At 67.1% G+C, this 56,963-nt stretch carries 51 protein-coding genes and 2 tRNA genes (1 of these 53 cut by a window edge); 33 read left to right on the forward strand and 20 right to left on the reverse strand.

Features of this window, described 5'->3' with window-relative positions:
- Positions 1-146 precede the first annotated feature (146 nt).
- Positions 147-494 carry a surface attachment protein Sap1 gene (gene sap1 / locus BX604_RS07775; RefSeq protein ID WP_098550242.1) on the forward strand — a complete coding sequence of 116 codons (348 nt, stop codon included), beginning with the start codon at positions 147-149 and terminating at the stop codon, positions 492-494.
- 176 nt (positions 495-670) lie between these two features.
- Positions 671-1,225: a YaeQ family protein gene (locus BX604_RS07780; protein ID WP_098552748.1), complete on the forward strand. Its 555-nt coding sequence runs from the start codon at positions 671-673 to the stop codon at positions 1,223-1,225.
- A 10-nt stretch (positions 1,226-1,235) separates the two neighbouring features.
- Here the strand turns inward: BX604_RS07780 and BX604_RS07785 are convergent, their stop codons facing one another.
- The gene (locus BX604_RS07785; protein WP_098552749.1) at positions 1,236-1,649 is read right to left on the reverse strand and encodes a VOC family protein; all 414 of its coding nucleotides are present in this window, start codon (positions 1,647-1,649) and stop codon (positions 1,236-1,238) included.
- 439 nt (positions 1,650-2,088) lie between these two features.
- On the opposite strand from BX604_RS07785, the gene ada reads away from it, so the two are divergent.
- From ada to gshA, 3 genes are all read left to right on the forward strand, one after another.
- On the forward strand, positions 2,089-3,180 hold the full coding sequence (gene ada, locus BX604_RS07795) for a bifunctional DNA-binding transcriptional regulator/O6-methylguanine-DNA methyltransferase Ada (RefSeq protein WP_098550243.1): 1,092 nt from the start codon (positions 2,089-2,091) through the stop codon (positions 3,178-3,180).
- Positions 3,177-4,151 carry a DNA-3-methyladenine glycosylase family protein gene (locus tag BX604_RS07800; protein WP_098550244.1) on the forward strand — a complete coding sequence of 325 codons (975 nt, stop codon included), beginning with the start codon at positions 3,177-3,179 and terminating at the stop codon, positions 4,149-4,151. Before ada ends, BX604_RS07800 begins: the two co-directional genes overlap by 4 nt.
- Positions 4,152-4,620: 469 nt before the next feature.
- Positions 4,621-6,234, forward strand: a complete 1,614-nt coding sequence (gshA, locus tag BX604_RS07810; RefSeq protein ID WP_179894788.1) for a glutamate--cysteine ligase — start codon at positions 4,621-4,623, stop codon at positions 6,232-6,234.
- 91 nt (positions 6,235-6,325) lie between these two features.
- On the opposite strand, the gene BX604_RS07815 is transcribed toward gshA, so the two are convergent.
- The gene (locus tag BX604_RS07815) at positions 6,326-6,637 is read right to left on the reverse strand and encodes a DUF4148 domain-containing protein (RefSeq protein WP_098550247.1); all 312 of its coding nucleotides are present in this window, start codon (positions 6,635-6,637) and stop codon (positions 6,326-6,328) included.
- A gap of 474 nt (positions 6,638-7,111) precedes the next feature.
- Here BX604_RS07815 and BX604_RS07825 point away from each other — a divergent pair, with 474 nt between their 5' ends.
- Positions 7,112-8,752, forward strand: a complete 1,641-nt coding sequence (locus BX604_RS07825) for an L-lactate permease (protein ID WP_098550249.1) — start codon at positions 7,112-7,114, stop codon at positions 8,750-8,752.
- 95 nt (positions 8,753-8,847) lie between these two features.
- Here the strand turns inward: BX604_RS07825 and BX604_RS07830 are convergent, their stop codons facing one another.
- Complete coding sequence (locus tag BX604_RS07830) at positions 8,848-9,765, reverse strand: LysR family transcriptional regulator (RefSeq protein ID WP_098550250.1); 918 nt, start codon at positions 9,763-9,765, stop codon at positions 8,848-8,850.
- A gap of 228 nt (positions 9,766-9,993) precedes the next feature.
- Here BX604_RS07830 and BX604_RS07835 point away from each other — a divergent pair, with 228 nt between their 5' ends.
- Both BX604_RS07835 and BX604_RS07840 read left to right on the forward strand, forming a co-directional pair.
- The gene (locus BX604_RS07835) at positions 9,994-12,165 is read left to right on the forward strand and encodes a phosphocholine-specific phospholipase C (protein ID WP_098550251.1); all 2,172 of its coding nucleotides are present in this window, start codon (positions 9,994-9,996) and stop codon (positions 12,163-12,165) included.
- A 207-nt stretch (positions 12,166-12,372) separates the two neighbouring features.
- Positions 12,373-13,101, forward strand: a complete 729-nt coding sequence (locus BX604_RS07840; RefSeq protein WP_098550252.1) for a phosphonate utilization associated transcriptional regulator — start codon at positions 12,373-12,375, stop codon at positions 13,099-13,101.
- Between the two features lie 91 nt (positions 13,102-13,192).
- Here the strand turns inward: BX604_RS07840 and BX604_RS07845 are convergent, their stop codons facing one another.
- The 5 genes from BX604_RS07845 to BX604_RS07865 all read right to left on the reverse strand — a co-directional run bounded on the left by BX604_RS07845 (position 13,193) and on the right by BX604_RS07865 (position 19,873).
- Positions 13,193-14,581 carry an FAD-dependent oxidoreductase gene (locus BX604_RS07845; protein ID WP_098550253.1) on the reverse strand — a complete coding sequence of 463 codons (1,389 nt, stop codon included), beginning with the start codon at positions 14,579-14,581 and terminating at the stop codon, positions 13,193-13,195.
- A 130-nt stretch (positions 14,582-14,711) separates the two neighbouring features.
- A complete protein-coding gene (locus BX604_RS07850) occupies positions 14,712-15,842 on the reverse strand; it encodes a 2-aminoethylphosphonate--pyruvate transaminase (RefSeq protein ID WP_098550254.1) in 1,131 nt (376 codons plus the stop codon).
- 48 nt (positions 15,843-15,890) lie between these two features.
- Complete coding sequence (locus BX604_RS07855; protein WP_098550255.1) at positions 15,891-17,618, reverse strand: putative 2-aminoethylphosphonate ABC transporter permease subunit; 1,728 nt, start codon at positions 17,616-17,618, stop codon at positions 15,891-15,893.
- The gene (locus tag BX604_RS07860; RefSeq protein ID WP_098552750.1) at positions 17,615-18,706 is read right to left on the reverse strand and encodes a putative 2-aminoethylphosphonate ABC transporter ATP-binding protein; all 1,092 of its coding nucleotides are present in this window, start codon (positions 18,704-18,706) and stop codon (positions 17,615-17,617) included. Before BX604_RS07860 ends, BX604_RS07855 begins: the two co-directional genes overlap by 4 nt.
- 111 nt (positions 18,707-18,817) lie before the next feature.
- Positions 18,818-19,873 carry a putative 2-aminoethylphosphonate ABC transporter substrate-binding protein gene (locus BX604_RS07865; protein ID WP_098550256.1) on the reverse strand — a complete coding sequence of 352 codons (1,056 nt, stop codon included), beginning with the start codon at positions 19,871-19,873 and terminating at the stop codon, positions 18,818-18,820.
- A 218-nt stretch (positions 19,874-20,091) separates the two neighbouring features.
- Here BX604_RS07865 and phnA point away from each other — a divergent pair, with 218 nt between their 5' ends.
- From phnA to BX604_RS07890, 5 genes are all read left to right on the forward strand, one after another.
- Positions 20,092-21,330: a phosphonoacetate hydrolase gene (gene phnA / locus BX604_RS07870; RefSeq protein WP_098550257.1), complete on the forward strand. Its 1,239-nt coding sequence runs from the start codon at positions 20,092-20,094 to the stop codon at positions 21,328-21,330.
- 28 nt (positions 21,331-21,358) lie between these two features.
- Positions 21,359-22,813 carry a phosphonoacetaldehyde dehydrogenase gene (phnY, locus tag BX604_RS07875; protein ID WP_098550258.1) on the forward strand — a complete coding sequence of 485 codons (1,455 nt, stop codon included), beginning with the start codon at positions 21,359-21,361 and terminating at the stop codon, positions 22,811-22,813.
- Between the two features lie 192 nt (positions 22,814-23,005).
- A complete protein-coding gene (locus tag BX604_RS07880; protein WP_098550259.1) occupies positions 23,006-23,788 on the forward strand; it encodes an amino acid ABC transporter substrate-binding protein in 783 nt (260 codons plus the stop codon).
- A 14-nt stretch (positions 23,789-23,802) separates the two neighbouring features.
- Positions 23,803-24,483 carry an amino acid ABC transporter permease gene (locus BX604_RS07885; protein WP_098550260.1) on the forward strand — a complete coding sequence of 227 codons (681 nt, stop codon included), beginning with the start codon at positions 23,803-23,805 and terminating at the stop codon, positions 24,481-24,483.
- Positions 24,480-25,238, forward strand: a complete 759-nt coding sequence (locus BX604_RS07890; protein WP_098550261.1) for an amino acid ABC transporter ATP-binding protein — start codon at positions 24,480-24,482, stop codon at positions 25,236-25,238. Before BX604_RS07885 ends, BX604_RS07890 begins: the two co-directional genes overlap by 4 nt.
- Positions 25,239-25,262: 24 nt before the next feature.
- Here the strand turns inward: BX604_RS07890 and BX604_RS07895 are convergent, their stop codons facing one another.
- Positions 25,263-26,078, reverse strand: a complete 816-nt coding sequence (locus BX604_RS07895; RefSeq protein ID WP_098550262.1) for an alpha/beta fold hydrolase — start codon at positions 26,076-26,078, stop codon at positions 25,263-25,265.
- An 81-nt stretch (positions 26,079-26,159) separates the two neighbouring features.
- On the opposite strand from BX604_RS07895, the gene BX604_RS07900 reads away from it, so the two are divergent.
- Positions 26,160-26,774: a CGNR zinc finger domain-containing protein gene (locus BX604_RS07900; protein WP_098550263.1), complete on the forward strand. Its 615-nt coding sequence runs from the start codon at positions 26,160-26,162 to the stop codon at positions 26,772-26,774.
- 57 nt (positions 26,775-26,831) lie between these two features.
- Here the strand turns inward: BX604_RS07900 and BX604_RS07905 are convergent, their stop codons facing one another.
- Together BX604_RS07905 and BX604_RS07910 are read right to left on the reverse strand one after the other, a co-directional pair.
- On the reverse strand, positions 26,832-27,734 hold the full coding sequence (locus tag BX604_RS07905) for a DUF3592 domain-containing protein (protein WP_373562413.1): 903 nt from the start codon (positions 27,732-27,734) through the stop codon (positions 26,832-26,834).
- Between the two features lie 338 nt (positions 27,735-28,072).
- A tRNA-Lys gene (locus tag BX604_RS07910) sits at positions 28,073-28,148 on the reverse strand.
- A gap of 190 nt (positions 28,149-28,338) precedes the next feature.
- On the opposite strand from BX604_RS07910, the gene BX604_RS07915 reads away from it, so the two are divergent.
- Together BX604_RS07915 and BX604_RS07920 are read left to right on the forward strand one after the other, a co-directional pair.
- On the forward strand, positions 28,339-28,743 hold the full coding sequence (locus BX604_RS07915) for a PaaI family thioesterase (protein ID WP_096508449.1): 405 nt from the start codon (positions 28,339-28,341) through the stop codon (positions 28,741-28,743).
- Between the two features lie 8 nt (positions 28,744-28,751).
- Complete coding sequence (locus BX604_RS07920; protein ID WP_098550265.1) at positions 28,752-29,618, forward strand: patatin-like phospholipase family protein; 867 nt, start codon at positions 28,752-28,754, stop codon at positions 29,616-29,618.
- Positions 29,619-29,666: 48 nt separating this feature from the next.
- Here the strand turns inward: BX604_RS07920 and BX604_RS07925 are convergent, their stop codons facing one another.
- Positions 29,667-30,680 carry a D-2-hydroxyacid dehydrogenase family protein gene (locus BX604_RS07925; protein WP_096508450.1) on the reverse strand — a complete coding sequence of 338 codons (1,014 nt, stop codon included), beginning with the start codon at positions 30,678-30,680 and terminating at the stop codon, positions 29,667-29,669.
- Between the two features lie 429 nt (positions 30,681-31,109).
- Here BX604_RS07925 and BX604_RS07935 point away from each other — a divergent pair, with 429 nt between their 5' ends.
- A complete protein-coding gene (locus tag BX604_RS07935) occupies positions 31,110-32,159 on the forward strand; it encodes a LysR family transcriptional regulator (protein WP_098550267.1) in 1,050 nt (349 codons plus the stop codon).
- 129 nt (positions 32,160-32,288) lie between these two features.
- Here the strand turns inward: BX604_RS07935 and BX604_RS07940 are convergent, their stop codons facing one another.
- The 3 genes from BX604_RS07940 to dprA all read right to left on the reverse strand — a co-directional run bounded on the left by BX604_RS07940 (position 32,289) and on the right by dprA (position 36,828).
- Entirely contained in the window at positions 32,289-34,886 is a 2,598-nt protein-coding gene (locus BX604_RS07940) for a DNA topoisomerase III (RefSeq protein WP_098550268.1), read from the reverse strand.
- A 191-nt stretch (positions 34,887-35,077) separates the two neighbouring features.
- On the reverse strand, positions 35,078-35,458 hold the full coding sequence (locus BX604_RS07945) for a thioredoxin family protein (protein WP_098550269.1): 381 nt from the start codon (positions 35,456-35,458) through the stop codon (positions 35,078-35,080).
- 35 nt (positions 35,459-35,493) lie between these two features.
- Positions 35,494-36,828, reverse strand: a complete 1,335-nt coding sequence (gene dprA / locus BX604_RS07950) for a DNA-processing protein DprA (protein ID WP_257146285.1) — start codon at positions 36,826-36,828, stop codon at positions 35,494-35,496.
- 185 nt (positions 36,829-37,013) lie between these two features.
- On the opposite strand from dprA, the gene def reads away from it, so the two are divergent.
- The 14 genes from def (at position 37,014) to BX604_RS08020 (ending at position 49,685) form a co-directional block, all read left to right on the forward strand.
- Positions 37,014-37,517 carry a peptide deformylase gene (def, locus tag BX604_RS07955; RefSeq protein WP_098550271.1) on the forward strand — a complete coding sequence of 168 codons (504 nt, stop codon included), beginning with the start codon at positions 37,014-37,016 and terminating at the stop codon, positions 37,515-37,517.
- A 32-nt stretch (positions 37,518-37,549) separates the two neighbouring features.
- Positions 37,550-38,533 (forward strand): methionyl-tRNA formyltransferase, encoded by a 984-nt coding sequence (gene fmt / locus BX604_RS07960; protein ID WP_098550272.1) that lies wholly within the window; start codon positions 37,550-37,552, stop codon positions 38,531-38,533.
- 110 nt (positions 38,534-38,643) lie between these two features.
- Complete coding sequence (locus tag BX604_RS07965) at positions 38,644-39,282, forward strand: LysE family translocator (protein WP_098550273.1); 639 nt, start codon at positions 38,644-38,646, stop codon at positions 39,280-39,282.
- A 99-nt stretch (positions 39,283-39,381) separates the two neighbouring features.
- Positions 39,382-40,239, forward strand: coding sequence for a zinc metalloprotease HtpX (htpX, locus tag BX604_RS07970; protein ID WP_098550274.1), 858 nt, complete (start codon positions 39,382-39,384; stop codon positions 40,237-40,239).
- A 176-nt stretch (positions 40,240-40,415) separates the two neighbouring features.
- Positions 40,416-41,804 carry a 16S rRNA (cytosine(967)-C(5))-methyltransferase RsmB gene (gene rsmB, locus BX604_RS07975; protein WP_098550275.1) on the forward strand — a complete coding sequence of 463 codons (1,389 nt, stop codon included), beginning with the start codon at positions 40,416-40,418 and terminating at the stop codon, positions 41,802-41,804.
- On the forward strand, positions 41,801-42,391 hold the full coding sequence (locus BX604_RS07980) for a DUF4390 domain-containing protein (RefSeq protein ID WP_098550276.1): 591 nt from the start codon (positions 41,801-41,803) through the stop codon (positions 42,389-42,391). Before rsmB ends, BX604_RS07980 begins: the two co-directional genes overlap by 4 nt.
- Positions 42,381-44,795, forward strand: a complete 2,415-nt coding sequence (gene esaS, locus BX604_RS07985) for a sensor histidine kinase EsaS (protein ID WP_098550277.1) — start codon at positions 42,381-42,383, stop codon at positions 44,793-44,795. Before BX604_RS07980 ends, esaS begins: the two co-directional genes overlap by 11 nt.
- On the forward strand, positions 44,796-45,497 hold the full coding sequence (esaR, locus tag BX604_RS07990; RefSeq protein WP_098550278.1) for a response regulator transcription factor EsaR: 702 nt from the start codon (positions 44,796-44,798) through the stop codon (positions 45,495-45,497).
- 61 nt (positions 45,498-45,558) lie between these two features.
- A tRNA-Phe gene (locus BX604_RS07995) sits at positions 45,559-45,634 on the forward strand.
- A 352-nt stretch (positions 45,635-45,986) separates the two neighbouring features.
- Positions 45,987-46,721 (forward strand): 7-cyano-7-deazaguanine synthase QueC, encoded by a 735-nt coding sequence (queC, locus tag BX604_RS08000; RefSeq protein ID WP_098550279.1) that lies wholly within the window; start codon positions 45,987-45,989, stop codon positions 46,719-46,721.
- 75 nt (positions 46,722-46,796) lie between these two features.
- The gene (queE, locus tag BX604_RS08005) at positions 46,797-47,429 is read left to right on the forward strand and encodes a 7-carboxy-7-deazaguanine synthase (RefSeq protein WP_098550280.1); all 633 of its coding nucleotides are present in this window, start codon (positions 46,797-46,799) and stop codon (positions 47,427-47,429) included.
- Positions 47,430-47,447: 18 nt separating this feature from the next.
- Positions 47,448-47,900, forward strand: coding sequence for a 6-carboxytetrahydropterin synthase QueD (gene queD / locus BX604_RS08010; protein WP_098550281.1), 453 nt, complete (start codon positions 47,448-47,450; stop codon positions 47,898-47,900).
- 226 nt (positions 47,901-48,126) lie between these two features.
- Positions 48,127-48,912, forward strand: coding sequence for an HpcH/HpaI aldolase family protein (locus BX604_RS08015; RefSeq protein ID WP_098550282.1), 786 nt, complete (start codon positions 48,127-48,129; stop codon positions 48,910-48,912).
- Positions 48,909-49,685: a tetratricopeptide repeat protein gene (locus BX604_RS08020; RefSeq protein ID WP_175802534.1), complete on the forward strand. Its 777-nt coding sequence runs from the start codon at positions 48,909-48,911 to the stop codon at positions 49,683-49,685. Before BX604_RS08015 ends, BX604_RS08020 begins: the two co-directional genes overlap by 4 nt.
- A 109-nt stretch (positions 49,686-49,794) precedes the next feature.
- Here the strand turns inward: BX604_RS08020 and rodA are convergent, their stop codons facing one another.
- From rodA to BX604_RS08045, 5 genes are all read right to left on the reverse strand, one after another.
- Positions 49,795-50,943 carry a rod shape-determining protein RodA gene (gene rodA, locus BX604_RS08025; RefSeq protein ID WP_098550283.1) on the reverse strand — a complete coding sequence of 383 codons (1,149 nt, stop codon included), beginning with the start codon at positions 50,941-50,943 and terminating at the stop codon, positions 49,795-49,797.
- Between the two features lie 11 nt (positions 50,944-50,954).
- Positions 50,955-53,216 (reverse strand): penicillin-binding protein 2, encoded by a 2,262-nt coding sequence (gene mrdA / locus BX604_RS08030; RefSeq protein WP_098550284.1) that lies wholly within the window; start codon positions 53,214-53,216, stop codon positions 50,955-50,957.
- 121 nt (positions 53,217-53,337) lie between these two features.
- Positions 53,338-53,850, reverse strand: a complete 513-nt coding sequence (gene mreD / locus BX604_RS08035) for a rod shape-determining protein MreD (RefSeq protein ID WP_009687274.1) — start codon at positions 53,848-53,850, stop codon at positions 53,338-53,340.
- Positions 53,847-54,908, reverse strand: coding sequence for a rod shape-determining protein MreC (gene mreC / locus BX604_RS08040; RefSeq protein WP_098550285.1), 1,062 nt, complete (start codon positions 54,906-54,908; stop codon positions 53,847-53,849). The genes mreD and mreC overlap by 4 nt, the downstream gene beginning before the upstream one ends.
- 128 nt (positions 54,909-55,036) lie before the next feature.
- Positions 55,037-56,080: a rod shape-determining protein gene (locus BX604_RS08045; RefSeq protein WP_004189550.1), complete on the reverse strand. Its 1,044-nt coding sequence runs from the start codon at positions 56,078-56,080 to the stop codon at positions 55,037-55,039.
- 366 nt (positions 56,081-56,446) lie between these two features.
- Between BX604_RS08045 and gatC the strand changes: the two genes are divergently transcribed.
- Entirely contained in the window at positions 56,447-56,746 is a 300-nt protein-coding gene (gatC, locus tag BX604_RS08050) for an Asp-tRNA(Asn)/Glu-tRNA(Gln) amidotransferase subunit GatC (RefSeq protein ID WP_098550286.1), read from the forward strand.
- Positions 56,747-56,812: 66 nt separating this feature from the next.
- A protein-coding gene (gene gatA / locus BX604_RS08055; protein WP_098550287.1) for an Asp-tRNA(Asn)/Glu-tRNA(Gln) amidotransferase subunit GatA crosses the window boundary here: on the forward strand, positions 56,813-56,963 show its beginning. The gene runs 1,340 nt beyond the window's last position; the window shows 151 of its 1,491 coding nt (coding positions 1-151); the start codon lies at positions 56,813-56,815; the stop codon falls past the right edge of the window.

Here is a 56,963-nt window from a genome sequence, read left to right on the forward strand (position 1 = left end):
GGGTGCGACAATCGGCCGCTATTGCGATCGCACAACAAATGTGCTTGATATCGCTTGCCGGTCTTCTAAAGTGAAAAACGCGGGTTCACGATCACCTTTAAACACATAGCTAACCCAGCCTGGTGCCCGCAAGCCTGGAGACAAATATGATGAAGCGAGCCGGTGTCCTTTTCGCCCTTGTTGGCGCATTTTCCTTCGTGTCGATTGCCCAGGCAGACGGTGATTCGGCCGTCAAGCCGAAGCAGGAAATCCAGCTGACGAAGAATGCATGGGGGTGTCTGTCGAAAGACAATCTGGACTCCGTACTGAGTCATGAGCGTGACGGCAAGTCGCAGGCAAGGCAGCAGTATTTCGATGACTACCGTTGCCTGTCGGTGCCGGAAGGCCAGCGTTTCCGCGTGGTGTCGGTCGATCAGGGCGACGTGCAGTTCGTGAGTGCCGACAACAGCGACCAGCAAGGCCTCTGGACCGATTCGCGCTACGTCAAGCAATAACCCGCAGCGTACCTCTCGCCATCGCGCACCGGTCGTGGATGCCGGCGGCGCGGCCTGAATGCGGCCCGGCCGATGCCGGGCCGTTGTACTGTGGCGCGCGCATCGCACGCCGGGCGGCGCGCATTCGGTATCATCACGACCCGACCGAACCGAATGCCCGCCCGGGCCGTATCCGCATGGCGCTGAAATCCACGATCTACAAAGCCGAACTGCAAATTGCCGACATGGATCGGCATTACTATGCCGATCACGCGTTGACGGTTGCGCGTCATCCGTCGGAAACCGACGACCGGATGATGGTGCGCATCGTCGCGTTCGCACTGTTCGCGCACGAGCGTCTCGAGTTCTCCAAGGGGCTGTCGGACGTCGACGAACCCGATCTGTGGCAAAAGGACCTGACGGGCGCGATCGACGTCTGGATCGAGGCAGGCCAGCCCGACGAGCGGCGCATCTCGAAGGCCGCCGGCCGCGCCGGACAGGTCACGGTGATCGCATACGGCGGCAAGACGTCGGATATCTGGTGGCAGGGCGTGCGCAGCAAGGTCGAACGGCTGCGCAACGTGCAGGTGCTGTCTCTGGCCGATGGCGTCGCGGCTGCGCTCGGGCGGCTCGCCGAGCGCACGATGCGTTTGCAGTGCACGGTGCAGGACGGCGCCGCATGGATCTCGAGCGCGGACCACGATCCGGTCGCGGTCGAATGGACGGTGCTGAAGGCGCGCGCGGGCGCGTGAGCGCCGCCGCTCAGCCGAGCGCGGCGGGCGGCCCCTTGAATTCCAGCATGTTCCCCTCGGGATCGAACAGATAGATCGACGGCCCGTAGCCGCCCGCACCGTAGCGTTCGGCGGGAGCGCCGGGCCGCGCACCGTAGGCGGCGAAATGCTCGGTCAGCGCGATGGGATCGAACGGCTCGACGCGCAGGCACAGGTGATCGAGGTTGCGTCCCGTGCCGGGCGGGCCGCTGTCGGGGCGATCGATCGGACCGCCGACCGACAGCAGGTCGATCAGCGCGTCGCCCGCGCGCAACTGCACGAGGCCCAGGTCGGGCTGTTCCTTCTCCACGTGGCAGCCGACGGCATCGCAGTAAAAGCGCGTCATCGCGGCCATGTCGGTCACGCGCAGCACGACGTGATCGATCGCGCGGATGGTCGGTTTCATGAACGGGCACTCCTTTGCGGACAGCGTGCCCCGAGTGTAGACCGCACCGACGACGCGCGCCGGAACAGCCACGAACGATGGACGAAAAAAAGCCCGTTCACGCAGAGCGGAACGGGCTTAATCCATATCAGGAGGAGACATGGAGGAGACAGTTCCAACTATACACACGGCGATGGTGCGTTGCAATATTTCGAGTGTAAAAAATCGTCAGGATGGCGATTTGTCGCAGCCGCAGTGCAGCAAAAAGGTGACGGGATGATGACGAAAGCGGTGCCCGGGCAGCGCCGGCGCGGCTTTTCGTCTGATTGAGCGTTGTCGATGTGCCCCCGGTTTATGTCCCGCTTTCGCCGACGCGAATCACAGAGCAAGATTCAGGGCGCGACGGCATGTGCCGATGTCTAGAGTAGGCACCATCTACACTAGAGAGTGCGAGGTTCAGATGAAAACCGCCTATCCGACCGACGATGCCCGCTGGGGCGCCGTGACCGCCCGCGATCCGCATGCGGACGGCGCGTTCTTCTATGCCGTGCGCACGACCGGCGTGTTCTGCCGCCCGAGCTGCGCGTCGCGGCTGCCGCGGCGCGAGCACGTGTCCTTCTTTGCCGATCCGGCCGCCGCACGCGCAGCCGGGTTCCGGCCGTGCAAGCGCTGCCAGCCGGAAGGGCTGCCGCGCGAGCTGGAAATCGTCAATCGCGCGTGCGCGGTGCTCGACGCGCATGCCGAGCGGCTCACGCTGCAACAACTGAGCGACGCCGTGCACGTGAGCCCGTTCCACCTGCAGCGGCTCTTCAAGCGCGTGGTTGGCGTGTCGCCGCGGCAGTACCAGGCCGCGCAGCGCGGTGCCGCGTTGCGGCAGGCGCTGCAAAGCGGGCAGCCGGTCACGCAGGCAGCCGTCGACGCGGGGTTCAGTTCGCCGTCGCGGCTCTATGCATCGGTGCCGCGCGAGCTCGGGATGGCGCCGTCCGCGTTCCGTCGCCAGGGCGCCGGCCTGCGGATCGACTATGCGACCGCGGCGACGCCGCTCGGCACGGTGCTCGTCGCCGCGACCGAACAGGGTATTTGCCGGATCGCGTTCGGCGACGCGCCGGCGGCGCTCGTCGCCGAGCTGAAGGATGCGTTCGCCCGCGCCGAACTGGTCGAAGCGCCGTCGCGGCTCGCGCCGTTCGTCGCGCAGATCCGGGCATACCTCGACGGCACGCGGCACGCGTTCGACCTGCCGCTCGACATCGCGCCGACGGCATTCCAGCAGCGCGTGTGGGAAGCGCTCACGCATATCCCGTACGGCGAAACGCGCAGCTATTCCGAAATCGCCGAGGCGCTGGGCTCGCCGCGCGCGGTGCGGGCCGTCGCGTCGGCATGCGCGTCGAACCCGGTCGCGCTCGCGATTCCGTGTCACCGTGTCGTGCAGAAGGGCGGCGCGCTCGCCGGCTATCGCTGGGGCGTGCGCCGCAAGGCGACGCTGCTTGCATCCGAGGCACGCCATGTACACGGCGATGAAACCGATGTCGTTGCGGAGGGCAACGCAGCTTGAGCATTGAAACAACCACGATCACGTCCATCGCGAACGGCGGCCATGTGCCGCCGTCCGCGCAGATGGAACTGCGCTTCAAGGCGCCGTACGACTGGGCGCGCGTGCTGCGCTTTTTCAGCGGACGGGCGATTCCGGGTGTCGAGCAGGTCGTCGACGGCGTGTATCGCCGCATCGTCGATCTGCATGGCGACGCGGGCCGGCTCACCGTCACGAAGCATCCGCGCAGGCATTGCCTGATCGCGACGGTCGAAGGGGCGGCCGCGCGTCATGTCGACGACGCATTCGCGCGTCGCGTCGCGTCGATGTTCGACCTCGGCGCCGATCCGGCCGCGATCGGCGGCGGGCTCGCGCGCGATCCGTGGTTCGCGCCGCTCGTCGAGGCCGCGCCGGGATTGCGCGTGCCGGGTGCGTGGTCGGGGTTCGAACTCGCGGTGCGCGCGATCGTCGGCCAGCAGGTGAGCGTGAAGGCGGCGACGACGATCGTCGGCCGGCTCGTCGAACGGGCCGGTGAGCGCGTCGCGCACGAGGACGGCACGGCCGCGCCGGACGGCGCGCCCGCGTGGCGTTTTCCGACGCCGGACGCGCTGGCCGCGTGCGATCTCGAGAAGATCGGGATGCCCGGCAAGCGGGCGGCGGCGCTGACGGGCATGGCGCGCGCGGTGGCGGCCGGCGACGTGCCGCTCGACCCCGCGCATGCCGATCTCGGCACGCTGCGCAGCGCATGGCTCGATCTGCCGGGCATCGGCCCGTGGACCGTCGAATACATCGCGATGCGCGCATGGCGCGACCCCGACGCGTGGCCGGCGTCCGATCTCGTGCTGATGCAGTCGATCACCGCGCGCGATCCGTCGCTCGACCGGCTCGCGAGCCAGAAGCACCGCACCGAAGGCTGGCGGCCGTGGCGCGCGTATGCCGCGCTGCATTTGTGGAACGACGTGGCGGACCGGGCTGGCGGCGCGCGCGGCGGATGAGGGGCGCGGCGGCGGGTCGACACGCGTGAGCGGGCAACGCCGCGATGCGGCGCGCGCGGCGCGAGCGCCGGGCGGATCGGTCGGCCTCCTCATGGTTGCGCCCGCTGCGCGATTCGGCGAATTCGGCGCCGGCCGTGTTGAATGCATGGCGCGGTTCATGCGCGGCGTGGGCTGACGGGTTCGGTAGCGCCGGTTGCACCTGTCGCTGCAGAGGCGCGCGCCACGTTCCGTCCGATGAATTCGTACCGATCGCCCCGTTCATCGACCTCGGCACGAAGCCGGCCAGGCCCGACCCGATGGCCGCCATCGCCCCGTCCGGCGGCCCGCTGCGCCGCGCGTGGCCTGCCCGGGGCCGCCTCAAGCGCGTGTTTCGGCGAGATGTTAAAGTGCCCGCTACCAACGAAGCGACCAATAATCCAGCCGGCCGCGCGCGGCGTTCTGCACGCGGCCGTCACGCACTTGCGTCTCCATGTCGAACACCATGACTCACCGCCAGTCCGAACTGCTGCTGAATCGTCTCGAAGCGTTGAGCTCGGGCCCGACACGGCAGCGTCTGCCCGACGGCCTGCGCGGCATCGAAAAGGAAAGCCTGCGCGTGACGCGCGACGGGATGATCGCGTTCACGCCGCATCCGCGCGCACTCGGTTCGGCACTGACGCACCCGTCACTGACCACCGACTATTCCGAAGCGCTGATCGAGCTGATCACGCCGGCGGAACCCGATGCATCGATCACGCTCGAGCGTCTCGACGATCTGCACCGCTACGTGTATGCGTCGCTCGGCGACGAGATGCTGTGGAACGACTCGATGCCGGGCCTGTTGCCGGCCGACGATGACATTCCGATCGCCGATTACGGCACGTCGAACATCGGCCGCCTGAAGACGGTGTACCGCCGCGGCCTCGCGTATCGCTACGGTCGCACGATGCAGTGCATCGCCGGCATCCACTACAACTACTCGCTGCACGAGGAAGTGTGGCGGCGCCTGCATGCGGAAGAGGGGTCGACGGCCACGCTCGTCGATTACCAGTCGGAGCGCTATCTCGCGCAGATCCGCAACTTCCGTCGCCGCAGCTGGCTGCTGATGTACCTGTTCGGCGCGTCGCCCGCGCTCGATACGCGGTTCCTGCGCGGCAAGCCGCACAAGCTCGACACGTTCGATGCCGATACGCTGTACCGGCCGTATGCGACGAGCCTGCGGATGAGCGATCTCGGTTACTCGAACACGACCGCGCAGGCCGCGCTGCAGGTCGACTACAACACGCTGCCCGGTTATCTCGACGCGCTGTCGAAGGCCGTGAGCGAAGCGTATCCGCCGTACGAGGCGATCGGCACGCATCGCGACGGCGAGTGGATCCAGATCAACACGAACGTGCTGCAGATCGAGAACGAGTTCTACTCGACGATCCGGCCGAAGCGCGTCACGTATTCGGGCGAGCGTCCGCTGCATGCGCTCGCGTCGCGCGGCGTGCAGTACATCGAAGTGCGCTGCCTCGACATCGACCCGTTCGAGCCGACCGGCATCGCGCTCGAAACCGCGCGCTTCATCGACGCGTTCCTGCTCGCCTGCGCGCTCGACGACAGCCCGGCGCTCGACTGCGATGCGTACAACGAAGCGAATGCGAACTTCGGCAGCGTGACGATGGATGGGCGCAAGCCGGGGCTCACGCTGACGCGCGACGGCCAGCCGGTCACGCTGCAGGCATGGGCGGACGACCTGATGGCCGATATCGAGACCATCGGGCGCCGGCTCGACGAGGTCCGCGGCGGCGACGAGCATGTGCGCGCGATCGCCGCGCAGCGCGCGAAGCTGGCGGATCCGGAGCGCACGCCGTCGGCGCGCGTGCTGCGTACGATGCGCGAGAACGGGCAGTCGTTCCTCGACTTTGCGCTCGCGCACAGCGAAGCGCATGCCGCGCACTTCCGTGCGAACCCGCCGTCGGCCGATACGATGCGCGCCGAGCAGGCGCTTGCCGCGAAGTCGCTCGCCGAGCAGGCCGAGCTGGAAGCGAAGGAGGCCGGATCGTTCGACGCATTCGTCGCGGCCTATCGTGCGTACACGCTGAACCGCTTCAGCGTGTGACCTCGACAGCCCGCTGCGCGTCACGCGGCGGGCATGCCGGCTGCGGGCCGGGGTGCAGTGCGTTCATGCGCGCGCCCCGGTTTCTCCCGCGTCAGTGATGCGCGTACGTGTCGCGATCGACCACTTGCGGCAGTGCTGCCTTCCCTGATTCCACATTGGCATGGCCGTCGCTGCCGTAGCCGGCCGTGTCGCCGCGTGCCTGCGCGGCACGCTGCATGACCTCCTGCATGTTTTGCGGAAAGTCGGGACTGCTGGCGAGACTCGTCCGGTAGCCTGCGGCCTGCAATTCCACGAGTTCCTGGCGAACGTCCGCACGTGTCAGCGTCGACGCGGCGTGGGCTTGGGCGGCCACGGCCGAGCCGATCAGCAGTAACGTGCAGGCCGCAAGTTTCATGGTTTTCATCGTGTTTGCTCCGTGAAGTTCCGGAGCCGCGCATGTGTTGGCGCGGGCGGAATCGATGCAGCCAGTCTAGGCTTCGGACGCCAAACGAAACATCCCGCTCGCCGTCAGGCACCTTTGCCGGCTGTGCAACATTGCAGCGGCGGTTTGCTGGCGCGCGCGTCAGCCGGCTGCCATCGGCCATTCAGCGTGCAGCCGGCGGCGTGTCGCGGGTGCCGCGCATCGGGCTTGTCCCCCCTTGTGCAAGCGCGATCCGCCTCCTAACCTTTTTTAAGCGACCGATCGGTCGGCGCTGTCGCATGGTTGCATGCGCAAGCGTCGGACGGTCATCGCCGCCGTGGAACGCACGTTTGATACGGGACCGGGGCAGGCGCCGACGCGCAGCATCCCGCCGGCATCCGGTCGACCGCAAAAGCACGGGATTGGAGCACGCGCCAACGCACCAACGCGCCGACGCCAATCGACAACGGAGACACGATGAATCCCACTGCAGCCCTGCCGCCCGGCATCCTGTTCGCACAGCCGCTGACGCCCGTCGCCAACTCGCTGTTCCTGTCGTTTCTCGTCGCGGTGATCCCGATCGCGGTCGCACTGATCGCGCTCGGCGTGCTGCGCCGGCCGGCGTGGCAGGCGTCGCTGGCCGGGCTCGTCGCCGGCCTCGCGGTCGCGATCGGCGCGTGGGGCATGCCCGCCGGCCTCGCATTCAACGCGGTCGGCGCCGGCATGGCACTCGCGGTCGTGCCCGTGATGTGGATCGTCTTCAACGCCTTGCTGCTGTACAACATCGCAGTGAAGTCGGGCCGCTTCGACCAGTTTCGGCAGTGGATGCTCGACAACCTGCCCGACGACCGGCGCCTCGTGCTGCTCGTCGTCGCGTTCTCGTTCGGCTGTCTGCTCGAAGGGATCTCGGGCTTCGGCACGCCGGTCGCGATCACCAGCGCGCTGCTGATCGCACTCGGCTTCCCCGCGCTCGAAGCGCTCACCTACACGCTGCTGTTCAACACCGCACCCGTCGCGTTCGGCGCGCTCGGCGTGCCGATCACCGTGCTCGGCGCGGTCACGTCGCTGCCGCCGACGACGCTCGCCGCGATGGTCGGCCGGCAACTGCCGTTCTTCGCGCTGCTGCTGCCGTTCTACGTGGTCGGTGCGTATGGCGGCCTGCGCTCGATTGCGAAGCTGTGGCCCGCGCTGCTCGTGTCCGGCGGCAGCTTCGCGATTGCGCAGTTCGTCACGTCGAACTTCCTCGGCTATCAACTCACCGACGTGCTGGCGTCGCTCACGTCGCTGATCGTCACGATCGGCTTCCTGCAGGTGTGGAAGCCGCAGCCCGATCCGCAATACGCACTCGCGCGCAGCGTGCCCGCGACGGCCGGCGCCGCGCGTGCGGGCTTCGGCGGCTGGCTGCCGTGGATCGTCGTGTCGGTGGTCGTGATCGTCTGGGTGCACGCGAACATCGCCGCGATCGGCGACGTGAAGATCAAGTGGCCGGGCCTGCACAACACGGTGTTCGTGTCGCTGTACCACAAGCCGTATGCGGCGATCTGGGACTTCCAGCCGCTCGGCACCGGCACCGCGATCCTCGTGTCGGCAATCATCACGGCCGCGATGACGCGCACGGGCATCGGCGCGTTCTTCGAATGCGTGGTCAAGACGTGGCGGCAGACGTGGATCGCGATCGTCACGGTGATGATGATCGTCGGCCTCGCGTACCTGCTGAACTACTCGGGGATCAGCTACACGCTCGGCACCGGCGTCGCGTCGACCGGCGCGCTGTTCCCGCTGGTGTCGGCGTCGCTCGGCTGGATCGCGGTGTTCCTGTCCGGCAGCGACACGTCGGGCAATGCGCTGTTCGGCAACCTGCAGGTCGTCGCCGCACGGCAGCTCGGCCTCGATCCGGTGCTGATGGCCGCGACCAACTCGTCCGGCGGCGTGATGGGCAAGATGATCTCGCCGCAGAACATCGCGACGGGCGTGTCGACGACGGACCTGAAGGGGCAGGAGGGCGTCGTGTTCGCACGCACCTTCTGGCACAGCGTGATTCTCACGCTGCTGCTCGGCGTGCTGGTGTTCCTGCAGCAGCACGTGCTGACGTGGATGATTCCTGCGCTGCCGAAGTGATGTGAGCGCAACGACAGAAGGAAGGCACGAGGAAAAACGAGGGAAGGCGCGAGAAAAGCGCCAGTAAAGTGCGGAACCGGTGAGCGCGCGGCAGTTCAGCGCGCGTTCGCCCGCCGCGCCGTTCGTCCTGCTTCATCCGCCCCGGCCGCGTCGCTGCCGGCCGGCAGGATGCACGCAAGGAACGCGTCGATCGCGGGGCTCTGGCGGCGCGCTTTCAGGTAGTACACGTATTCGTCGATCGTCGTGTCGACGCCGCGCAGTTCGACGATGCGCAGGTCCGGATGACGCTCGGCCTCGCCGCGCGGAAAGAGGCTCCCGCCGACGCCGTGCAGGATCGCCTCGCGGATCGCTTCACGGCTGCCGATTTCGGCGATCGAAGTGGCCGCCACGCCGGCCGATGCGAGGATCGTCTCCGTGCAGCGGCGCGTGACCGAGCCTTCCTCGCGAATCAGCAGCCGCACGTCGGCGAGCTGCGCCGGATCGATCGCGTCGAAGCGGGCGAGCGGATGATTGCGATGCACGACGAGCACGAGCGGGTCGGTCGAAATCACCTTGCGTTCGAGGCCGTCGGCATCGTTGCGCTGCGACGAGACGGCGAGATCGATGCGGAATTCCTGCAGCGCCTGCAGGATTTCCTCGGAGTTGCCGATCCGGCAGGTGAGCGCGATCGACGGATGCGCATTCGAGAAGCGGCCGACCGCGTCCATGATGTAGTACGGCCCCGTCGCGCCGATCCGCAACTGACCTTCGAACAGGCCGCCGATGTTGCGCAGCATGATGTCGGCCTGCGCTTCGAGCGCGATCATTTTCTCGACGAGCGGCAATAGCTCGATTCCCGTCTCGGTGACCTCGAGCTTGCGGCCGCTGCGGTAGAACAACTCGACGCCGTACAGCTGCTCGACCTGGCGGATCTGTGCGGCAATCGCCGGCTGGCTCACGCCGAGGTGGCGCGCGGCGCGCGTGATGCTGCCCTGCCGGACGGTCGCATGGAACGCCTTCAGCTGATCGAACACGACTCGGCTTCTCCCCTCTGTATCGCGCGTCAGCGTAGCGCATGCGTATGTCGGCCGGATGAAAGGCGCGTCGTGCGCCGCTTCGAAAAAATTCTTGTGGGTAACCCAAAGAAACCTGCGGTAACCGGTCACGGCCGGGACACGCCGGTGCGGGGTAATAACGGCGACGCAAACCGCCGGCCCCGCTCGACTGGCGCCCCCACTCCTACCGACAACAGGGTTCTCTTCATGTCCTCGAACAATCGACGCGATTTCCTGCGCCTTGCCGCCCAGTCGGCCGGCGCGATGGCCGCGTACGCCGGCTTCCCGCCGGCCATCCGCAACGCGCTGGCCATGCCGGCCGCGTATCGCACCGGCACGATCCGCGACGTCGAGCACGTCGTGATCTTCATGCAGGAAAACCGCTCGTTCGACCATTACTTCGGCGGGCTGCGCGGCGTGCGCGGCTTCAACGACCCGCGTCCACACCTGCTGCCGAGCGGCGCGCCGGTGTGGCAGCAGCCGCCGGCGTCGGTGTTCACGAAGAACTACCATTCGCGCGGGCTCGATCCGGCCGCGCCGTACGTGCTGCCGTTCTACCTCGATCCGAAGCAGACGACCGAATTCCAGCCGGGCACCAACCACGGCTGGAGCAGCGGCCACCTGTCCTGGAACAACGGCCAGTGGGACCAGTGGGTGAACCAGAAGCAGGACGTGCTGACGATGGGCTACCTGAAGCGCCAGGACCTCACGTACCACTATGCGCTGGCCGACGCGTTCACGATCTGCGATTCGTACTTCTGCTCCGCGCACGCCGACACGGCGCCGAACCGCATCTACCTGTGGACCGGCACGGTCGACCCGCGCAACGTCTACGGCAACCCGCCGAACGGCCCGGGCATCGGCGAGCGCGACGACGTGAACGGATACACGTGGACGACCTACGCCGAGCGCCTCGAGAACGCGAAGGTCAGCTGGAAGGTGTACCAGGGCGGCACCGGCATTCCGGGCGATCCGACCGACAACTACACCGACAACTCGCTGATGTTCTTCAAGCGCTTCCAGGTGAAGGAAGGCGCGAGCGGCCCGCTCGTCGACAAGGGCGCGTCGGACCACACGCTCGCCGAGCTGAAGGCGGACGTGCAGGCGAACCGGCTGCCGCAGGTGTCGTGGATCGTCGCGCCGTACAAGTACAGCGAGCACCCGCAGGCATCGCCGACCGACGGCGCGTTCTACATCAACATGGTGCTCGAAGCGCTGACGTCGAACCCCGAGGTGTGGGCGAAGACGGTGTTCATCCTGAACTACGACGAGAACGACGGGCTGTTCGACCACGTCGTGCCGCCGGTGCCGCCGGTCACGAGCGGCGTGGGCGGCCAGGGCATCGTGTCGTCGAACCTGCTGTCGAACCTCGGCGACGAACTGCTCGACCTGAACAAGTACCCGGGCGAAATGAGCCCGCTCGTGCCGGGCGCCGACCCGGGCGGCATCCAGCCGATCGGCCTCGGGCCGCGTGTGCCGCTGATCATCATCTCGCCGTGGACGAAGGGCGGCTGGGTCTGCTCGGAGACGTTCGACCATACGTCGGTGCTGCGTTTCCTCGAAGCACGTTTCGGCGTGCAGGAGCCGAACATCAGCGCATGGCGCCGGTCGATCTGCGGCGACCTGACGTCGGCGTTCGACTTCTCCGCGCGCCCCGACACGCGCACGGTGAGCTTCACGGTGCCGCAGCACATCGCGACGGCCGGCCAGGCGTACCAGGTGCCCGCGCAGCAGTCGATGCCGGCCCAGGAAGCGGGCACGCGTCCGGCCCGCGCGCTGCCGTACGAACTGTTCGTGCATGCCCGCGTGAACGGCCGCGACGACGCCGTGTCGCTCGATTTCGCGAACTCGGGCGAGGCGGGCGCCGCGTTCTACGTGTACGACCGCCGCAATCCGGCGACGCCGCCGCGCCGCTATGCGGTGTCGGCGCATGACCGGTTCGCCGATACGTGGAGCACGTCGGCCGCGGGCGGCGACTACCATCTCGCCGCGTACGGCCCGAACGGCTATCTGTGCGAATTCCAGGGCAATACGCGGCTGGCGGCTGATGCCCGCCACGCGAACGCGGAAGCGAAGATCGGCTACGACGTGCGCAACCGCCACGTGTATCTGCAACTGCGCAACAGCGGCCGCGCGAGCTGCCGCGTGGTGGTCGACAACGCGTACAGCCATGCGCATGCGCGCAGCTACACGCTGGAGCCGGGCGAGCGCATCGAGGATCACTTCGAGCTGTCGTCGAGCCACGGCTGGTACGATCTGACGATCACCGCGACGACGCTGCGCGGCGGCGACGACAAGGTCGTGCGCCGCTTCGCGGGCCACGTCGAGACGGGCCGGCCGAGCCAGAGCGATCCGGGGCCGCTCAAGCAGACGGCCTGACGGCGGGCCGTCGTTGCGCGGTTCGGCGGCCTGCCTGTCCGCCGCCGCGCGACGCCGCGTGCCGGTCGGTTTCATCCGGATTCCGGCACGCGGGATTGGTTTTTGGAAACTGAAAACTGTTGACAATATGTCGGGGCGAGGGTATACAAGGATCATTCGCCGATATGGCGCCCTCGTTTTCATTCGCAGCTTTGCTGCCTGCCGACCATGACTGTCCCGAACGCGCTCAACGCCATCGAACTCCTGCAAAGCCAGTCGCTCGCGATGATTGTCCAGGACATGCTCGAGCGCGCGATCGTGTCCGGCGAATACGCACCCGGCGAGAAACTCAACGAAGTCGATATCGCGACCAAGCTGAACGTGTCGCGCGGCCCCGTGCGCGAGGCATTCCGCGCGCTCGAGCAGGCCGGGCTGCTGCGCAACGAGAAGAACCGCGGCGTGACGGTGCGCATCGTGCCGCTGCGCGAAGCCGAGGAGATCTACGAAGTGCGCGCGATGCTCGACGAATCGGTCGCGCGCGCGCTTGCGAAGCGCATTTCGCCCGATACGCTGAAGGTGCTGAAGGGCATCATTCAGTCGATGAAGGATGCCGCGAAGACGCATGACGTCACGCGCTATACCGAGCTGAACGTGCAGTTCCACGATGCGATGGTGGTCGGCGTCGGCAATACGCATCTCACCGATACCTATCGCCGGCTCGTGCGCCAGCTCGGGCTGCTGCGCCAGGCCGCGATCGAAGCCGAGGAGGATGCGATCGCGGTGTCGGCGGCCGAGCACGACAAGATCGTGCAGGCGCTCGCCGGCGGCGACGAGGAGAAGGCGGTTGCACTCGTGCGCGAGCACGTCGCGCACGGCCTTGCGCGGATGCGCCGCACGCACGAACAGGGGTTGCCCGCGACGGGCAAGGCGGCGCGAGAGAAAGTCGCGCGCGTGTAAAGCGGCCGCGCGGGCCGCTGCATCAAAAGCAAAGGGACGCTTCTTGGCGTCCCCTTTTCATTGAGCGTCACGTCATCGCATCAGCGTATTGTCACGCCTTGTCAGCCTTCCCCGCCGCACTCGCAAACTTCGCGAGCCACGTGTCGACCATCGCCGGCTGCCGGCTCTCGTCCTCCGCGCGTTCCTTGCGGCGGATCGCGTTGCGCACGACGTGCGCGCCGACATAACGGATCGGCTCCGGCGGGAAAGCCCCGAGCGGGCCGCGCACGATCGGGCTGCGCGTCCACGCGTTGTCGAGGCCGAGCACCAGCGACGACAAAATCTGCCCGCCCATGTAGGTCGGCCCGACGCCGTTGCCCGAATAACCGAAGCCGTAGAACACGTTCGGCGCGTTGTCGAGGCGGCCGAAGAACGGGAAGCCCGTCACCGAGCGGTCCGACGGGCCGTTCCAGCTCGCGGTGACCGGCACGCCCGCGAGCGACGGGAAGAATTCGCGCAGGCTCCGCGTGAGCTGCGCCTCGTACGGCGAGCGCCGGTCGAACACCGGCGCGATGCGGCTGCGCCACGAGAACGTGTTGCCGCCCTTGCCGAGCATCAGCCGGCCGTCGGCGGTCGTGCGGTAGTAGTAGACGAAGATCCGCGAATCGAGCACCGACACGCCGTCCACGAGCCCGGTCTTTTCGAGTAGTTCTGGGCATTTCTCGGTGATGACCATGTCGCTCGACACCACCGCGATCGTGCGCTCGAACTGCGGGAAGCGGCTCGCCATCCACGCGTTGATCGCGAATACCAGCTTGCCCGCGCGCACGCTGCCGGACGGCGTGCGCACGACGGCCGGTTGCCCCGCCGTGAAGTCGACGAACGGCGAGCGCTCGTAGATCCGGATCCCCATTGCGAGCGCGACGCGGCGCAACCCGCGTACGAGCTTGCCCGGATGCACGGTCGCGGCGATCGGCGAGTACACGCCGTCGAGATTGCGCGCTGAGCCGGAGCGGCGCGCGACTTCGGCGGCCGGCAGCGGCTCGTAGCTGTGAATCCCGCATGCGGCGAGCGCATCGAGCACCGGCGCGAGCGTGCCGACCTGCGCGCGCGATGTGGCGGTGTACAGCGTGCCGTCGAGCCGCAACTCGGCATCGATGCCGTGGGTACGGCAGAAGTCGGCGATGTGCTGGACGGCTGCTTCCGACGCCTTCACGAGCCGGATCGCCTCCGCTTCGCCGAACAGCCGCCGCAGCGTCAGGAATTTCGCGGACCACGTGAGCAGGCACCCGCCGTTGCGCCCGCTCGCGCCGGCGCCGCACAGGTCGGCCTCGAGTATCGCGATGTCGAGCGCCGGGTTCTGCTGCTTGGCCTGGATCGCGGTCCAGAGCCCCGTGAAGCCGCCGCCGACGATACAGACGTCGGCCTGCGTCGCGCCCTGCAGCGCGGGTGCGAGATCGCCGTCGTTGAACAGTGCTTGTTCGATCCAGAAGGGTCGCATCGGGTGTCGTGCCAGTAGAGGTCCAGAGGTCGGCCGTGCCGCACACGGCGGGAGAAAACCAAAGCGAAACCGCCGCACGGCGACGCGCGGCGGGAAGCCGTGCGCCGCCGTGCGGCCCGGGACAGCGCGTTCAGGCGGCTGCTTCGGCGGAGATGCGGCGCACGCCCATCGCCTTCAGCGTGTCGGCGATCGCGGCGACCGCGCCCGGAATGCCGGCTTCACCGAAGTGCCCGATGCAGCCGACGCGGAACGTGTCGACCTCGGTCAGCTTGCCCGGATACAGAATGTAGCCGCGCTTTTTGACCTCCTGATAAAAGCGCTTGAAGTCGTAGTTCGGATCGTCCGGCGCATGGAACGTGACGATGATCGGTGCCTGGATCGCCGGATCGAGGAACGGCCGGAAGCCGAGCGCGAGCATCCCGTCGATCAGCGCGCGGTAATTGCGCTGGTAGCGGCCGCCGCGCGCGGCGAGCCCGCCTTCGTCGACGTATTGCGCGACGGCCGCATCGAGCGCCGCGACCACGTGCGTCGGCGGCGTGAAGCGCCACTGGGTCGTGCGCTGCATGTAGACCCACTGGTCGTACAGGTCCATCGCGAGCGAGTGGCTGTTGCCTTCGCAGCGCTCGAGCGTGGCGCGCTTCGCGATCACGAAGCCGAGCCCCGGCACGCCTTCGAGGCATTTGCCGGATGCGGCGATCACCGCATCGAACGGTGTCGTGCGCGCGTCGATGTCGATCGCGCCGAACGAACTCATCGCGTCGACGATCAGCCCGCGGCCATGCTTCTCGACGACCTTCGCGACGTCGTGCAGCGGGTTCAGTACGCCCGCGCCGGTTTCGCAGTGCACGAGCGCGACGTGCGTGATGGTCGGATCGGCGGCGAGCGCACGTTCGACATCGGCCGGATCGACGCGGCGCTCCTCGCTGTAGTCGATCGTCGTGAGCTTGCGGCCGAGCACGCGGCAGATCTTCGCGAGGCGCGCGCAGTAGGCGCCGTTGTTCGGCACGAGCACGTGGCCGTCGCGCGGCACGAGCGTGCCGATCGCCGCTTCGACCGAGAACGTGCCGCTGCCTTGCAGCGGCACGCATTCGTGCGTGCCTTCGCCGTGCACGATCTGCAGCAGCCGTTCGCGCAGTCGCGCGGTGATCGCGTTGAAGTCGCTGTCCCACGATCCCCAGTCGCGCAGCATCGCGTCGCGCGTGCGGTCCGAGGTCGTCAGGGGGCCGGGGGTGAGCAGGATGGGCTGGGTGGCGAGCGTCATGGTGTCTCCTTGGTGAAGTCGGGACGTCACGTGAATGCGGCTAAGGGATCAACGGCGATGCGGATTGCGCCAGGCCTGCGTGCGGCGCAACAGACGGTGCGAGATGCAGGCGAACAGCACGCACGCGAACGACGAGGTCGCGAGCACGAGCGTCGCCATCGCGGCGGCCGGGCCCATCTGGCCCGCGTCGTCGAGGTTCAGGATCGCGACGGACGCGGGCTGCGTGTCCGGCGAGTACAGGAACGCGACGGCGGAGACCGTCGTCATCCCGTTGACGAACAGGTAGCGCGCGATCAGCAGGACCGCGGGCAGGCACACGGGCACGGTCACGCGCACGAAGGTCTTGTAGAACGGCACCTTCAGCGACGCCGATACGGCCTCGAACTCGCTGTCGATCTGCCGCAGCGCGGTGACGGCGGTCAGGTGGCTCGACGCGTAGTAGTGGACGACCGTGACGATCGCGAGCAGCCACAGCGTCCCGTACAGCCCGTTCAGCGGATTGCCGGGCGCGTTGAACAGGAAGATGTAGCTGATGCCGAGCACGAGGCCGGGCACGCCCATCGGCAGGATCGCGCACAGGCTGATGAAGCCGCGCAGCCAGCGCGCGCCACGGGTCTTCTCGATCAGGTAGGCGCCGCCGAACACGACGATCGTGCCGCCGAGCGCAACCGTCGCCGCCATCCGCAGGCTGTTCTTGTACGCGTCGAAGATGCCGGCGCCGATCAGCCCCATCTTGTAGTGCTGCAGCCCGAGGCTCATCTGGTACGGCCAGAACTTCACGAACGACGCGAACACCGAGATGCCGACCACCGCGATGAAGAACATGCACACCAGCGCGCAGTACGCGAGCATCGCGGTGTCGAAGCCGCGCGACGGCTTCGGCTGGTACGGCGTCGAGCGTGCGCCGAGCTGCGACTGCTGGCGACGGCGGATGAAGTAGTCGACGCCGAACGCGACGAGCGCCGGGCACAGCAGCATCAGGCTCACGACCGCGCTGCGGTTGAAGTCCTGCAGCCCGATGATCAGCTTGTAGATGTCGGTCGACAGCACGTTGTACGAGCCGCCGATCACCACCGGCACGCCGAAGTCGTTGATGCACATCGTGAACGCGACCATCGTCGCGCTGATCAGCCCGTACTTCGCGCCGGGCAGCGTGATGGTGAAGAACTTGCGGAGGCGGCGCGTGCCCATCGCGTCGGCGGCCTCGTAGAGCCGGCCGTCCGCGAGCGACAGCGCGGTGACGAGGATCATCAGCACGTGCGGGAACGACGCGTACACCAGGCTCAGCACGATGCCCGGCAGCCCGTAGATCGAGTGGCCGTGCAGCAGCGGCTTGAGCAGCCCCGCGTTGCCGAACCAGTAGATGAACGACACGGCGGACAGCAGCGTCGGCGCGAGCAGCGGCAGCAGTGCGATCGTGCGTGCGGCGTTCTTCAGCGGCATGCACGAGCGCGTCAGCGCATACGCGAACGTGAACGCCATCGGCACGACGATCGCCGTGACGAGTGCGCCGACCGTCAGCGAATGCAGCATCGAGCGCAGCACGCCGCTGTCCTCGAGATACTCGACGAAGTTGTGCGCGCCGACGAAGTGCCCGTCCGCATCGACGAAGCATTTCTGCACGACGAGCGCGAGCGGCAGCAGCAGGAACAGCGACATCAGCGCGGCCATCGCGACGAGCGCGAGCTGCGCGACGCGGTCGTGCCAGTGCGTGATCTGCCGCACGTCGGCGGGGGCGGCCGCGCCGCGGCGGCGTTCGGTGAGGACGGTGCTCATTGCAGTCGCTCCTTCGCGCTCGGAAACACGCGCACATGCTCTCGATCGAGTGCGAGGTCGACCCGCGCGCCGGCCTGCACGCCGGTGCGATCGACATCGTGATACGACAGGTCGGCGACGATCTCCTGGCCGTCGAGCCCGTCGATCCGGAAGCTCACGCGGCAGAACGCGCCGAGGAATTCGAGCTTCTCGACGCGGCCGGCCAGCACGTTGTCGGCCGTCTCGCCCGGAATGCGGATGCGCAGGTCCTCGGGGCGCACGTAGACCGACACCGCCGCGCCCTGCGCCGGCCGGGTGGCGCCATGCCGGCAGTCGAAGCCGACGCCGCCGGCGCGCAGCGTGCCGTCCTGCGCGACTTCGGCGGGAATCGTGTTGACTCGGCCGATGAAGTCCGCGACGAACGGCGACGCGGGCTGCCGGTAGATTTCGAGCGGCGTGCCGATCTGCTCGATCACGCCGTGGTTCATCACGACGATCCGGTCGGCCATCGACAGCGCTTCTTCCTGGTCGTGCGTGACCATGATCGTCGTCACGCCGAGCCGCTGCTGCAGCGCGCGGATCTCCTGACGCAGCCGCACGCGCACGCGTGCGTCGAGCGCCGACAGCGGTTCGTCGAGCAGCAGCAGGCCGGGCGACGTCGCCAGTGCGCGCGCGAGTGCGATGCGCTGCTGCTGGCCGCCGGACAACTGACCCGGATGCTTGCGATGGCTGTCGGGCAGGCCGACCAGCGCGAGCAGCGTATGCACGCGCTCGTGGATCGCATCGCGCTTCATCTTGCGATTCACGAGCCCGTACGCGACGTTGTCGTAGACGGTGAGGTTCGGGAACAGCGCGTACGACTGGAACACGATCCCGTAGTCGCGCAGTTGTGGCGGCAGCCGCGAGATGTCGCGGCCGTCCTGCATGATGTGGCCGGCGTTTTGCGCCTCGAGCCCCGCGATGATCCGCAGCAGCGTGGTTTTCCCGCAGCCGGACGGCCCGAGGAAGCAGATCATCTCGCCCTTCATCACGCTCAGGTTGATGTCGGAGAGAACCTGTGTGTCGTTGTACCGCTTTTCGATGCGTTCTACGCTCAGATAGGGTGCCATGCACGCCTCCACGCTGCGGGCGGCCCGCCAGCGGGCCGGATACGACGATGGGAACAGATGCGGGGCGGCGCGTGACGCGGCCCCGCTGCCGGGTGTGGCGTTACTGCCGGGTCATTGCTGCGTCTTCGCCCCGTAGCGCTTCTGCCAGGTGTCGAGAATCGACAGGCGGTTCTTCGCGGACCACACGAAGTCGTTCTTCACGAGCAGGTCCGAATAGTTGTCGGGGATGCCCGAGAGCTTGCGCGCGACCCCCGGGTACGCGACGATCGCCCACCAACGCGCGGTGATCTGGTTCGCTTCCTTGCTCGCCATGAAGTCGGCGAGCTTCTTCGCGGCGTCCGGCTGTTTGGTCGTCTTCATGATCGCCGTGCCTTCCATGTCCCAGCCGAGGCCTTCCTTCGGGAACACCAGGTCGATCGGCGCGCCTTGCGCCTGCAGCTCGTGGCCGCGGAATTCGAACGAGATGCCGATCGGGAATTCACCGGTGCCGGCGAGCGTGCACGGCTTCGAGCCCGAATGCACGTACTGCGCGACGTTCTTGTCGAGCGCGTCCATGAATTTCCAGCCCTTGTCGTCGCCGAAGGTCTGCAGCCACGCCGTGACGTCGAGATAGCCGGTGCCCGACGATACCGGGCTCGGCATCACGATCGCGCCCTTGTAGATCGGCTTCGTCAGGTCTTCCCACGACGTCGGCTTCGGAATGTTCTTCGCCTGCGCGGCGACGCGGTTGTAGCAGATCGTCGCGCCCCACACGTCCATGCCGACCCAGTGCGGCGGCGTGTTGGCGTCGCTGTACTTGCGCGTGAGCTGGTCGAAGTCCTTCGGCGTGTACGGCATCAGCATCCCCTGCAGGTCTAGCAGCGTGAGGCTCGACGCGGCGAGGCCGAGCACGACGTCCGCGCGCGGGTTGTTCTTTTCGGCGAGCAGCTTCGCGGTGACCGAGCCGGTCGAGTCGCGCACCCAGCGGATCTCGACGTCGGGGTTCGCCTTCTCGAACGCGTCCTTGTAGGGCTTCATCGCCTCGTCTTCCAGCGCGGTGTAGACCAGCAGCGACGTCTTCGCGTGCGCCGCTTGCGCAGCACCCAGCGCGACCGCTGCGGCCAGCGCGAGACGGGCCGCGCCCGTCGCCCATCCATTCAAACGCTTGTGTACCGGCACTTCGTTCATCTTCAGACCCCTTGACTGTGGCGCCGCGGCACGCGGCGGATGAGTGGAGACCAGCCCTCTTTATGCTGCTTTGTACTTCCGTATTTTGCTTTCTGTTCTCTGCATGTTGTTGACAATCTACAAATCATCCATTTTAATGTCAAGCATGGAAAACACCTCCTCGGCGCGGCGCGGGCGCCGACAGCTCAACCCCCTTCGAACCGAAAGGACTGAACGTCATGACTGAAACGCCTGTATCCGTGGAAGTGAACGGCCGCCGCTACAACTGGATGAGCCGGCCCGTGGTGGTCGTCTGCGTCGACGGCTGCGCCTATGAATATCTCGAGATGGCGGCCGAGGCCGGCGTCGCGCCGTTCCTGCGCACGCTGCTGAAGCCGGGCACGGCGCTCAAGGGCGAGTGCGTGGTGCCGAGCTTCACGAACCCGAACAACCTGTCGATTGTTACCGGCGTGCCGCCGGCGATCCACGGGATAAGCGGCAACTACTTCTACGATCGCGACACCGGCGCCGAGGTGCTGATGAACGATCCGAAGTACCTCGTCGCGCCCACCGTGCTCGCGACCTTCGCCGAACAGGGCGCGCGCGTCGCGGTCGTCACCGCGAAGGACAAGCTGCGACGCCTGCTCGGCAAGGGGCTCAAGGGCATCTGCTTCTCGTCGGAAAAGGCCGACGAGGCGAGCATCGCGGAAAACGGCATCGACAACGTGCTCGAACTGGTCGGCAAGCCGGTGCCGAGCGTGTACAGCGCGGACCTGTCGGAGTTCGTGTTCGCGGCCGGCGTGCGCCTGCTCGAGACGCGTCCGATCGACCTGATGTACCTGTCGACCACCGACTACGTGCAGCACAAGTGCGCGCCCGGCACGGACGGCGCGAACGCGTTCTACCAGATGATGGACAAGTACCTGAAGCGGCTCGACGAACTCGGCGCGATCGTCGCGATCACGGCCGACCACGGGATGAACGCGAAGCACGACGGCGAGACCGGCGAACCGAACGTCATCTACCTGCAGGAGCTGTTCGACGAGTGGCTCGGCCACGATGCGGCGCGCGTGATCCTGCCGATCACCGATCCGTACGTCGTGCACCACGGCGCGCTCGGCTCGTTCGCGACCGTCTACGTGCCGGATTCCGCCGATGCCGACGCGCTGCGCGCGCGACTCGCCGCGGTGGACGGCATCGAGGTCGTGCTGACGGGCGCCGAAGGTTGCGCGCGCTTCGAGCTGCCGCCGGCGCGGATGGGCGACCTGATCGTGATCTCGAAGCAGGACGTCGTGCTCGGCACGCGCCGCATCAAGCACGACCTGTCGGGCCTCGACGTGCCGCTGCGCTCGCACGGCGGGATCTCCGAGCAGATCGTGCCGCTGATCTTCAGCAAGCCGGTCGCGACCGACATCTCGGGCCGCGCGCGGCTGCGCAACTTCGACATCATCGACATCGCGCTCAACCATCTGCAGTGATACGCACGTATCCGCCAGGGAGACACTCATGAACGCCATTGCAGCATCGACGGATGTCCGCGAGCTTCATCGTGAAGCACTGCGAATCGATGGTGAACGGATCTACCGCGACGCGGTGATCGAGGTACGAAACCCGTACGACGGCTCGCTCGTCGGCACCGTGCCGAAGGCGACGCTCGACGACGTGCGGCGCGCCTTCGCGGTCGCCCGTGCGTACCGGCCGTCGCTCACGCGCCACGAGCGCGCGGCGATCCTGCGCCGCGCGGCCGACATCGTGCGTGCGCGCACCGCCGAGATCGCGGAGCTGATCACGGCCGAAGCCGGGCTGTGCATCAAGGATTCGACGTATGAAGCGGGGCGCGTCGCCGACGTGCTCACGTTCGGCGCGGGCGAAGTGCTGAAGGACGACGGGCAGATCTTCTCGTGCGATCTGACGCCGCACGGCAAGAAGCGTCGCGTGTACACGCAGCGCGAGCCGCTGCTCGGCGTGATTTCCGCGATCACGCCGTTCAACCACCCGATGAACCAGGTCGCGCACAAGGTCGTGCCGTCGGTTGCGACCAACAACCGGATCGTCGTGAAGCCGTCGGAGAAGGTGCCGCTGTCGTGCTACCTGTTCGCGGACATCCTGTACGAAGCGGGCCTGCCGCCGCAGATGCTGCAGGTGCTGACCGGCGACCCGAAGGAAATCGCGGACGAGCTGATCACGAACCCGGCGATCGACCTGATCACGTTCACCGGCGGCGTGTCGATCGGCAAGTCGATCGCGTCGCGGATGGGCTACCGGCGCGCGGTGCTCGAGCTCGGCGGCAACGATCCGATCATCGTGATGGAAGACGCCGACCTCGACGAGGCGAGCACGCTTGCGGTATCGGGCTCGTACAAGAACTCCGGGCAGCGCTGCACCGCGATCAAGCGGATGCTCGTGCACGAGGCGGTGGCCGATCGCTTCACCGAGCTGGTGGTCGAGAAGACCCGCGCGTGGGCGTACGGCAACCCGGCCGATCCGTCGGTCGACATGGGCACGGTGATCGACGAAACGGCCGCGAAGTTCTGCGAGCAGCAGGTGAACGATGCGATTGCGCGCGGCGCGCGGTTGCTGGTCGGCAACGTGCGTGACGGCGCGCTGTATTCGCCGACGGTCGTCGATTGCGTGACGCCCGACATGCCGCTCGTGAAGTACGAGACGTTCGGGCCCGTGTCGCCGATCATGCGCTTTCGCGACATCGACGAGGCGATCCGGATGTCGAACAGCACCGACTATGCGTTGTCGTCGTCGGTCTGCACGAACCGTTTCGACAGCATCACGCGCTTCATCACGGAGCTCGAAGTCGGCAGCGTGAACGTGCGCGAAGTGCCGGGCTACCGGCTCGAACTGACGCCGTTTGGCGGCGTGAAGGATTCGGGGCTCGGCTACAAGGAAGGCGTGCAGGAAGCGATGAAGAGCTTCACGAATACGAAGACCTATTCGCTGCCGTGGTAAGTCGCACGTAATGTGTCGACATGCGCGCCCGCATCGGCTGTACGGCCGGTGCGGGCGTTATTCGATCGGCTCATATCGTTAGCCGATTTGCGTTTTTGCCGGGCTTCGACCCGTCGGTAGAATTCGCGGACCTCTCGAACGACGCCCATGCGCCGGCGGGATCACTCCCTTCAATCATTCGGGGTCCGCATCATGAAAATCCTCCGCTCCATCCTGGTCGTCGCGATGCTGCAGGCTGTCGCGGCCACGAGTGCGCTCGCTGCCGACGACCTGTCGCAGATCAAGTCGGCCGGCGTGTTCCGGGTCGGCACCGAAGGCACATATGCGCCGTTCACGTATCACGACGCGACGGGCAAGCTGACCGGCTTCGACGTCGACATCGCGACCGCGATCGCGCAGCGGCTCGGCGTGAAGCCCGAATTCGTCGAAGGCAAGTGGGACGGGCTGATCGCGGGCCTCGACGTGAACCGCTACGACGCGGTCGTCAACGAAGTGTCGATCACCGATGCGCGCAAGGCGAAATACGATTTCTCGACGCCGTACATCACGTCGCACGCGGTGCTGATCGTGCGCGCCGACAACACGTCGATCCGCTCGTTCGACGACCTGAAGGGCAAGAAATCCGCGAACACGCTGACGAGCAATTTCGGCAAGCTCGCGGCCGCGCACGGCGCGGACGTGGTACCCGTGCAGGGCTTCAACGAATCGATCGATTTGCTGAGCTCGGGGCGCGTCGACGCGACCATCAACGACTCGCTGTCGTACCTCGATTTCCGCAAGCACAAACCCGACGCGAAACTGAAGATTGCGGCGACCGACACGACCGGCGCCGGCGATGCGTCGGGCGTGCTGCTGCGCAAGGGCAGCCCCGCGCTGGTGGCCGCGATCGACAAGGCGCTCGCCGGCATCAAGGCCGACGGCACCTATGCGAAGATCTCGCAGAAGTATTTCGGCCGCGACGTGTCGCAGCCGTGATGCGAGGCTGAACGATGCCGCCCTGGCTGCACCTGATGGCGGAATCGCTGCGGCCCCTGCTCGTGGCAGGGCTCGTGTTCACGGTTCCGCTCACGCTCGCGTCGTTCGCGATCGGCCTGCTGCTCGCGTTCGGCGCAGCGCTCGCGCGCCTGTTCGGGCCGCGCTGGGCGCAGGCCGGCGTGCGCTTCTACATCTGGCTGTTTCGTGGTTCGCCGCTGCTCGTGCAGTTGTTCGTGATCTTCTACGGATTGCCGAACATCGGGATCGTGCTCGATCCGTTGACTGCCGCCGTGATCGGCTTCTCGCTGAACGTCGGTGCGTACAACGCCGAGGTGATTCGCGGCGTGATCGAATCGATCCCGAAGGGGCAGTGGGAAGCCGCGTATTCGATGGCGATGACGCGCGCGCAGGCGCTGCGCCGCGCGATCCTGCCGCAGGCCGCGCGCGTCGCGCTGCCCGCGCTGTCGAATTCGTTTATCTCGCTCGTGAAGGACACGTCGCTTGCGGCCGTGCTGACCGTGCCGGAGATCTTCCAGGCGGCGCAGCGCATCGCGGCCGTGACCTACGAGCCGCTGATCCTCTACACCGAAGCCGCGCTGATCTATCTGCTGTTCAGCTCGGTGCTCTCCACGCTGCAACGTCGCCTCGAACTCCGTTTCGGTCGTCACGCGCTGTTCCATGCGGAGTTGCGATGATTCGTCTCGAACGTATCGACAAGTCGTTCGGCGCGCATCGCGTGCTGAGTGCGATCGACCTCGCATTGCAACCCGGCAGCGTGACGGCGTTGATCGGGCCGTCCGGCAGCGGCAAGAGCACGCTGCTGCGCTGCGTGAACCTGCTCGAAGTGCCCGAGACGGGCGCGCTCACGGTCGGCGACGCGCGCATCGCGTTCGCAGCGGGGCACCGGCCGTCGCGCGACGCGGTGTTCGCGGTGCGTCGGCAAACCGGCATGGTGTTCCAGAACTTCCAGCTGTTTCCGCACCTGAGCGTCGTGCAGAACGTGATGGAAGGGCTCGTGACCGTGCAGCGCTGGCCGCGTGAGCAGGCGCGCGAGCGCGCGCTTGCGTTGCTCGACAAGGTCGGCATCGCGGACAAGGCCGACGCGTGGCCCGCTACGTTGTCGGGCGGGCAGCAGCAGCGCGTCGCGATCGCGCGTGCGCTCGCACCGTCGCCGCAGGTGCTGCTGTGCGACGAGCCGACGTCGGCGCTCGATCCCGAGCTGTCCGTCGAGGTCGTCGAGGTGCTGCGCCAGCTCGCGCGCGAGGGCACGACGATGCTGATGGCCACGCACGATCTGCGTCTGGCTGCGTCGGTCGCGCACGATGCGGTGTTTCTCGCGGATGGCCGCGTAGTCGAAGCCGGTGCGTCGCGCGAGCTGTTCGGCCGGCCGCGCGATCCGCGCACCGCGAAGTTCGTCGCGACGCTCGCGCAAGGCGTGCCGGCCCTCTGACGTGCTGCGCGGCAGCGCCGGCGATCAACCGCGCTCGTGCCCGTCGAGCACCGCCGCGACGATCGCTTCCGGCGCATCCTCCTGAACGAGGTGCCCCGCGCGCGGCACGCGGATCAGCTTGCCGCCTGCGATGCGATCGGCGAGTGCCTGCCCCTGTTCGAGCGGAATCCATCCGTCGTCCTCGCCCCACACGATGCGTACCGGAAAGTCCGGCAGCGCGTAACGGGCTTCGGCTTCCTCGACGTAGCGCTGGCGCATCTGCGCGATCTGCCGATAGAACGCGGATTGGCCGGCGGGCGTGAGCCACGGCGAACGGTAGATCGACAGCACGTCGTCGCTCAACGGCCGCGCGACCGCATTGCCGATATAGGCCGACACGAGCGCGTGATGCGCATAGGCCGGCAAGCCGGCGAACGCGGCTTCATGCTGCGCGACGTGCTGCACGAACGGCGAGCCTTGCGGTGCGATCGCGACCGGGTTCACGAGCGTCAGGTCGGAATACGCAATGCCGTCGAGGAAATGCGCCCGCAGCACGGTCGCCCCGCCGTAGTCGTGTGCGAGCACGCGCGGGCGCACGATGTTCCATTCGTCGAGCATCGCGCCGAACAGCACGTTCTGCCGGCCGAGCGATACGTCCGCGTCCGGCATGTCCGACTGGCCGTAGCCGAGCAAATCGTAGAAGAACACGCGATGGCGCCGCGCGAGCCACGGGGCGATGCGTCGCCACACCTGCGACGAAAACGGCGTGCCGTGCACGAGCACCAGCGGCGGCCCTTCACCGAGCGTTCCCCATGCGACCCGGTGGCCGTCGAAATTGAAGCGGTTCGGAAGTTCGAGCATCGGCGTCTCCGTGCTAACCTGTTTTGGTTGTTAACAGGTTACGCCGGTTCGACTGGATGCGAAACCGATAGGTGAAAATAAATGGTTACTCGACACGATCCCGCGCGACAGGCGCACGAATGGAGCGCGGCCGATTTCGTCGGCGGCCATCCGGCGCTCGATTTCCTGAATACGGTGGCCGACACGGGCAAGACACGCGATGACGACAAGTTCGTCGACTGGCCGGCCGTGCGCGTGTGGGCCGGGAAGTCGAGCTTGCTGGCGGAGGCTGACCTGACGCGGTTTCTGCGTCATCCCCGGCAGGATGGCGGGGACGAGCTCGCCGCGCTGCACGGTTTTCGCGACGACGCCTATGCCGCGCTCGCGCATCTGACGACCGGCGACGGCGGCAGTGCCGGCGCGCGGGCGGCGCACCGTCTTGCCGAGGCGATTCGCGATGCGATCGGACGCAGCACATTCGACGCGGTCGATGGCCGCTTCGCGTGGCGGCCCGATGCGCGTGCCGCGTCGCGCTGGGTCGACGCGGCCGCGCTCGGGTTCGAGCATCTGCTGCGCAGCGACGATTTCGCGCGCATTCGGCAGTGTGGCCGCTGTACGTGGTTCTTCGTCGATCGCGGCCGTGGCGTCGGACGACGGTGGTGCGACATGCGCACGTGCGGGAACCGCGCGAAGGTGGAGGCGTTCAGGGAGCGGTGAAACGGGAGCCGCGGTGCGCTCGGGGCCAGGCGGTTTGACCGGCCGGCCCCGGATGCGTCATTCGGCGACTTCGTGCAGCCGATGCTCGGGCCACAGCCGCGCGGCGACGAACAGCCCGGCAATGAAGAGCGGCGCACCGATCGCGAACAGGATTCCCGCGACGCGCCAGCGATCCCAGAACTGGTCGACGACCGCACGCTCCGGCGTGACGGGGTCGTACAGCACGTTGACCGCGTCGCCTTCATGCAGGCTCCAGGGCGATGATGCCGGGCCTTGCGTGAACGTGATCGGGCGGCCGCTGTCGGTGGTGAACGCGACGATCGCCGAATGGAGCGACGAGCGTGCGGTGCCGGCGACCTCGACGACGTGGCCGATCGAATGGGCATAACGATGGGCGATCTGCCACTGGCGCAGGCCCGCGGCGCCTGCGCCGGCCAGGAAGCCGGTGCCGATCGCGATCGGGATCAGCACGACCGCGATGTTCCAGCGGCGCCGCACCGGTTTGCCGGCCGCGCGGCGCGGCGGTGCGTCGGATCGCCGGTTGCGGCGCTCGTTCACGTACAGCAGGCAGCCGATCGAGAGCGACACGACGGCGAGCAGCGCGGGCACGGCAGCCGGAAACCAGCGTTGCGCGAAATCGTCGATCAGGGCGGGGCGCTCGGGATGGGCAGGGTCGAGCAGGACGTCGACGCTTTCGCCGATGTCGTACGCCGGGACGCTCGACGCGGTATTGCCGGCGATTTCGCGGCGCCGGCCGTCGTTCGCGAGGTAGGCGACGATCGGACGGTACGCATGCATCGCGTCGCTGTCCTGCACGATGCGCACGACCGTGCCCGGTGTGCGAACCAGCTGGCCGACCGTGCTGCTGGCCGTGACCGCGAGCGCGGCTGCGAGCGCGGCTGCGAGCGCGAGCAGCGCCACGCCGAGCACAAACGCGACGAGCGCGTCCTTACGCGGCATGACCGGATTCGCTGCGCGCGTGGTGCGACGGATCCGGATGCGTTCGGATGGGGTGCGCGCATCGACTTGCGCGCCGATGCCGGCGTGACCCTGCCTGTTGAATGGCCCGGCCTCGTTCACATGATTCCATGTTTGACGTCCCATGCGCTCTCAGTGCCGGCAAGCGATACGGCGATCGCGGTGCCGGTCGTGTGATATTTGTCGGACGATTCTAGCGGAAACGGTGCGGAAGATGCGTGCGGTCGCATACCGCGATGCAGGCGGGGCGAGTTGGCGGCGGAGGCGAGCGGAAATGGAAAAAGCCCGGTTAGCTTGCGCTAACCGGGCTTTGAAATTCCTGGTGGGGCGTGAGTGACTCGAACACTCGACCTACGGATTAAGAGTCCGCTGCTCTACCAACTGAGCTAACGCCCCCAACAGAAGAAAGATTATGCACGAGCATTTCGGGTCTTGCAAGCCCTTTCTGCAAATTTCCCAAAATATTTCGTCACGACAACGGCGGCTATCGGTCCGATGACGAGCGATCGCAGTTTCCGCGCTCCCGGTATGATGACGTCCACACGCGTTGCGCGGCGGTCGCGCAACGTTTTCTGGACATCCGAAGATGGACGAAAACGCAGTCCGCGAATTGCTGGATCGCCTGCTGGCCCCATGGGTCCGCTCGCTCGGTCTGGTCCCCGTCTCGATCGGCGACGACACCGTCACGATGCGCCTGCCGTTTTCCGGCGAATTCCGCCATTCGGGCGGCATCATCTGTGGCCAGGTGTTTACGGCCGCGGCCGACACGGCGATGGTGGTCGCGATCTCGGCCGCGCTCGGCGAGTTCCGGCCGATGACGACCGTTTCGCTGAACACCAACTTCATGCGTCCGGTGCGCAAGGGCGACGTGCTCGTCACCGCGCGCGTGCTGCGGATGGGCCGCAACCTCGTGTTCGGTGAAGTCGAGTTGTTCGACGAGGACGGCAAGATGGCCGTGCACGCGACGTCGACCTACGCGCTCGTCAGCTGAGCGGCGAGATGTTCGACCAGATCGTCTTTGCGGGCGGCGGCAATCGCTGCTGGTGGCAGGCCGGCTTCTGGGACGTCGCGCAGCCGGCGCTCGGGCTGCGCCCGCGCGTGATCGCGGGCATCTCGGCCGGCGCGGCCACGGCGTGCATGCTGTACACGCGCGACGCCGCGTGGGTGATGCGCTATTACGAGGAAGCGCTGCGCCACAACCGCAAGAACGCGTACTGGGGCAACCTGTTCGGCCGCGAGCCCGTGTTTCCGCATTACCGGATCTACCGGCAGGCGCTGCTCGACATCTACGGTGAGCCGTTCCCGCAGCTCGCCGACGCACCGGAGATCCGCATCGGCGTGTCGCACGTGCCGCGCTGGCTCGGCGCGCGCAGCGCGGTCGCGGCGGGCCTCGTCGCGTACAACATCGAAAAATACGTGCGCAAGACGCTGCACCCGACGCTCGGCCGCACGCTCGGCTTTCGTCCCGAGTTCGTGCGCGCGCAGGCCTGTGCCACCGTCGACGAACTCGCCGACCTGATCCTGCAGTCGTCGTGCACACCGCCGTTCACGCCGGTGCTGCGCCGCGGCGGGCGGCCCGTGCTCGACGGCGGGATGGTCGACAATGTGCCGGTCGGCGCGCTCGACCCGTCGCCGGGCGATGTGCTGGTGCTGGTCACGCGGCTGTATCCGCGTCCGCAGATGTTTACGGTCGCGCACGGCGACCAGCGACGGCTGTACGTGCAGCCGTCGAGCAAGGTGCCGATTTCGAGCTGGGATTACACGAGTCCGTCGCAGATGCGGCATGCGTACGACCTCGGACGGCGCGACGGCGAGCATTTTCTTGCACGCGTCGACGCGATGACGGGCGGCCGCGTGACCGCCTGAAGAAGGAGCGGCAGGGCGGGGCCGCGCGACGTGCGCGGCCCGCGCGGATCAGCGCTTGCGGATCGGCGTCAGCGCTTCCGGGTTCGCGACGCTGGACATGTCGCCCTGGTCGAACGCGAGGATGTTCTTGAATGCCGCGCTGAAATAGAGCTCGTAGCTTTCGCGCTCGACGTAGCCGATGTGCGGCGTGCAGATCACGTTTTCCATTCGCAGCAGGCTGTAGCCCTGCAGGATCGGCTCGCTCTCGAACACGTCGATCGCGACCATCCCCGGACGATTGTGCGACAGCGCGTTGACGAGCGCGTTTTCCTCGAGCAGCTCCGCGCGGCTCGTGTTGACGAGCAGCGACGTCGGCTTCATCCGCATCAGGTCTTCCTGCTTGACGATCCCGCGCGTGTCGTCGTGCATCCTCAGGTGCAGCGACAGCACGTCGCTCTGCTCAAACAGCGCTTCGCGGCTTTCGGCGGCCGTGTAGCCGTCGGCACGTGCGGCCTCGAGCGAATGCTCGCGGCCCCAGATCAGCACGTTCATCCCGAATGCCTTGCCGTAGCCGGCGACGAGCCGGCCGATCTTGCCGTAGCCCCAGATGCCGAGCGTCTGGCCGCGCAGCACCTGGCCGAGGCCGAAGTTCGGCGGCATCGCCGACGTTTTCAGGCCCGACTGCTGCCATGCGCCCTGCTTGAGGTTCGCGACGTATTGCGGAATGCGGCGCTGGGCGGCCATCACGAGCGCCCAGGTGAGTTCGGCCGGCGCGACCGGCGAGCCGGTGCCTTCGAGCACCGCGATGCCGCGGTCGGTACAGGCTTCGAGGTCGATGTGGCTCGACACGCGGCCGGTCTGGCTGATCATGCGCAGATTCGGCAGCTTCGCGAGCAGCTGCGACGTGATCGGCGTGCGTTCGCGGATCAGCACGAGCGCCTCGACTTCCGCCAGACGGCTCGCGAGCTGCCCCAGGCCACGCACCGTGTTGTTGAAGACCTTCACGTCGTGGTCGGCAAGCATCTCGAAGCAGTTCAGCTTGCGGACGGCGTCCTGGTAGTCGTCGAGGATGGCAATTTTCATGGTCAGCGGGAATCGCGCGTTGAAAGCGGCAGCGGTGGCGGCGGCGCACGTCGCGCACCCGTCCCGCCCGGCCGGGGCCGACATGATGCTACGTCGGCGTACTCCGTGGTGTCTTTTTAACAGGTTGTTACGCTCCGCCGCAATCGGCGCCAGCCTGATCCGGCGCAGCTTCCACGCGATGCCGCGGGGTGCGCTGCTGTGTCGCATCAAACACGTCTTTCCTGATTCGACCACTTCCCCGATGAGGTTCACCCAATTGTTGCTGCAATCAGAATAATTGGATCAATTATCCGGAATCGGTGAGGATTTTTGACTGTTTTTATCTCGTTTCACGGTCTCGTTAGGCAACTCTGCATCTTTTCCGCTGTCGTAGGAGAATTACGCATTTGCTTCAACTTTTTGAAGTTGTAACAGCGGCAGGAGTCGTTTATGGATCATTTGCAGTCGATGCGCGTGTTCGTCAAGGTTGCGGATCTCGGCAGTTTCGCGCGGGCCGCGAGTGCAATGGATATCTCGAACGCGGTTGCGACGCGTCACGTCGCCGACCTGGAAGGCCGGCTCGGCACGCGTTTGCTGAACCGCACCACACGCAGCCTTTCGCTGACGGAGTCGGGCCAGGTCTATCTGGAGCGGGCGCGCCAGATTCTCGATGAGCTCGAGGACGTCGAACAGATGGTCGTCGCGCGCAACCACGAGCCGGTCGGCACGTTGCGCATCGTCGTGCCGGTCGTATTCGGCCTGCATAACCTCGCGCCCGTCCTGCAGTCGTACACCGAGAATTTCCCGAAAGTGGTGCCGGATCTGACGCTGGTCGATCGCCAGGTCGATCTCGTCGAGGAAGGTTTCGATGTCGGCATCGTCGTCACGCGCCAGATGCGCAGCGCGAGCATCGTCACGCGGCGGCTGACCACGGGCTGCATGACCGTGTGTGCGACGCCAAGCTATCTGGAAAAGCACGGCGTGCCGACGCATCCGGAGCAACTCGCCGAGCACCCGGCCCTGAGCCTGCCGACCGAATACTGGGGCGACGAGCGCGTGTTCACGGGGCCGGACGGCGAAGTGCGCGTGCGGCCGACCAACGTGATCGTCGCGAACAACACGGCGATGCTGCGCCAGTGCGCGCTGCTCGGAATGGGTGTCGCGATCCTGCCGAGCTACCTGATCGGCGGCGACATCGCACGTGGCGCGCTGGTGCGGCTGCTGCCGGATTTCCGGCTGCCGCAGGTCGAGATCAACATCGCGTATCCGAGCCGGCGCCACCTGCCCGCGAAGGTCCGCACGTTCATTGACCACCTCGTCGAGCATTTCAGTCACTCGACCGACGCGATGATGGGCGAACAATGGGCATCGCAGGGCGCAGCGCCTGCGCCGATCGGCGTGGAAATGCGTGCCGAGCCGGCCGAATCGACCGACCCGAACCTGCAGCCGCGTCTCGTGCGCGCGTCGCGTCCGCGCGCGGCGGTGCCGTCGCCGCTGTAACGGCGCGTCGCCGGGCGGCGATTGCCGCCGGTACAAAGAAAAAACGCGGATCGAGCGATCGATCCGCGTTTTTTTACGCCATCTGACAGCGTGCGATGCGCCGGGGAGGTCCCGGCGATCAGGTTGCCATTACGAACCCGTCTTGCGCGCCGTCGTCTTGCGGGCGGCGGTCTTGCGGGCCGGTGCCGGTTTCTCTTCTGCGCCTTCCGTCACGGTTTCGGCATCCTTCGTCGCCGATTTCGCCGTCTTCTTCGCAGCTGCCGCCTTCGGTTCCTTCTTCTCGAACTCGAAGCCGATCTTGCCGTCCGGCTGCTTCACGAGGAATGCCTTGAAGTTACGGCCCGTGCGCGACGACTTGAAGCCCGGCAGCAGATCCGTGCGGCCGTCGGCGAGCAGCTTGGCCATCTGCTCGCGCGTGATTTCCTGCTGCAGGATCACCTTGCCCGAGCGGAAGTCGCACGTCTTCGGGTTCGCGACCGAGTGTTCGCACACATAGCTCATGCCATGCTCGAACACGCGGCCCTTGCACTTCGGGCACGCGCCGACCGGTTCCTGCGCGGAGAAGTCGGGCGCTTCGCCTTCCTCGCCGCCCTGGTCCTGGCCGAAGTCGAACTCGAGCTTGTAGTTCTTCGTCTCGTCGTCGAACGAGAGCTTCAGGATCGCCGAGAACGGGCGGCCCATCTTGCTGCGGAAGCCGGACAACGGGCCGATGGTCTTCTCCCGCAGCAACTCCTCGACTTCCGGGATCTCGAACTGCCGGCTGCCCGGAATCTTCGAGATCGAGAACTCGCACTTCGTGCAGGCGAAGCGGCGGTAGTTTTCCTTCACCTGGCCGCCGCAGTTCGGGCACGGCGTCTCGAGCGTCGCGTAATCGCCGGGGATCGTGTCGGAATCGTATTCCTTCGCGCGCTTGACGATCTGCTGCGTCATGCGGGCGATTTCCTGCATGAACGCGTCGCGCCCGAGGTTGCCGCGTTCCATCTGCGACAGCTTGTATTCCCATTCGCCGGTGAGTTCGGGCGCGGTCAGTTCCTTCACGCCGAGCCCGCGCAGCAGCGTCATCAGCTGGAATGCCTTCGCGGTCGGGATCAGCTCGCGGCCTTCTCGCACGAGGTATTTTTCGCCCAGCAGGCCTTCGATGATCGCCGCGCGCGTGGCCGGCGTGCCGAGACCCTTCGCGGCCATCGCTTCACGCAGCTCGTCGTCCTCGACCAGCTTGCCCGCGCCTTCCATCGCGGACAGCAGTGTCGCTTCCGAGTAGCGTGCGGGCGGTTTCGTCACGAGCGCGACGGCGGCGATCTCGTCGGTCTTGACCTTCTCGTCCTTCTGCACCGGCACGAGGTTCGCGTCCGCGCCTTCGGCGTCGCGGCCGTACACCTGCAGCCAGCCCGGCTCGACGAGCACCTTGCCTTCGGTCTTGAAGTGATGGCCGGCGACTTCGGTGATCCGCGTCGTGACGCGGAACTCGGCGGCCGGGAAGAACACCGCGAGGAAGCGCTTCACGACCATGTCGTACAGCTTCTGCTCCGGCTCGGACAGCGACTTCGGCGCCTGCAGCGTCGGGATGATTGCGAAGTGGTCGCTGATCTTCGAGTTGTCGAAGATCCGCTTGTTCGGCTTCACCCAGCCCTTGTCGAGCACCTGCTTCGCATGCGGCAGGTAGTTGTTGCTCTCCTTGAGCATCTCGAGCGTGGACTGCACCGTCGAAATGTAGTCTTCCGGCAGTGCGCGCGCGTCGGTACGCGGGTAGGTCAGCACCTTGTGCTTTTCATACAGCGCCTGCGCGAGGCCGAGCGTGTTCTTCGCGGAGAAGCCGAAGCGGCTGTTCGCCTCGCGTTGCAGACTCGTCAGGTCGAACAGCAGCGGCGATAGCTGCGTCGACGGCTTCGATTCCTCGGACACCGTGCCGACCTGGTCACGGCAGGCGGCGACGATGGTTTCGGCGGCCGGCACGCTCCACAGGCGGGAGTCGCGCTTTTCCGGATCGAATTCGTCTCGCTTGAATTTCGGGTCGTACCACTTGCCTTCGTAGAAGCCGCCCGCGCACGCGAACTCGGCCTTGACTTCCCAGTAGTCGCGCGGGATGAATCGGCGGATTTTCTCTTCACGTTCGACGACGATCGACAGCGTTGGCGTCTGAACGCGGCCGACGGTCGTCAGGAAGAAGCCGCCGCCCTTGCTGTTGAACGCGGTCATCGCGCGCGTGCCGTTGATCCCGACGAGCCAGTCGGCTTCCGAGCGGCAGCGTGCGGCGTCGGCGAGCGGCTGCATGTCCGTGTCGCTGCGCAGGTTCGCGAAACCGTCGCGGATCGCCTGCGGCGTCATCGATTGCAGCCACAGGCGCTGGACCGGCTGCTTCGCCTTCGCGTGCTGCGCGATCAGGCGGAAAATCAGCTCGCCCTCGCGCCCCGCGTCACATGCGTTGATCAGGCGATCGACGTCCTTGCGCTTCATCAGCTTGGTAAGGACCTTCAGCCGCGATTCGCTTTTTGCGATCGGGTTCAGGTCGAAATGCGGGGGGATGACGGGCAGATGAGCGAAACTCCATTTCCCGCGCTTGACCTCATACTCTTCAGGGGCGGCAATTTCCAGCAGGTGGCCGACCGCGGACGAAAGGACGAATTCGTCGCTTTCGTAGTATTCGTCATGCTTGGTAAAGCCGCCCAAAGCGCGCGCGATGTCGTTCGCGACAGAAGGCTTTTCCGCAATGATCAGTGCTTTGGACATGACAGGTGTGTGTTGGTAGACCGGGTTCGCCGGTGTGGGTCCCTTTTACGACGGCTTTATAGCACACGCGGCGGCGACGGCGGCGCGGCGTGTAAAAAGCGGCCCATCATAGAGGGGGGTTGCAACGGCGGCAAGCGCCCGGCGCGGCGGCACGCGCAACGGCGCGAAAAGCCGCCCGGCCGGTGCGCGATTCACGCCTCGACGTTCAGGACGTTGCGCAATTTCGGTGCGTGCGGCGTGCCGGGCACCGCACTCAGGTCGGACAGCATCCGCTCGACGATTGCCGCGTGCGGCAGCACCGTGCCGAAGAAGCGCGCGGTGTTGGCGTCCTCGATCAGGATGGTCGGGAAATTCTCGACGTCCAGATCATCGAGCTGGTCGGCGTGGGTTTCGATGTCGATCCACGCGAAGCAGGCATCGGGATGGGCGTCGGCGAGCTGGTCGAAGGCCGTCCGGTAGTCGCGGCACGTGCCGCACCAGTCGGCGCACAGGCAGGCGACCAGCAGCGTGTCGGGATCGGCGAGGCGCTCGGCGATCCGATCGGCGTCGGTGTCGAGATTCAGCGCGGGCATGGAATTCCTTGGATATCGTCGGCGGCGGGCCGCCCCTATGCCGGGGAATGTAGCACGCCGGACGCAGGCGGGGTGGGCGCCGCATCAAGCCGCGCGAAGCGCCCGCCGGGGACGCTCGCGATGCGGGCGGCCAGTTCGAGCGCGAGCAACGCGCCGTGCAGCACGTCGTCGGGCAGGCCGGTGTGCTCGGCGAGCCATTCGTAAGTAACGGGGCCGTATCCGAGCGCGGTGAGTACCGATCGCTCTGCCGGAGACTCGGGCAGTGTGGTTTCGATTGGTGCGCTCGCCGCTGGATCGGCCGGCGCCGCTTGCGCCGGATGTGCGCTCGCGCGCCGCCCGGCAGTGCCGGATTCATCGCTGGCGCCCGCGATCGCGCCCGAATTCTCGGAGCCTGTCGTGCCGTCGGCGGCGTGAGCCTGAGCCGTCGGCTCACCCAGCCCGTATTCCTCGAGCACGTCGAGCGGCGCCGCGGTGAGCTTCGCGCCGTCGCGGATCAGCGCATGGCAGCCCTGGGCGAGCGGCGCGTGGATCGAGCCGGGCATCGCGAACACGTCGCGGCCGAGCTCGTTCGCGAGCCGCGCGGTGATCAGCGAACCGGAGCGCGGCGCGGCTTCGACGACGAGCACGCCGAGCCCGAGTGCGGCGATCAGCCGGTTGCGCTGCGGGAAATGCGACGCCCGTGCGGGCGTGCCGAGCGGCCATTCCGACACGATCGTGCCGCGTGCGGCGATGGCGTGGGCGAGTGCGCGGTGCCGCGCCGGGTAGACGAGATCGGCGCCCGTTGCAATCACCGCGATCGTGCCCGAGCGACCGTCGAGCCCGCCGCGATGCGCAGCCGCGTCGATGCCGAGCGCGAGGCCGGAAACGATTGGGAGCCCCGCATCGGACAGCGCATGGGCGAAGTACGTCGCGTCGGCGAGCCCTTGCGGCGTGGCGTGGCGGCTGCCGACCACGGCAACGCCGCGGGCGTGCAGCAGGTCGAGCCGGCCCTTTACATATAGCAGCGGCGGCGGATCGTGCAGGTCGCGCAGCCGCGGCGGGTACGCGGGATCGTTGAGCGCGACGATCGTGTTGCCCGGCGCATCGAGCCACGCGAGCGCGGCAGCGGTGCGTGCGTCGAGGTCGTCCCGTTCGCTTGCGCGTACCGCCTGCGCGGCGGCGGCGCTGCTCGCCGCGGCAATGGCGTCGTCGGACGCACGCAGCAGCGCCGTGGGCGTGCCGAATGCATCGAGCAGAATCTGCAGCACGGGCGGCGCGAGGCCCGGCGCATGCGCGAGTTGCAGCCAGGCGCGCAGCGCGGAAGTGGTCAGCGCTTGCGGCGACATGAGGTTCCCCTCGAATGCGACGGCCAGCGAACGGCGTGGCGCCATGATAAAATTTTCATCATCCGAAATACTCGACAGGGCCGCGCGCGCAGGCGTCCGGCCGATTGCAGGAGGCTTGACCCGCGGCATGGATATGCCACGCGTTCGCCTCATCTTCATTGCATCCCGGCGGCGGCGCCAGCCGGCCGGATGGCCGATGCGGCACGCCGCTCCACCGATTACCGAACACCATGGCTTTGCTGAACATTCTTCATTACCCCGACAAGCGGCTGCACAAGGTCGCCAAGCCCGTCGACAAGGTCGACGACCGGATCCGCAAGCTCGTCGCCGACATGGCCGAAACCATGTACGCCGCGCCGGGCATCGGCCTGGCGGCCACCCAGGTCGACGTGCACGAGCGTGTGATCGTGATCGACATCTCCGAGGAGAAGAACGAGCTGCGCGCGTTCATCAATCCCGAGATCGTCTGGTCGAGCGACGCCAAGCAGGTGTACGAAGAAGGCTGCCTGTCGGTGCCGGGCATCTACGACGAAGTCGAGCGTCCCGACCACGTGCGCGTGCGTGCGCTCAACGAGCAGGGCGAGACCTTCGAGCTCGACTGCGAGGGCCTGCTGGCCGTGTGCGTGCAGCACGAGATGGATCACCTGATGGGGCGCGTGTTCGTCGAATACCTGTCGCCGCTGAAGCAGACCCGCATCAAGACGAAGATGAAGAAACTCGAACGCGCGATGTGACGCGTGTTCGCCAAGCCCTCCCGAACGCTGTCATGACCCATACGTTGCGCGTGATTTTTGCCGGCACGCCGGAATTCGCCGCGGCCGCACTTGCCGCGATCCACGAGGCCGGTTTTCCGGTGCCGCTCGTGCTCACCCAGCCCGATCGCCCTGCCGGGCGCGGGATGAAACTGCAGGCGAGCGCGGTGAAGCGCTATGCCGTCGAGCACGGGATGCCCGTCGCGCAGCCGCCGTCGCTGCGCCGCGCGGGCAAGTACCCGCAGGAAGCCGCCGAGGCGATCGGGCTGCTGCGCACGACTCCGCACGACGTGATGGTGGTCGCTGCATACGGGCTGCTGCTGCCGCAGGAAGTGCTCGATATCCCGCGCGCCGGCTGCATCAACATCCATGCGTCGCTGCTGCCGCGCTGGCGCGGCGCCGCGCCGATCCACCGGGCGATCGAGGCCGGCGACGCCGAGACGGGCGTCACGCTGATGCAGATGGATGTCGGCCTCGACACCGGCGCGATGATCGAGGAAGCGCGCATTGCGATCGCCTCCGACGATACGACCGCGACGCTGCACGACCGGCTGGCTGCCGACGGCGCGCGGCTGATCGTCGACGCGCTCGTGCGGCTGGAGCGTGACGGTGCGTTGCCCGCCACGCCGCAGCCGGCCGACGGCGTGACTTACGCGGAGAAGATCGGCAAGCACGAAGCGGCGCTCGACTGGCGCAAGCCGGCCGACGTGCTCGCGCGCCAGGTGCGCGCGTTCGATCCGTTCCCGGGCGGCGTCGCGACGCTCGACGGCGCGGCAATCAAGCTGTGGGCGGCTGAGCCCGTGGCCGCACGCGGCGACGCGGCGCCCGGCACGATCGTCGAAGCCGCGCCGGAAGGCGTGATCGTCGCCTGCGGCAGCGGCGCGCTGCGCGTGACGCAACTGCAGAAGCCGGGCGGCAAGCGGTTGCCCGCGCGCGAATTCCTGGCCGGCTCGCCGCTCGCTGCCGGCCAGCGCTTCACGTTGCCCGACGCGGCCTGAGCGCCATTCGACACGGTGTACCGGCCGCGCACAATCGGCCGGATGGCCGAGTCGCGCGGCGCGGCAGGCGCGCGTAGAATTTCCCTGCGCTTTTCGGTTTTGAGGTTTTCATGCTTGGCATCACCCATTTCGGCTTCTTCGTGCTCGCGGTTTTCCTGCTGAACGTCACGCCCGGCCCGGATACCGCGTATATCGTCGGCCGCAGCGTGGCGCAGGGCCGTGGCGCGGGGCTGATGTCGGCGCTCGGCATCTCGGCCGGTTGCTGCGTGCATGCGCTCGCGTGCGCATTCGGGCTGACCGCGCTGCTCGCGGCGTCGGCCGCCGCGTTCACGGTGATCAAGCTGGTCGGTGCCGCCTACCTGATCTACCTCGGCGTGCGCATGCTCGTCACGAAGCAGGCGGCCGCGCCGGCGAATGCCGATGCACAGGCCACGGCCGCAAAGCCGTTGCGCCAGCTGTTCATGCAGGGTTTCTGGACCAACGTGCTGAATCCGAAGGTCGTGCTGTTCTTCGTGTCGTTCTTCCCGCAGTTCGTGTCGGCCGACAGCCCGCACAAGGCACTGGCGTTCCTGGCTCTCGGGTCGGTGTTCGTCGTGATGAGCACCATCTGGACCAGCGTCGTCGCATGGGTCGCCGGCAGCGTCACGCAGCGCTTTTCCGGCAAGCCGGGCGTCAAGAAATGGCTCGACCGCACGGTCGGCAGTGCGTTCGTCGGCCTTGGCCTGCGACTGGCGGCGTCGCAACGCTGAAATTGAATTTTTCCGGCAAGACCTTATCTAACAAATCGCTTACAATTTCTCGCCGTACCTGTTGATGGACGGCGGTCCCCTGACGGATAAGGAGTGGGTATGTTCAATTGGGTCAAAACGGCGATGCTGATGGCCGGGATCACGGCCCTGTTCATCGTGATCGGCGGCATGATCGGCGGCTCGCGCGGCATGACGATCGCGCTGTTGTTCGCGCTCGGCATGAATTTCTTCTCGTACTGGTTCTCGGACAAGATGGTGCTGCGCATGTACAACGCGCAGGAAGTCGACGAGAACACGGCGCCACAGTTCTACCGGATGGTGCGCGAGTTGGCCACGCGTGCGAACCTGCCGATGCCGCGCGTCTACCTGATCAACGAAGATGCGCCGAACGCATTTGCCACGGGCCGCAACCCCGAGCACGCGGCGGTCGCCGCGACGACGGGCATCCTGCGCGTGCTGTCCGAGCGCGAAATGCGCGGCGTGATGGCGCACGAACTCGCGCACGTGAAGCATCGCGACATCCTGATCTCCACGATCACGGCGACGATGGCGGGCGCAATCTCGGCGCTGGCCAACTTCGCGATGTTCTTCGGCGGTCGCGACGAGAACGGCCGGCCGGCCAACCCGATCGCCGGGATCGCGGTCGCGCTGCTCGCACCGATCGCCGGCGCGCTGATCCAGATGGCGATCTCGCGTGCGCGGGAATTCGAAGCCGATCGCGGCGGCGCGCAGATCTCCGGCGACCCGCAGTCGCTCGCCACCGCGCTCGACAAGATCCATCGCTATGCGGCCGGCATTCCGTTCCAGGCGGCTGAAGCGCATCCGTCCACCGCGCAGATGATGATCATGAATCCGCTGCGCAGCGGCGGCCTGCAGAACCTGTTCTCCACGCACCCGGCCACCGAGGAGCGCATCGCGCGCCTGATGGAGATGGCCCGCACCGGCCGCTTCGACTAAGCCGCGTCGCACTTCACGCATCGCCCCGCACGCCCCGCGCTGCGGGGCGTTTCATTTGCGCGCACCGTAAAGGGGCCGCATGGGCCGCGCGATACAATGCGCGGTTTGGGATCGCGCGGCCACGCGGCCATAGTGGCCTCGCCGCCTGTCGCGCCCCGTTTGCCGATTTTGCTCCGATGACACGAACCCGTTCCTCCGCTCCGTCTACCGCCGGCCGCCCTGCGCGCCTGTCCGCGCTGCACCTCGCGCCCGATTCGCTGGGCTTCGCGCTCGACGCGGCCGCGCAGGCAGTCGATGCGGTGCGGCGCGGCACCGCGCTGCCGGCGGCGCTCGCCGCGGTGTTCGCGCAGATGCCGGCCGGCGCGCAGGCGCTGGCGCGCGGCGCGACGCAGGACGTCGCGTACCGGACGATGCGTCGTCTGGGCAGTGCGGACTGGCTGATCGGCAAGCTCGTCAGCAAGGCGCCGCCCGCGCATGTGCATGCGGTGCTGGCCGGCGCGCTCGCGCTGCTGCTCGATCCGGAGGACACGGCGGCGTATCCGCCGTTCACGATCGTCGACCAGGCCGTGACGGTGATCGGCGGGCGACGCGAATACGTATTCGCGAAGGGGTTGGTCAACGCGGTGCTGCGGCGTTTCCTGCGCGAGCGCGACGCGCTCGTGGCGGCGCTGCAGGGCGATCCGGTCGCGCGCTGGAATTACCGGACCTGGTGGGTCGATGCGGTGAAGCGCGCATGGCCCGACACGTGGCAGGCGATCCTCGAGGCCGGCGAGCGCCAGGGGCCGCTGACGCTGCGCGTGAACGCACGCCGCGCGAGCGTCGACGCGTATCTCGACACGCTGCGCGCCAGCGGGATCGAAGCGACCGCGATCGGCCGCCATGCGGTGCGGCTCGCGTCGGCGCTGCCGGTCGACCGCATTCCGGGGTTCGCCGACGGTGTCGTGTCGGTGCAGGATGCCGGCGCGCAGCTCGCGGCCGAATGGCTCGGTGCGCGCGACGGCATGCGCGTGCTCGACGCGTGCGCGGCACCGGGCGGCAAGACCGGTCATATCCTCGAACTGGCCAACGCGGAGGTCGTCGCGCTGGAAAGCGATGCGACGCGCGCGGCGCGCATCGGCGAGAACCTCGCGCGGCTGTCGCTCACGGCGGACGTGCGCGTCGGCGATGCGGGCGCGCCGCAAGCGTGGTACGACGGCCGCGCGTTCGATCGCATCCTCGCCGACGTGCCGTGCTCGGCGTCCGGCATCGTGCGTCGCCATCCCGATATCCGCTGGCTGCGCCGCGAAGCCGACATCGCGGCGCTCGTCGTGGAACAGCGTCGCATCCTGTCGGCGCTGTGGCCGCTCGTGAAGCCGGGCGGCGAACTACTTTACGTGACCTGTTCGATCTTTCCCGAAGAAGGCGAATTGCAGGCGCGCTGGTTTGAAGCGGCCTGTGAAGATGCGGTACGATTGGACGCGCCCGGCCAACTGCTGCCGGGCGGCGTGCGCGGCGGGGCGGCCGGCGCACTCGACCAGAACACCGATCACGACGGATTTTTCTACGCGCGGTTTCAGAAACGGTGACGATCAAACACCTTTTTCCACTTCGGCTTGCCGCCGTCCTGATGGTCGCGCTGGCGTTGTGCCTGACTGTCGTTCGGCCGGCGCATGCCGAATCGATCGCCGTGCAGCGCGCATCGCTGCAGGCCGACGGGAGCGGCTGGAGTCTCGATGCCCGCTTCGATTTCGAGCTGAATCCGAACCTCGAGGATGCGGTCAACAGGGGCATCCCGGTTTACTTCACGACCGATTTCGAACTGAGCCGCGCGCGCTGGTACTGGTTCGACGAGCAGCCGGTGTCGGTATCGCAGACGATCCGCCTGTCGTTCCAGCCGCTCACGCGCGAATATCGCGTGTCGACGGGCGGGCTGCAGCTCGGTTTCCCGTCGCTGAAGGACGCGCTCGCGGTCGTCCGGCACATCACGTCGTGGCACGTGATCGACCGCAACCAGGTGCGTGCCGGTGAAACCTACACGGCGTCGGTGCGGATGCAGCTCGATACCGCGCTGATGCCGAAACCGTTCCAGGTCGACGCGGTGAACAACCGCGACTGGACGCTCGGGTCGGACTGGAAGCGCTTCAACTTCACGGTGACCGAACGTGCTAAATAAAGTGCGCCGCGCGGCCAGCGGGAAGAGCCTCCTCATTCGCGTGATCGTCTCGACCGTCGCGATCACCGCGCTGCTGCTGCTCGTGCTGCTCGCGGCCGCGAGCGCGAACACCGAATTCTTCGACCGCTACTACTCGTGGCTGTACGCGATGAACATCATCGTCGCGCTCGTGTTCCTGCTGGTGGTGCTCGGGCTGATCGGGATGATCGTCGTGCGACTGAGGAAGGGCAAGTTCGGCACGCGGCTGCTCGCGAAGCTCGCGGTGTTCTTCGCGCTCGTCGGCGTGGTGCCGGGCGGGATCATCTACATCGTGTCGTACCAGTTCGTGTCGCGCAGTATCGAGTCGTGGTTCGACGTGAACGTCGAGACCGCGCTGACGGCCGGCCTGAACCTCGGCCGCGGGATGCTCGACGCGTCGCTGTCCGACCTGCAGACGAAGGCGCGGCTGATGACCGACCAGCTCGCGAGCGTCGATGCGAACACGAACGGCACGACGCTCACGCTGCTGCGCTTGCGCGACCAGTTCGGCGTGCAGGACGCCACCATCGTCGAACCGAGCCGCGGCGGCTCGGGCGCCGCGCCCGACCTGCACATCGTCGCGCAGGCGTCGGGCAATTTCGCCGCGCTGATTCCGGACGACCTGCCGACCTCGCTGATGCTGAGCCAGGCGCGCGAACACGGCGTGTACGCGGCGATCGAAGGTGAAGTCGACGGCGACCCGCAGGCGCACGGCGCGAAGGGGGCGTTGCGGCTGCGCGTCGTGCGGCCGATTCCCGACGCGACGACGTCGCTGCTGCAGCCGGCCGAGCGGTTCCTGCAGCTCACGCAACCGGTGCCGCCAACGCTCGCGCATAACGCGGACGCGGTGCAGCGCGCGTATCGCGAGTACCAGGAGAAATCGCTCGGCCGCACTGGGCTGCGCAAGATGTACATCGGCACGCTGACGCTCGCGCTGTTCCTCGCGACCTTCATCGCGATGATGCTCGCGCTCGCGCTCGGCCAGCAGCTCGCACGGCCGCTGTTCCTGCTCGCGCAGGGCACCAAGGAGATCACGGAAGGCGACTACACGCCGAAGCGCGAAATCAAGACGCGCGACGAGCTCGGCTTCCTCACGCAGTCGTTCAACGCGATGACGCGCCAGCTGTCCGAGGCGCGGCTCGCGGTCGAGAAGAACCGGGTCGCGCTCGAGCATTCGAAGACGTATCTCGAGAGCATCCTCGCGAACCTGACGGCCGGCGTGTTCGTGCTCGATCGCCAGTTCCGGCTGACGACGGCCAACCGCGGCGCCGAGCGCATCTTCCGGCAGCCGTTCAACTCGATGATCGGCACGGCGCTCGACCGGATCGGCGTCGTGGCGGAATTCGGCGCGATGGTGCGCAAGGCGTTCGCCGATCGCGAGGCGGCATCCGACGGCGGCAGCGGCGATCGCGGTCACTGGCAGCAGCAGTTCGCGGTCGAGGTGCCCGGCGAAGCCGATCCGCTGACGCTGCTCGTGCGCGGCACGCGGCTCGTATCGACGGTCGAGGGCGAGGCCGACGATCCGCAGACGTCCGGCTACGTCGTCGTGTTCGACGACATCTCCGACGTGATTTCCGCGCAGCGTTCGGTCGCGTGGGGCGAAGTTGCGCGCAGGCTCGCGCACGAGATCAAGAACCCGCTGACGCCGATCCAGCTGTCGGCCGAGCGATTGCAGATGAAGCTGTCCGACAAGCTCGCGCCGCACGACGCGGACGTGCTCAAGCGCGGCGCGACGATGATCGTCAACCAGGTGGCCGCGATGAAGCGAATGGTCGACGACTTCCGCGAGTACGCGCGCACGCCGCCGGCGGTGCTGTCGAACCTGCAGTTGAACGAACTGGCGAGCGAGGTGCTCGGACTGTATGGCGTCGGCGAAGGCAAGAGCGCGATCACCGCCGAGCTTGCGGCGTCGCTACCGGTGATTCGCGGCGACGCGACGCAACTGCGCCAGGTGATTCACAACCTGCTGCAGAACGCGCAGGATTCGGTCGCGGAAGTCGCGCATCCGCGTGTGTTGATCGAAACCAAGACAGTAGAATATGGCGATCCCGACGCCGAGGGCAAAACGCGCGTCGCGGTACGTCTTACCGTGTCCGACAACGGGCCCGGTTTTCCGGCACGCATCCTGACGCGCGCGTTCGAGCCTTACGTCACGACGAAGGCGAAGGGCACGGGGCTCGGGTTGGCCACGGTCAAGAAAATCGTCGATGAGCACGGCGCGCGGATCGATCTGCGCAATCGCATGCACGGCGAGACCGTCGAGGGTGCGCAGGTGTCGATTCTGTTCCTGCAGATGGCGAGCGATACGCCAGGCGCCGAACCGGGCGCGCAGGGCAGGGCGGCTCCGGCCAAGACAAAAGCAAGTGTGCAGACAAAGGCAGCGTAAATGGCAACCATCCTGGTGGTAGATGATGAAATGGGCATCCGGGAATTGCTCTCGGAGATCCTCAGCGATGAAGGGCATGTCGTCGAGGCGGCGGAGAACGCGCAGGCCGCGCGGGAGTACCGTCTGAATCAGGCGCCTGATCTCGTGCTGCTCGATATCTGGATGCCCGATACCGACGGCGTCACGCTGCTCAAGGAATGGGCGGCACAGGGCCTGTTGACGATGCCGGTGATCATGATGTCCGGGCACGCGACGATCGACACGGCCGTCGAAGCGACGAAGATCGGCGCACTCGATTTCCTCGAGAAGCCGATCGCGCTGCAGAAGCTGCTGAAGTCCGTCGAGCACGGTCTCGCGCGCGGCGCGGCACCCGTGTCCGTCAACGCGGCGTTGAAGGCCGGCGCCGGCCAGGCTGCGGGCCCGGCAGCGGTGGCGTCCGCGGCGGCGTTGCCGACGCTCGGCGACGACATGGTCGCGGCACTCGGCCTTGCGGGCCAGACGGCCGCGATTCCGTTCGACATCCCGTTGCGCGAAGCACGCGACGCGTTCGAGCGCGCGTACTTCGAGTATCACCTCGCGCGCGAGAACGGCAGCATGACGCGCGTCGCGGAGAAGACCGGCCTCGAGCGCACGCACCTGTATCGCAAGCTCAAACAGCTCGGCGTCGAGCTCGGCAAGAAGCCGTCGGAAGGCGCCGTATAAAATATTTTGCCAAAACACTTGCACAAGTGAGTCAGGCTGGATATACTTTCTCTTCTTCGTTGGCCCGGTAGCTCAGTTGGTAGAGCAGCGGATTGAAAATCCGCGTGTCGATGGTTCGATTCCGTCCCAGGCCACCAGCAGTTCCAACCCCAAGAATCGGAAGGTTCTTGGGGTTTTTCGTTTGTGGTGGGTATTGCGTGTTGTCGGAGGCATGCCCGGCAGCATTTTCGGGGGCGTGATAAAATCCGTGCCCGCTCAATGACTTAGCGCATCGCTTCATGCGCACGGCATGGCTGCCCGCAGGCGCTGCCGTGACGCGCGGCAACGATGCCGCGCGATGGGCGGTATAAGCGCTCCGCCGCGTTCGCGGCCGACCGCGCTGCCTATACTGGTCGAGCCGGCGCAGGCCGGCACGCGTCGGGCCGCCCGGCGGCAGCCGGCCCCTGGGGCGCAGCGCGACGCGAGCCTACACATTCACGGAGTATCACGGTGATTCGGACAGACGCTAAAGACGGCGCGCTCGTGTTGTTTTCCGGCGGGCAGGACTCGGCCACGTGTGTGGCCTGGGCCCTGGAACGCTACCAGACGGTCGAGACGCTCGGCTTCGATTACGGCCAGCGCCATCGCGTCGAACTCGAATGTCGCGAAGGCATGCGCGAAGCGCTGAAGCGTCAGTTCCCCGCATGGTCGGACCGGCTCGGCGACGATCACATGATCGACCTGTCGGTGCTCGGCGCGATCAGCGATACCGCGATGACGCGCACGATCGAGATCGAGACCACGGCGAACGGCTTGCCGAACACGTTCGTGCCGGGCCGCAACCTGCTGTTCATGACGATCGCCGCGGCGATCGCCTATCGCCGCGGGTTGCGCGTGCTGGTCGGCGGGATGTGCGAGACCGATTTCTCGGGCTACCCGGACTGCCGCGACGACACGATGAAGGCGCTGCAGGTCGCGCTGAACCTCGGGATGGACACGCGCGTCGTGCTCGAGACGCCGCTGATGTGGCTCGACAAGGCGCAGACCTGGCAGCTCGCCGAGCAGCTCGGCGGCGAGGCGCTCGTCGAGCTGATCCGCGTCGAGACGCACACGTGCTACGTGGGCGAGCGCGCGGAACTGCACGACTGGGGCTTCGGCTGCGGCGCATGCCCGGCCTGCAAGCTGCGCAAGCGCGGCTACGAGGCTTACCTGAAGGGCGAGCGGGTGACCGAAGCGCCGCTGTGACGCACATGCGCCGGCAGCGCTTCATGGATAACCGATTCTGATCGACAACGAGCGGCGCGAGCCGGACGAAGCACGATGACTTACGCGGTCAAGGAAATTTTCTACACGTTGCAGGGCGAGGGCGCGAACGCCGGCCGTCCGGCCGTGTTCTGCCGGTTCGCCGGCTGCAATCTGTGGTCGGGCCGCGAAGAAGATCGTGCGGACGCCGTGTGCCGCTTCTGCGATACCGACTTCGTCGGCACGGACGGCGAGAACGGCGGCAAATTCAAGGATGCCGAAGCGCTCGTCGCGACGATCGCCGGCCTGTGGCCGGACGGCGAAGCGCATCGCTTCGTCGTCTGCACCGGCGGTGAGCCGATGCTGCAGCTCGACCAGCCGCTCGTCGACGCGCTGCATGCGGCCGGCTTCGAGATCGCGATCGAGACCAACGGCTCGCTGCCGGTGCTCGAGACGATCGACTGGATCTGCGTGAGCCCGAAGGCCGACGCGACGCTCGTCGTCACGAAGGGCAACGAACTGAAGGTCGTGATTCCGCAGGACAACCAGCGGCTCGCCGACTACGCGAAGCTCGATTTCGAGTATTTTCTGGTGCAGCCGATGGACGGTCCGTCGCGCGACATCAACACGAAGCTTGCGATCGACTGGTGCAAGCGGCATCCGCAGTGGCGGCTGTCGATGCAGACCCACAAATATCTGAACATTCCCTGAGCCACGGCTTTTGACATCGTGCTGATTACCCGAAAACTCGAATTCGACGCGGGCCACCGCATTCCCGATCACCGCAGCCAGTGCAGGAACCTGCACGGCCATCGCTACGTGCTCGAAGTCACGCTGCGCGGCGATCTCGTCGATACCGAGGGGGCGCCCGACCGCGGCATGGTGATGGATTTCGCCGACGTGAAGGCGCTCGCGGTCGAGCACCTCGTCAACAAGTGGGACCACGCGTTCCTGGTCTACGCGCGCGACGAAGTCGTGCGCTCGTTCCTCGAGCAGATGGCCGACCACAAGACCGTCGTGATCGACCGGATCCCGACCGTCGAGAACCTCGCGGCGATCGCGTTCGACATCCTCGCGAACGTGTACGACGCGCACTACGGCGTGAACCTGCGCCTGGAGCGCGTGCGCCTGTACGAAACGCCGAACTGCTGGGCCGACGTCGAGCGCGAACCGGCTCGCTGATCCCGCAGCGCCGGCCCGCGCATTCGTGCGGCGGCCGGTCGGCGGTTGCCCGCGAGGCGGCGCCCGATCGGGCCCGCTTCACGCGTCTTCCCACATTCGGCCCGACGGCGCGCTATGATCGTTGCGTGGCGCCCGTCCGTCGCGCGCCGCGATCGGGCACTGCCGCCCGGCTGTCTTCCTTGTTGCCTGTTTCGTTCGATTGCCTGTCCGCCAGGAGGCCGTATCGATGAGCACGCTCACCAATTCCCTCAAGCAACGTCTGCATGACGGCGACGAGCCGCTGTACGGCCTGTGGCTGTCGCTTGGCTGCGACTCGGCCGCGGAAGCGCTCGCGCACGCCGGCTACGACTGGCTCTGCATCGACATGGAGCATGCGCCGAACGACAGTCGCGACGTCGCATCGCAACTGCGTGCGCTGGCCGCCGCGCATCTGCCGAGCGAGCCCGTCGTGCGCGTGCCGGGGCGCGAGCCGTGGCTCGTGAAGCGCGCGCTCGACGCCGGCGCGCGCACGCTGATGTTTCCTTGTATCGAAACGCCCGACGACGCCGCGCATGCGGTGCGGCTCACCCGTTTCCCGTCGCCCGATTCCCCGAACGGGCTGCGCGGCGTTGCCGGGATGGTGCGCGCGGCGGCATTCGGGATGCGCCGCGATTACCTGCAGACGGCGAACGCGCAGGTTGCGGTGATCGCACAGATCGAATCGGCACGCGGCGTCGACGAAGTCGAGCGGATCGCCGCGACGCCCGGCGTCGACTGCCTGTTCATCGGGCCGGCCGATCTCGCGGCGAGCCTCGGGCATCTCGGCGACAGCCGCCATCCGGACGTCGAAACCGCGATGGCGCGGGTGCTCGCGGCCGGCAAGCAGGCCGGCGTCGCGGTCGGCATCTTCGCGGGCGATACGGCGAGCGCGCGCCAGTACCGCGAGGCCGGCTACCGGATGATCACGCTGTCGGCCGACGTGACGTGGCTGCTGCGCGCGACGCGGCAGGCGCTGCAGGAGGTGCGATCGTGAATGCCGGCGATGGCGCAGGCGGCCGGCGTGCGGCCGGTGCGATCGCTGCGCACGGGCGGATCGGCATGCTGCTCGGGCTGTGGGCCGTGTGCATCGCCGCGGCCGCGCAGAATGCGCCGCGCGCGCAGCCGGATCCGGCGCACGAGACGCAATCGGCCGTCGCTGACTACAACGCCGGCGACTATCGCGCGGCGCTGGTGCAATTCCACGACGCGGCGGAGCGTGGCGACCGGCTCGCGCAGTTCAATTACGCGATGATGCTGATCACCGGCGTCGGCGTGACCGCGAACGTCGAGGAAGGGCTGCGCTGGCTCAAGCGCGCGGCCGACGCGAACATGTCGCACGCGCAGTACGTGTACGGGCGGATGTTCGACGACGGCGAGTTCGTCGCGCGCAATCCGGTCGAAGCGCACCGCTGGTTCCTGCGGGCGGCGAAGCAGGGGCATGTGCAGGCCGAGCTGTCGCTCGCGAACCAGTTCCTCGACGGGCGCGGCACGCCGCGCGACAACCGGCAGGCGTTCGCGTGGTACAAGCTCGCGGCGGATGCCGGCGAGCCGACCGCGCAGTACGTGACTGCGTCGTTCTACGAGCGCGGCGGCGACGGCGTCACGCAGAACCTGAACATCGCGCGCGCGTATTACGCGGCGGCGGCCGCGCAGGGCGACGAGACGGCCGAGCTGAAATTCAGGGAGCTGAGCGCGCGGCTGAAGACGCCGGGACCGGCATCGGGCGCCGCCGCGGACCACGAGAGCCCGCGCGCGCCGCCGCAATGAGCGCGCGCCGTGAGCGCGTTCGGTTTCGATCTGCCCAACGAAAAACGGCGCTCGGGGCGCCGTTTTTTCATTGCTGCGACAGCAGGCGGCCGGGTGCCGCGCCGCGTCGTCAGGTCTTCATCAGCCGCCGTTGTCGTCCGACGCTCATGATCATCCCGATCGCGATGCCGAGCGTCGTGAGCGCGGTGCCGCCGTAGCTCATGAACGGCAACGGCACGCCGACGACGGGCAGCACGCCGCTCACCATCCCGATATTGACGAACGCATAGACGAAGAACGCGAGCGTGAGCGAACCCGCGAGCAAGCGGCCGAACAGCGTCGCGCCCTGCGCGGCGATATAGAGTCCGCGCGCGATCAATGCCATGTACAACGTGAGCAGTACGAGGCCGCCGGCGAGTCCCCATTCTTCCGAAAACACCGCGAAGATGAAGTCGGTGTGCTTCTCCGGAATGAACTCGAGGTGCGCCTGCGTGCCCTTCAGGTAGCCCTTGCCGAGCACACCGCCCGAGCCGATTGCGATCACGGCCTGGATCGTGTGGAAGCCCTTGCCGAGCGGGTCGGAGGTCGGGTCGAGCAGCGTGCACACGCGGTGCTTCTGGTAGTCGTGCATCAGCGGCCACTGCACGTCGGGCTGGCAGATGCGCTGCTCGAACACGGCGATCGAGCCGACCGCGATCACGCCCGCGATCAGCACCGGCACGATCAGCTTGAACGACAGGCCCGCCAGATAGATCACGAAGAAGCCGGCCGCGAACACGAGCAGGCCCGTGCCGAGGTCGGGCTGTTTCGCGATCAGGGCGACCGGCACCAGCAGGATCCCGAACGCGACGACGAAGTCGTACCAGCGCACCCCGCCTTCTCGGCGTTGGTAGTACCACGCGAGCATCAGCGGGGTCGCGATCTTGAGGATTTCGGACGGCTGGATCACGACGCCGACGTTCAGCCAGCGCTTCGCGCCCTTCTTGGTCATCCCGAACAGCGCGACGGCGATCAGTAGCGCGACCCCGAACGTATAGAGCGGGACCGCGAAGCGCATCAGCGTCGTGGGCGGGATGTTGGCGATCACCCACATCAGCACGAACGTCAGCATGATGTTGCGCAGCTGGTCCTCGACGCGGCCCGGCATGTCGATCGCCGCGCTGTACAGCGTGACGATGCCCACGCACAGCAGCAGGAACACGATGAGGGCGAGCGGGCGGTCGAAGCCCGCGAACATCTGCTTGATCTTGTCGAGCCAGGCGCGCTTGTCGAATTGCATGCCTTTCTCCGTTAATGAGCGGTGCCGGCGGTCGCCGCTTTCGCGGTAGCCGTCGCACGGTAGTTGTCGTCGCGCGGCGCGGTGGCAGCCGGCTGCGCGTCGCTGGCGGGCCGGTGCGGCCGATGCGGGCGCCGGATCGGCGGCAGGCTCGCGGCCATCGGCGCGGCGGCGCTGGCGTCGGCCGGCTGCGCGGCGCTCGCCGCGCCGGGCGCCGATGCGGCGTCCGCCGAGCTGGCCGAGTTCGGCGGGACCGGCTGCGGCAGCGCGGTGAAGCCGGCCGCGACGACGGCGGGCTTCGATGCGTCGCCGATCACCGGCGCGTTCACCGGCTCGGTCGCCGAGGCGGCGGCGGCCACGGCGGCCGACTCGTTCTGCGGGTTCTGGCGGTCGACGAGGTAGAAGTCGAGCACGCGGCGTGCGATCGGGCCCGCGGCCTGCGCACCCCAGCCGCCGTTCTCGACGACCAGCGCCACGGCGATCTTCGGATGGTCGACCGGTGCATACGCGATGAACAGCGCGTGGTCGCGCAGGTGTTCGGCGAGCAGGTGGCCCTTGTAGTTCGCGCCCTGCAGCGAGAACACCTGCGCGGTACCGGTCTTGCCGGCCGCCAGGTACTGCGCGCCGCGGAACACCTTGTACGCGGTGCCCGACGGGTTTTCGACCACGTTCTCCATCCCGCGCTTCACGACGTCGATGTCGGACTGCTTGAGCGGGATCACTTCGCTTTCCTTCGGCACGGTCATGCGACGCGCGCGCGTGATCGGATCCTCGATCTCCTTCACGAGGTGCGGCTTCATCACGATCCCGTTGTTCGCGAGCGTCGCGGTCGCATGCGCGAGCTGCAGGATCGTGAACGAGTTGTAGCCCTGGCCGATCCCGAGGCTGATCGTTTCGCCGTCGAACCACTTCTGCTGTGCGGGCTTCTTGAACGCCTTCTTCTTCCAGTCGGTCGACGGCAGGATCCCGCGCGCCTCGCCCTGGATGTCGATCCCGGTGATCTGGCCGAAGCCGAACGGCTTCATGAAGTTCGCGATGGCGTTCACGCCGAGGTCGCGCGCGAGCATGTAGAAGTAGGTGTCGTTCGACACCATGATCGCCTTGTTCATGTCGACCCAGCCCTGGCCCGAGCGCACGTCGTTGCGGAACGTGTGGCCGCCGAACGTGAAGTAGCCGGGATCCTGGAAACCCCAGCCCGGCGTGCGCTTGCCGAGCGTCAGGCCGGCCAGCGCCATGAACGGCTTGTAGGTCGAGCCGGGCGGGTAGGTGCCGTGCAGCGGGCGGTTCAGGAGCGGCTTGTCGGGCGAGTTGTTCAACTCGTCCCAGGTCTGCTGGTCGATGCCGTCGACGAACGAGTTCGGGTCGAAGCTCGGCGACGACACGAACGCGAGCACGTCGCCCGTGGCCGGTTCGATCGCGACGAGCGCGCCGCGCTTGCCGGCGAACGCCTGTTCGGCGACCTGCTGCAGCCCGATGTCGAGCGACAGCACGAGGTTGTTGCCGGGCGTCGCCTGCGTGCGCGACAGCGTGCGCACCGGCCGGCCGCCGGCCGTCACCTCGACTTCCTCGAAGCCCGTCAGGCCATGCAGCTCGGTCTCGTAGCTCTGTTCGACACCGATCTTGCCGATGTAGTCGGTGCCCTTGTAGTTGTTCGCGTCGCGACGCGGATCGTAATTTTCCTGATCGCTGTCGTTGTCGTCGCTCATCGCGTCGATGCGATCCTGATCGCGCTTCGAGATCCGGCCGATGTAGCCGATCACGTGCGCGGCCGTCATGCCGAGCGGGTATTGGCGGAACAGCCGCGCGCGCACGTCGACGCCGGGGAAGCGGAAGCGCTGCGCGGTGAAGCGCGCGACTTCCGCGTCGGTCAGGCGCGTGCGGATCGGCAGGCTCTCGAAGTTCTTCGAGTCTTCCTGCAGCTTCTTGAAGCGACGGCGGTCGCGCGCGTCGATCGGGATGATCTCGGACAGTTTGTCGATTGTGTTATCGAGCGTGTCGTCGAGCTTCGACGGCGTGATTTCGAGCGTATACGCCGAATAGTTTTTCGCGAGGATCACGCCATTGCGGTCGGTGATGATCCCGCGGTTCGGCACGATCGGCGCGACCGAGATGCGGTTTTCCTCGGCCTGCAGCGCGTATTTGCCGTGCTGGAACAGCTGCAGGTAGAAGAAACGGCTCGCGAGCAGCCCGAAGCAGACGAACACGAACACGCCCGCCGCCGCGACGCGCAGGCGGAACCTCGAGAGCTGTTGCTGGGTGTCGTTGAATTCGGTCATGCGGTTACGTTCGATCTGGCCCGTGCGCGGCGAGCGGGCGCGGGCGAGGGGCGGCCCCGGCGCACGGCGCGCGGCAGGCTGGGGGGCGGCGGGTATTCAAGGTCGGTCTCGGCGGCGCGGCTCAGATGGGGCGCGTATCGTCCGGATCGACCGGGCGGCGTTGCGGCATCAGCAGCAGATGGCTTGCGATCGGCCACAGCGCGGCCTCGACGAAGCCGTCCACCAGGTAGCGCCAGCCGGGGAACGCGGCACCCATCACGAGGCGGATCACGAACGGTACGAGCTGCGCGACCACGAGCAACGGCGTCACGTACAGCACCTGCACGCCGATCGGCATCCACAGCACGCGCCGGTGGATCGTGATCGCGCCGTACGACAGCAGCGTATAGGCGAGCGCATGCTCGCCGAGCAGCCCCGCGTCATGCACGTCCATGAGGATGCCGAGCGCGAACGCGACACCCATGCCGACCTTGCGCGGCTGGTGAATGTTCCAGAACAGCAGCACGAGCGCGACGAAATCGGGCACGCCGGGCAGGCGGCCCCACGGCATCAGGTTCAGCAGGAACGCGGCGGCGAGGCTGAAGACGATGAAGTACGGGTTGACCGGCTGCAGGATGTATTGCGGGCGGTTCATCGCTGGGCTCCTGAGTGCCCGGCCGCGGGCTTCGCGGGCGCGGCGGCGGGCTTGGCCGGAGCGGCAGGCGCAGCCGCCGCGGGTTTCGCACCGGGCGCGGCCGCGGCGGCCGGCTTCGCGTTTGCGTCGGCCTTCTCGTTCTTCGCGGCGGACTTCGCGCCCTTCTTGGCGCCCTTCGCGTTCTTGTCGGCGGCTGGATCGGGATCGACCGGGCGCGGCGGGACGTCGTTCTGGTAATGCAGCACGAGCATCTGGCGCGCACCGCGCACGGCGGCGATCGGCGCGCAGGTCACGCGGGCGAATGCGGTATCGGCGAGCTTGTCGACGCGCACGACCTTCGCGACCGGCAGGCCCGGCGGGTAGACGCCGTCGAGGCCGCTCGTGACGAGTTCGTCGCCCACGAGGAGGTCGGCGCTGGTCGGCACGAAGCGCAGGTCGAGCGAGTCGCCCTTCGGCGTGCCGTAGATCACGCTGCGCAGGCCGGTGCGCAGCACCTGCACGGGAATCGCGAGATCGCGGTCGGTGATCAGCGTGACTTCGGCCTGCAGCGGGAACACGCGGGTGATCTGGCCGATCACGCCGTCCTCGCTGACGACCGGCGAGCCGTCCTGGATGCCCTGTTGGGAGCCCTGTCCGATCACGATCTTCTGCGTGAACGGGTCGCTGGTGTCGTACTGGATCTCGACCGGCGTCGATTGCGTCGCGATGTGCTGGCGCAGCTCGAGCACCGCGCGCAGGTGCTCGTTCTCCTGCGCGAGCACGGCGGCCTGGTTGGCCTGCGTCGACAACTGCAGGTTGCGCTTGCGCAGCGCGTCGTTCTCGTGGCGCAGGGATGCGCCCGTGACCGCGATGTCGGCCGCGCCCATGAACAGGTCGCGCGGCACGAGCGCCGCGCGCTGCAGCGGGTACAGCACGGTGCCCAGCACGCCGCGGACGATTTCGAGCGTGCTGAAGCGCGCGTCCGACACGAGGAGCGCGATGGCGAGGGCGACGAAGAAGATGAGCCGCGCGAGCGCGGGCGGACCTTGCTTGAAGAGGGGCGGCGGACTGTATTCCATGGTCGGCGCCGGGCGCGTGGCGATCGGTTAAATAATGCTCAGACGCGCAAACGGCGTGGCGGTTCGTTCTGAACGAGCGATCCGGCCACGCCGCGGGTGCGTCATATCAAACGGGACTGCTTAGGCGATCACTCGTACGAGAAGATGCTGCCCAGCTTGTCCATGCGCTCGAGCGCCATGCCCGAGCCGCGCACGACGCACGTGAGCGGGTCTTCGGCGACGAGCACCGGCAGGCCGGTTTCTTCCGCGAGCAGGCGATCGAGGTCGCGCAGTAGTGCGCCGCCACCCGTCAGCATCATCCCGCGCTCGGCGATGTCGGCGCCGAGTTCCGGCGGCGTCTGCTCGAGGGCGATCTTCACCGACGACACGATCTGGTTCAGCGGGTCGGTCAGTGCTTCGAGAATTTCGTTGCTGGAGATCGTGAAGCTGCGCGGAATGCCTTCCGACAGGTTGCGGCCCTTCACTTCCATTTCCTTGACTTCGGAGCCCGGGAACGCGGAGCCGATTTCCTTCTTGATCGCTTCGGCGGTTTGTTCGCCGATCAGCATCCCGTAGTTGCGGCGGATGTAGTTGACGATCGCTTCGTCGAACTTGTCGCCGCCGACGCGCACCGAGCCCTTGTACACGATGCCGCCGAGCGAGATCACGCCGACTTCGGTCGTGCCGCCGCCGATGTCGACGACCATCGAGCCGGTGGCTTCCGACACCGGCAGGCCCGCGCCGATCGCGGCCGCCATCGGCTCCTCGATCAGGTAGACCTGCGAGGCGCCGGCGCCGTGCGCGGCTTCCTTGATCGCGCGGCGCTCGACCTGGGTCGAGCCGCACGGCACGCAGATGATGATGCGCGGCGACGGCGAGAACATGCGCGATTCGTGCGCCGTCTTGATGAACTGCTTGATCATCTGCTCGGTGACGGTGAAGTCGGCGATCACGCCGTCCTTCATCGGGCGGATCGCCTCGATGTTGCCCGGCACCTTGCCGAGCATCTGCTTGGCTTCCTTGCCGACCGCCTGGATCGTCTTCTTGCCGTTGGGGCCGCCTTCCTGGCGGATCGACACGACGGACGGCTCATCGAGGACGATGCCCTTGCCGCGCATGTAGATCAGGGTGTTTGCGGTGCCGAGGTCGATCGCGAGATCGTTGGAGAAGTAGCTGCGCAAAAAACCGAACATTCAGAATCCTGTTTCGCTCTGGGCCGGCCCTGCATAGCGAGCGCTGAGGGCGGCAGCGGAAAAAATAACAGCCTCGGGAAGCGTGGCGGAAGCGGCCGCCGCGGCGCACGAAGCTGCGAGTGATGTCTACCGGTGGCGCACGAAGCACGCACGACTTGCCGAAGCGGGGCGAAACGGTGCGGGAAAAGGCTGCCGGGTTTGGGTCGAACGCGTAATGATACCTTATAATTTCACGGTATTTGAATCGAAACGGTTGGTATTTTTGCCGCTTCGGCCCCGATTTTTGAGGGTGGGATCGCACCCTCCAACCCCCCGCCGCAGTGCTGTTTTTGATGCGCTGCGCAGTCTTGTTTTTCCGGTGATCGCATGGCCCTGACCCTGACCGATGTGAAACGCATCGCGCACCTGGCGCGACTCGAAATGGCCGACGCCGACGCCGAGCATACGCTCGTCCAGCTCAACGAGTTCTTCGGCCTCGTCGAGCGGATGCAGGCGGTCGACACCGCCGGCATCGCGCCGCTCGCCCACCCGATCGAACAGATCCAGGAAGTCGCGCAACGCCTGCGCGACGACGCCGTGACGGAAGTCGTCAATCGCGACGACAACCAGCGTCCGGCGCCGGCCGTCCAGGACGGCCTCTATCTCGTGCCGAAGGTGATCGAGTAAGCATTCGCTGACAAGCGCGCCGGCCCAGCGCCGCACGCGACCCAGAATTCCCAGGAAAACCACTCAATGCACGCAAAAAGCCTGACCGAACTGCGCGCCGCGCTCGCCGCCAAGGAATGCTCGGCCGTCGAGCTCGCGCAGCTCTACCTGAAACGGATCGACGCGGCTCGCGACCTGAACGCGTTCGTCCATGTCGACGCCGATCTGACCCTCGCAC

It is taken from the genome of Burkholderia sp. JKS000303, assembly GCF_002563755.1.
GTDB lineage: Bacteria > Pseudomonadota > Gammaproteobacteria > Burkholderiales > Burkholderiaceae > Burkholderia > Burkholderia anthina_B.

Bases quoted from the DNA above. Each gene is read 5' to 3' on its own strand.
- sap1 (WP_098550242.1), top strand. From the start codon at position 147: ATGATGAAGCGAGCCGGTGTCCTTTTCGCCCTTGTTGGCGCATTTTCC.
- BX604_RS07780 (WP_098552748.1), top strand. From the start codon at position 671: ATGGCGCTGAAATCCACGATCTACAAAGCCGAACTGCAAATTGCCGAC.
- BX604_RS07785 (WP_098552749.1), bottom strand. From the start codon at position 1,649: ATGAAACCGACCATCCGCGCGATCGATCACGTCGTGCTGCGCGTGACC.
- ada (WP_098550243.1), top strand. From the start codon at position 2,089: ATGAAAACCGCCTATCCGACCGACGATGCCCGCTGGGGCGCCGTGACC.
- gshA (WP_179894788.1), top strand. From the start codon at position 4,621: ATGTCGAACACCATGACTCACCGCCAGTCCGAACTGCTGCTGAATCGT.
- BX604_RS07815 (WP_098550247.1), bottom strand. From the start codon at position 6,637: ATGAAAACCATGAAACTTGCGGCCTGCACGTTACTGCTGATCGGCTCG.
- BX604_RS07825 (WP_098550249.1), top strand. From the start codon at position 7,112: ATGAATCCCACTGCAGCCCTGCCGCCCGGCATCCTGTTCGCACAGCCG.
- BX604_RS07835 (WP_098550251.1), top strand. From the start codon at position 9,994: ATGTCCTCGAACAATCGACGCGATTTCCTGCGCCTTGCCGCCCAGTCG.
- BX604_RS07840 (WP_098550252.1), top strand. From the start codon at position 12,373: ATGACTGTCCCGAACGCGCTCAACGCCATCGAACTCCTGCAAAGCCAG.
- BX604_RS07845 (WP_098550253.1), bottom strand. From the start codon at position 14,581: ATGCGACCCTTCTGGATCGAACAAGCACTGTTCAACGACGGCGATCTC.
- BX604_RS07850 (WP_098550254.1), bottom strand. From the start codon at position 15,842: ATGACGCTCGCCACCCAGCCCATCCTGCTCACCCCCGGCCCCCTGACG.
- BX604_RS07855 (WP_098550255.1), bottom strand. From the start codon at position 17,618: ATGAGCACCGTCCTCACCGAACGCCGCCGCGGCGCGGCCGCCCCCGCC.
- BX604_RS07860 (WP_098552750.1), bottom strand. From the start codon at position 18,706: ATGGCACCCTATCTGAGCGTAGAACGCATCGAAAAGCGGTACAACGAC.
- BX604_RS07865 (WP_098550256.1), bottom strand. From the start codon at position 19,873: ATGAACGAAGTGCCGGTACACAAGCGTTTGAATGGATGGGCGACGGGC.
- phnA (WP_098550257.1), top strand. From the start codon at position 20,092: ATGACTGAAACGCCTGTATCCGTGGAAGTGAACGGCCGCCGCTACAAC.
- phnY (WP_098550258.1), top strand. From the start codon at position 21,359: ATGAACGCCATTGCAGCATCGACGGATGTCCGCGAGCTTCATCGTGAA.
- BX604_RS07880 (WP_098550259.1), top strand. From the start codon at position 23,006: ATGAAAATCCTCCGCTCCATCCTGGTCGTCGCGATGCTGCAGGCTGTC.
- BX604_RS07885 (WP_098550260.1), top strand. From the start codon at position 23,803: ATGCCGCCCTGGCTGCACCTGATGGCGGAATCGCTGCGGCCCCTGCTC.
- BX604_RS07890 (WP_098550261.1), top strand. From the start codon at position 24,480: ATGATTCGTCTCGAACGTATCGACAAGTCGTTCGGCGCGCATCGCGTG.
- BX604_RS07895 (WP_098550262.1), bottom strand. From the start codon at position 26,078: ATGCTCGAACTTCCGAACCGCTTCAATTTCGACGGCCACCGGGTCGCA.
- BX604_RS07900 (WP_098550263.1), top strand. From the start codon at position 26,160: ATGGTTACTCGACACGATCCCGCGCGACAGGCGCACGAATGGAGCGCG.
- BX604_RS07905 (WP_373562413.1), bottom strand. From the start codon at position 27,734: ATGCCGCGTAAGGACGCGCTCGTCGCGTTTGTGCTCGGCGTGGCGCTG.
- BX604_RS07915 (WP_096508449.1), top strand. From the start codon at position 28,339: ATGGACGAAAACGCAGTCCGCGAATTGCTGGATCGCCTGCTGGCCCCA.
- BX604_RS07920 (WP_098550265.1), top strand. From the start codon at position 28,752: ATGTTCGACCAGATCGTCTTTGCGGGCGGCGGCAATCGCTGCTGGTGG.
- BX604_RS07925 (WP_096508450.1), bottom strand. From the start codon at position 30,680: ATGAAAATTGCCATCCTCGACGACTACCAGGACGCCGTCCGCAAGCTG.
- BX604_RS07935 (WP_098550267.1), top strand. From the start codon at position 31,110: ATGGATCATTTGCAGTCGATGCGCGTGTTCGTCAAGGTTGCGGATCTC.
- BX604_RS07940 (WP_098550268.1), bottom strand. From the start codon at position 34,886: ATGTCCAAAGCACTGATCATTGCGGAAAAGCCTTCTGTCGCGAACGAC.
- BX604_RS07945 (WP_098550269.1), bottom strand. From the start codon at position 35,458: ATGCCCGCGCTGAATCTCGACACCGACGCCGATCGGATCGCCGAGCGC.
- dprA (WP_257146285.1), bottom strand. From the start codon at position 36,828: ATGGCGCCACGCCGTTCGCTGGCCGTCGCATTCGAGGGGAACCTCATG.
- def (WP_098550271.1), top strand. From the start codon at position 37,014: ATGGCTTTGCTGAACATTCTTCATTACCCCGACAAGCGGCTGCACAAG.
- fmt (WP_098550272.1), top strand. From the start codon at position 37,550: ATGACCCATACGTTGCGCGTGATTTTTGCCGGCACGCCGGAATTCGCC.
- BX604_RS07965 (WP_098550273.1), top strand. From the start codon at position 38,644: ATGCTTGGCATCACCCATTTCGGCTTCTTCGTGCTCGCGGTTTTCCTG.
- htpX (WP_098550274.1), top strand. From the start codon at position 39,382: ATGTTCAATTGGGTCAAAACGGCGATGCTGATGGCCGGGATCACGGCC.
- rsmB (WP_098550275.1), top strand. From the start codon at position 40,416: ATGACACGAACCCGTTCCTCCGCTCCGTCTACCGCCGGCCGCCCTGCG.
- esaR (WP_098550278.1), top strand. From the start codon at position 44,796: ATGGCAACCATCCTGGTGGTAGATGATGAAATGGGCATCCGGGAATTG.
- queE (WP_098550280.1), top strand. From the start codon at position 46,797: ATGACTTACGCGGTCAAGGAAATTTTCTACACGTTGCAGGGCGAGGGC.
- BX604_RS08015 (WP_098550282.1), top strand. From the start codon at position 48,127: ATGAGCACGCTCACCAATTCCCTCAAGCAACGTCTGCATGACGGCGAC.
- rodA (WP_098550283.1), bottom strand. From the start codon at position 50,943: ATGCAATTCGACAAGCGCGCCTGGCTCGACAAGATCAAGCAGATGTTC.
- mrdA (WP_098550284.1), bottom strand. From the start codon at position 53,216: ATGACCGAATTCAACGACACCCAGCAACAGCTCTCGAGGTTCCGCCTG.
- mreD (WP_009687274.1), bottom strand. From the start codon at position 53,850: ATGAACCGCCCGCAATACATCCTGCAGCCGGTCAACCCGTACTTCATC.
- mreC (WP_098550285.1), bottom strand. From the start codon at position 54,908: ATGGAATACAGTCCGCCGCCCCTCTTCAAGCAAGGTCCGCCCGCGCTC.
- BX604_RS08045 (WP_004189550.1), bottom strand. From the start codon at position 56,080: ATGTTCGGTTTTTTGCGCAGCTACTTCTCCAACGATCTCGCGATCGAC.
- gatC (WP_098550286.1), top strand. From the start codon at position 56,447: ATGGCCCTGACCCTGACCGATGTGAAACGCATCGCGCACCTGGCGCGA.